This is a genomic window from Elusimicrobiota bacterium, from assembly GCA_028718185.1.
Taxonomy (GTDB): Bacteria; Elusimicrobiota; UBA8919; order UBA8919; family UBA8919; genus JAQUMH01.
The window spans coordinates 1-57,671 of sequence record JAQUMH010000011.1; the positions used below are offsets into that span (position 1 = coordinate 1).

The 57,671-nt window shown below is 37.0% G+C and carries 32 protein-coding genes (1 of these 32 running past the window's edge); 2 read left to right on the forward strand and 30 right to left on the reverse strand.

The window, feature by feature from the left end:
* Positions 1 to 765: 765 nt before the first annotated feature.
* Positions 766 to 1,563 carry a helix-turn-helix domain-containing protein gene (locus PHE88_10570; GenBank protein ID MDD5688262.1) on the forward strand — a complete coding sequence of 266 codons (798 nt, stop codon included), beginning with the start codon at positions 766 to 768 and terminating at the stop codon, positions 1,561 to 1,563.
* Positions 1,564 to 1,702: 139 nt separating this feature from the next.
* Here PHE88_10570 and PHE88_10575 read toward each other — a convergent pair whose 3' ends face one another.
* The 17 genes from PHE88_10575 to PHE88_10655 all read right to left on the reverse strand — a co-directional run bounded on the left by PHE88_10575 (position 1,703) and on the right by PHE88_10655 (position 41,849).
* The gene (locus PHE88_10575; protein ID MDD5688263.1) at positions 1,703 to 3,586 is read right to left on the reverse strand and encodes a right-handed parallel beta-helix repeat-containing protein; all 1,884 of its coding nucleotides are present in this window, start codon (positions 3,584 to 3,586) and stop codon (positions 1,703 to 1,705) included.
* Positions 3,587 to 3,686: 100 nt separating this feature from the next.
* Positions 3,687 to 7,010: a right-handed parallel beta-helix repeat-containing protein gene (locus PHE88_10580; GenBank protein ID MDD5688264.1), complete on the reverse strand. Its 3,324-nt coding sequence runs from the start codon at positions 7,008 to 7,010 to the stop codon at positions 3,687 to 3,689.
* 334 nt (positions 7,011 to 7,344) lie between these two features.
* Positions 7,345 to 9,798, reverse strand: a complete 2,454-nt coding sequence (locus tag PHE88_10585) for a carbohydrate-binding protein (protein ID MDD5688265.1) — start codon at positions 9,796 to 9,798, stop codon at positions 7,345 to 7,347.
* 214 nt (positions 9,799 to 10,012) lie between these two features.
* The gene (locus PHE88_10590) at positions 10,013 to 10,846 is read right to left on the reverse strand and encodes a sugar phosphate isomerase/epimerase (GenBank protein MDD5688266.1); all 834 of its coding nucleotides are present in this window, start codon (positions 10,844 to 10,846) and stop codon (positions 10,013 to 10,015) included.
* Positions 10,847 to 10,990: 144 nt separating this feature from the next.
* Positions 10,991 to 12,052, reverse strand: coding sequence for a Gfo/Idh/MocA family oxidoreductase (locus PHE88_10595; GenBank protein MDD5688267.1), 1,062 nt, complete (start codon positions 12,050 to 12,052; stop codon positions 10,991 to 10,993).
* Between the two features lie 208 nt (positions 12,053 to 12,260).
* Entirely contained in the window at positions 12,261 to 13,952 is a 1,692-nt protein-coding gene (locus PHE88_10600) for a hypothetical protein (GenBank protein MDD5688268.1), read from the reverse strand.
* Positions 13,953 to 14,039: 87 nt separating this feature from the next.
* A complete protein-coding gene (locus PHE88_10605) occupies positions 14,040 to 14,726 on the reverse strand; it encodes a hypothetical protein (GenBank protein MDD5688269.1) in 687 nt (228 codons plus the stop codon).
* Between the two features lie 78 nt (positions 14,727 to 14,804).
* A complete protein-coding gene (locus tag PHE88_10610) occupies positions 14,805 to 15,680 on the reverse strand; it encodes an AraC family transcriptional regulator (protein ID MDD5688270.1) in 876 nt (291 codons plus the stop codon).
* 16 nt (positions 15,681 to 15,696) lie between these two features.
* Positions 15,697 to 17,022, reverse strand: a complete 1,326-nt coding sequence (locus PHE88_10615; GenBank protein ID MDD5688271.1) for a DegT/DnrJ/EryC1/StrS family aminotransferase — start codon at positions 17,020 to 17,022, stop codon at positions 15,697 to 15,699.
* Positions 17,023 to 17,239: 217 nt separating this feature from the next.
* The gene (locus PHE88_10620; protein MDD5688272.1) at positions 17,240 to 18,055 is read right to left on the reverse strand and encodes an amidohydrolase family protein; all 816 of its coding nucleotides are present in this window, start codon (positions 18,053 to 18,055) and stop codon (positions 17,240 to 17,242) included.
* 413 nt (positions 18,056 to 18,468) lie between these two features.
* Positions 18,469 to 20,241, reverse strand: coding sequence for a hypothetical protein (locus tag PHE88_10625; GenBank protein MDD5688273.1), 1,773 nt, complete (start codon positions 20,239 to 20,241; stop codon positions 18,469 to 18,471).
* A 232-nt stretch (positions 20,242 to 20,473) separates the two neighbouring features.
* On the reverse strand, positions 20,474 to 22,870 hold the full coding sequence (locus tag PHE88_10630) for a carbohydrate-binding protein (GenBank protein ID MDD5688274.1): 2,397 nt from the start codon (positions 22,868 to 22,870) through the stop codon (positions 20,474 to 20,476).
* 119 nt (positions 22,871 to 22,989) lie between these two features.
* On the reverse strand, positions 22,990 to 27,363 hold the full coding sequence (locus tag PHE88_10635; protein ID MDD5688275.1) for an Ig-like domain-containing protein: 4,374 nt from the start codon (positions 27,361 to 27,363) through the stop codon (positions 22,990 to 22,992).
* 221 nt (positions 27,364 to 27,584) lie between these two features.
* The gene (locus PHE88_10640; GenBank protein ID MDD5688276.1) at positions 27,585 to 31,556 is read right to left on the reverse strand and encodes a carbohydrate-binding protein; all 3,972 of its coding nucleotides are present in this window, start codon (positions 31,554 to 31,556) and stop codon (positions 27,585 to 27,587) included.
* A 100-nt stretch (positions 31,557 to 31,656) separates the two neighbouring features.
* Complete coding sequence (locus PHE88_10645; GenBank protein MDD5688277.1) at positions 31,657 to 32,667, reverse strand: PorV/PorQ family protein; 1,011 nt, start codon at positions 32,665 to 32,667, stop codon at positions 31,657 to 31,659.
* Between the two features lie 505 nt (positions 32,668 to 33,172).
* The gene (locus tag PHE88_10650; protein MDD5688278.1) at positions 33,173 to 40,750 is read right to left on the reverse strand and encodes a carbohydrate-binding protein; all 7,578 of its coding nucleotides are present in this window, start codon (positions 40,748 to 40,750) and stop codon (positions 33,173 to 33,175) included.
* A 109-nt stretch (positions 40,751 to 40,859) separates the two neighbouring features.
* Positions 40,860 to 41,849, reverse strand: a complete 990-nt coding sequence (locus PHE88_10655) for a PorV/PorQ family protein (protein ID MDD5688279.1) — start codon at positions 41,847 to 41,849, stop codon at positions 40,860 to 40,862.
* Between the two features lie 1,102 nt (positions 41,850 to 42,951).
* Between PHE88_10655 and PHE88_10660 the strand changes: the two genes are divergently transcribed.
* Positions 42,952 to 43,803, forward strand: coding sequence for a helix-turn-helix domain-containing protein (locus PHE88_10660; GenBank protein ID MDD5688280.1), 852 nt, complete (start codon positions 42,952 to 42,954; stop codon positions 43,801 to 43,803).
* Positions 43,804 to 43,849: 46 nt separating this feature from the next.
* Here PHE88_10660 and PHE88_10665 read toward each other — a convergent pair whose 3' ends face one another.
* The 13 genes from PHE88_10665 to PHE88_10725 form a co-directional block, all read right to left on the reverse strand.
* The gene (locus tag PHE88_10665; GenBank protein MDD5688281.1) at positions 43,850 to 44,722 is read right to left on the reverse strand and encodes an ARMT1-like domain-containing protein; all 873 of its coding nucleotides are present in this window, start codon (positions 44,720 to 44,722) and stop codon (positions 43,850 to 43,852) included.
* A complete protein-coding gene (locus PHE88_10670) occupies positions 44,719 to 45,804 on the reverse strand; it encodes a uroporphyrinogen decarboxylase family protein (protein ID MDD5688282.1) in 1,086 nt (361 codons plus the stop codon). The genes PHE88_10665 and PHE88_10670 overlap by 4 nt, the downstream gene beginning before the upstream one ends.
* Complete coding sequence (locus tag PHE88_10675) at positions 45,801 to 46,592, reverse strand: methyltetrahydrofolate cobalamin methyltransferase (GenBank protein ID MDD5688283.1); 792 nt, start codon at positions 46,590 to 46,592, stop codon at positions 45,801 to 45,803. The genes PHE88_10670 and PHE88_10675 overlap by 4 nt, the downstream gene beginning before the upstream one ends.
* Before the next feature lie 124 nt (positions 46,593 to 46,716).
* Entirely contained in the window at positions 46,717 to 47,451 is a 735-nt protein-coding gene (locus tag PHE88_10680; GenBank protein MDD5688284.1) for a ThuA domain-containing protein, read from the reverse strand.
* A 1-nt stretch (position 47,452) separates the two neighbouring features.
* Positions 47,453 to 48,532 (reverse strand): Gfo/Idh/MocA family oxidoreductase, encoded by a 1,080-nt coding sequence (locus PHE88_10685; GenBank protein MDD5688285.1) that lies wholly within the window; start codon positions 48,530 to 48,532, stop codon positions 47,453 to 47,455.
* A 193-nt stretch (positions 48,533 to 48,725) separates the two neighbouring features.
* Positions 48,726 to 49,964: a hypothetical protein gene (locus PHE88_10690; GenBank protein ID MDD5688286.1), complete on the reverse strand. Its 1,239-nt coding sequence runs from the start codon at positions 49,962 to 49,964 to the stop codon at positions 48,726 to 48,728.
* 13 nt (positions 49,965 to 49,977) lie between these two features.
* Positions 49,978 to 50,967, reverse strand: coding sequence for a glycoside hydrolase family 130 protein (locus PHE88_10695; GenBank protein ID MDD5688287.1), 990 nt, complete (start codon positions 50,965 to 50,967; stop codon positions 49,978 to 49,980).
* Positions 50,968 to 51,091: 124 nt separating this feature from the next.
* Entirely contained in the window at positions 51,092 to 52,234 is a 1,143-nt protein-coding gene (locus tag PHE88_10700; GenBank protein ID MDD5688288.1) for a uroporphyrinogen decarboxylase family protein, read from the reverse strand.
* A 230-nt stretch (positions 52,235 to 52,464) separates the two neighbouring features.
* Positions 52,465 to 53,103, reverse strand: a complete 639-nt coding sequence (locus PHE88_10705) for a corrinoid protein (GenBank protein ID MDD5688289.1) — start codon at positions 53,101 to 53,103, stop codon at positions 52,465 to 52,467.
* A 195-nt stretch (positions 53,104 to 53,298) separates the two neighbouring features.
* On the reverse strand, positions 53,299 to 55,410 hold the full coding sequence (locus tag PHE88_10710; protein MDD5688290.1) for a beta-galactosidase: 2,112 nt from the start codon (positions 55,408 to 55,410) through the stop codon (positions 53,299 to 53,301).
* A 28-nt stretch (positions 55,411 to 55,438) separates the two neighbouring features.
* Complete coding sequence (locus PHE88_10715; protein ID MDD5688291.1) at positions 55,439 to 56,200, reverse strand: SDR family NAD(P)-dependent oxidoreductase; 762 nt, start codon at positions 56,198 to 56,200, stop codon at positions 55,439 to 55,441.
* 237 nt (positions 56,201 to 56,437) lie between these two features.
* On the reverse strand, positions 56,438 to 57,619 hold the full coding sequence (locus tag PHE88_10720; GenBank protein MDD5688292.1) for a Gfo/Idh/MocA family oxidoreductase: 1,182 nt from the start codon (positions 57,617 to 57,619) through the stop codon (positions 56,438 to 56,440).
* Between the two features lie 32 nt (positions 57,620 to 57,651).
* A protein-coding gene (locus PHE88_10725) for a Gfo/Idh/MocA family oxidoreductase (GenBank protein MDD5688293.1) crosses the window boundary here: on the reverse strand, positions 57,652 to 57,671 show its 3' portion. 1,081 nt of this gene lie beyond the right edge of the window; 20 of the gene's 1,101 nt are visible here — the last part of the coding sequence; its start codon lies off the right edge, out of view; it ends in the stop codon at positions 57,652 to 57,654.

Consider the following 57,671-nt stretch of genomic DNA (forward strand, 5'->3'; position numbering starts at 1 on the left):
AAATCAGATTTTCAAAGACACAGAGGCTTATCTGAAAAACATAAAATTGCTTATTTGAAATGGTATATTTATTTAAAAAACCATTAAAAAAACAACATTTTAGTACTATTAAGCCCGCAATGACAACTTGGAACATACAAAGAATCTTTTTAATTTATCGTTTATCGGCAACCTGTTGGCGTTACTATCTTAGCCCTTGGTTTTGCGAATTCATCCCGTTTTCGCAGGAGCAGCCTTTTCGGAATTTACTTCCTTATATTTTATCCTCCCCTTGTTACTTAACCTATTCTTTCTTCACTATATTTATAACGCATTACTGGTTTTTTGTCAAGGTTTTTTCATTATGATAAATTGCCATTGTTAATTTAACAATTATATTTCATTTCTCGTCAGAGAATTTAAAAATAAAATTGTCCATAGTTGCCATTTTTATGCCTAATATTGCTCTGTTGGAAAATGTGTTACGTATAAGAAAAAATCGGAAGTTAGAGACGAGTTCCTATGTGGAGCATGTCCTGAGATAAAAACGAGATACTTCCCCGCCACTCCCTCCATCGAATCTTTGGCTGGCAGGAAACCATTGGCGGGTCAGTATGACATCTGTCAAAGGATTCAGGATGACTGCAATGAAATACTTTTTTAGCAAGTGCTTCTATTTGTAAAAGTTGTAATTGACAATTACAAAATTCTTTGTATAATTATTTTGCTTTTACTCAAAGAATTAAAAATAGTAATGCGTAGAATGTTATATTTATATTCAAAATCATGAAAATAGAACGTTATTTGGAAGAAAAAAAAACCATTAAATTAATTGATGTAACATATTCTTGTAATCCATATAGTGATTGGGGAGAACTTAAAAGACATTATCATTTTTTTCATGAACTTGTGATTGTTCTTAAAGGTTCAGTATGTGTTGAAATATTAGGAAAAAATATTCGTGCGAGTTCTGGAGATATTTTGTTTTATCATGAAGGGGTACCCCATAAAGAACAATATGCCCATAAAAATACTGAAATCATTGCCTTTGCTTGGGAAGAAAAAATAAAAATTAGATTTCCTGTTTTAACGCATGACACAAGTAGGAAAATTTGTTTTTTAGCTAAACTAGCGTACGAACGAGAACAAGCAGGGTATCCGTATAAACAATTATTGCAAGAAAATATTTTTAAAGTTATAATAATTGAATTAATGAAAATTTCTGAATCTGAAGAAAATCATCCTATTATAGGTAAGGTAAAAAGTTTTATGATAGATAACTTAAGTAAACCTTTGACATTGGAAAACCTTGCAAGTTGTGTCAATATGAGTAAATATCATTTCTTAAGAAAATATAGAAATATTACAGGACGAACACCAATGGAGGACTTAAGAAATATCCGTCTAGAAACTGCTAAAAATATACTTTTGACTACAAGTTTGCCATTAAAAGCCGTTTCTTCTAAAGTGGGATTCAGTAATGCAACTATTTTTTCAAAACTGTTTAAAAAATATTTTAGATTATCACCAGGTCACTTCCGTAAAAACAAAAGTTGGAAAAAAAATACAGTTTTTCTTAAATAATTGGTATCGCAAGAGAGAGATATATATAGATAAGGACAGGTAAAGAAAGATAAAGGATATTTTAGTAATTCTCTGATCAACTAACTACAAGCGGTTTACACGTTTGTGCTTAATTAACTGGCACCATAAGATGGTGCAGCTACTTTTCTACTGCAATCTTTAATTTTTTTATTTCAGTCGCAGCTTCTATATAAACTATATATACACCACTTGCTACTAACTTTCCACCTGCATTTTTTCCATCCCACACTACACTGCCACCAGATTCTGATAATTTTGTAATCAATTCCCCATTTATCGTGTATATTTTGATGACTGTATTATCTGATAAGCCATCTATTGTTAATCCTTGTGATTGTTTTTTCGGATTATATGGATTTGGATAAATTTTTACTTTACTTAAATCTTTCAGTGATGATGTTGTTGTGTCAGACAAGCTTTTACTTGCTTCGGTTGTATTGCCATACATTCCCATGTTTATTCTTCCGCCGTTAGGAGCAGGTTCATTAGAATATGCTGATGCCGGATTTCCGGCGTCAATACAAGGTGAGGTTACAGTATCATTTACCCATGTAGTACCATTCCAACGTCCGTATTGGGATTTGAGATGAAAGTCACTGTTCGCAGCATCATTGAAAAGTGGAGCAGCCAAAATATTTCTAGTTCCTGTCGGCGGAAAAAAGCCGTTACTCCAGAAATCTGTGTAAGTAAAAGTAAAGTCTAAAGGATAAGCAATAGATGGATAGTGTTGATGGGTTAGATAATTATGAACGCCGGTTACAATAGAGTTTACCATTTTATTACTATAATTGGTGCGGTCAGAGTTAAATAAATACTCGCCGCCATATATAACACAATTAGTAAAAGTGTTATTGTCAGCAGGAGATTCTAAATTATAATAAAAGAAATCTATAACATTTCCCTGCGTATTTTCAAACAGGCAGTTGGTAAAAGAATTATATCTGCCGCAGTATTGTGCGCCTCCATCTGCTTCAGTATCAAAAAATACAACTGCACTCGCGGTTGCTACAGTATGGCAATTTTTGAATGTGTTATAACTGGCACCATCCCTGATTCGCAAACCAGCGTCACCATCATAAGCAGTACAGTTTTCAAATAAGTTGTATTTAGCACCCCTATTTCTTACAGAAAGACCAGATCCGAGATTTCTTGTTATACAATTTATTGCATGATTATTCTCGGTATCACCAGCATCAGTACCTTCAAATTCTATTCCATGACCTGCATGTGCTAAGTTTCCAATACGTTCAATGTAACAATTTTTAATTATATTATTGTTACCGGACACATTTATATAATAATCTGTGGCGCTTTTTTCACCAGTTGTGTTATCATCTGCATAAACTTTACAATTTTCAATTAAATTGTTATTTCCAGCTTCCGAAATAATACCTTCTGCACATGCATTAAGAACAACACAACTGCTAATTATGCAATTGTTTGCATTAGAACCAATTTTAATTCCGGTTCCATCATAGTCAGCATTGATATCACCCAAACGAGTTGTAATTATATTGGCTACTGTTACATTTTGAGCTCCATAACCATAGACCCCTCTATTGTAATTTGTTATTTGGATATTTTTTACTGTGACATATTTTCGCGAAATTAAACTGATACCGATTCCTGCTGTAGCTCTATCACCGCCGTCAAGTAAGGGCATTACAGTAGCGTCAAGGCTATCACCATATTTATAATTCAACTGCGGATTATCACCGGGAGTATTTCTATAACCCTCAAAGACAATAGGACTTGCATTAGTGCCGTCAACTGTCATATCTACATTTTCTTTTCCATAATTGCCTGCCTTGATATAAACAATGTCTCCTGCGAGAACTTTACTGGCTGCATAATTGATATGACACCACGCAGAAGACGAACCGGTATTAGTGCCACTATTGGAATCGTTACCATCGGTTTGAATATAATATATGGTGGAAGAAAGTGTTGAGGTAAAAATGAATATTAGAATAGTAATTAAAAAGAAAAATATTTTATTCATCGGGTTTTAGGGGTTTGGGGTCGTAGGGTTATAGAGTTCATAGAGTTTGTAGAGTTAAAACACTATAACCCTAAAACCCAATAACTCAATAACTTGTTCTTTATTTAATTAATCCTATTTTTCCTGTCTTCTTGCTGCCGGCAGAATCTTCTATCTGGTATATGTATACTCCTCTGCTTACATTGTCTCCATCAGAATTCTTGCCATCCCACTCGAGCCATCCAAGGTTGCCAAAATCGAGCTCTTTTAATTCCCTCACTAATTCACCTGTTACACTATACAACTTTATTATACTATTTATTGGTAAATTTGTCACTTTTAACTTACCATGGACTGCTATAGCAGGGTTATAAGGATTAGGATATATTTTTATATTACTTAAATCAATTGTTGGAACTAATTCCAATAACGCAAACTTGCTTAAATGATTACTCCCGGCTACCAACTTGTTCATACCATTCTTTGTCGTAGGTAACACTTCCCAATACTTATTTGTCTCATTATATCTACCTATTACTAAATTATCCTTATTGTAACCTGATATACTGCTATCATCATAATTTATAGTTATTATTATTCCTTTAGTTGGCTGGAGGTTCTTATCATTCGATATAGCTACTCCATATCCTACTACTTTTATCATATTGTTATTACTTACAGGCACTTCTGTAGATGTCAGTGTTAAAGTTGTTATTAAGGAAAATGCACCCATAGGTACTGTTACGCTTATCTCGCTGTCTATACCGCTACTGTCTATCATTGGTGTTACTGACATACCACTGCTCACCTGTACCATCGGATTAATTAACATTGTGACACTGAACGGTCTGCCTACATAATTCTGACCGACAAGATCATTATCTAACATAGAATATTCCATGTTTTTAGGCCAAAACCGCCAGCCAGTCTTTACAGGTGTTACACTGAAATTACTGCTACCTGTCAAATCCGAAAGCTCATAATTGCCTGATATTCCGGTTGTAAAACTGCTGTTTATTTTTATATCCGCCAATGGTGCAGTAGCGGACAAACCACTTATAACCATCTGAACATCACTTATTCCGCTACTATTCTTGTATACTTTCACATCACCCTCAATGTTACATATTAGCATATTTATATCAGGTGAATCAACTGTTGCTGCAGCTAAACCTGTTGCTACAGCATCGTTTATGTCTTGTGCTTCAAAGAAATAACTATAATCATTACCTAACACACTTAATTTAGTTGTCAAACTATAATTTCTGCCGGTTGATGGCGAATTTGCATTCGCCGCAACCATTATAAATGGGCTACCACTTATCTCAGTACTCCCTTTCTTGATGTGTACTTTTGGATAACCTTCCTTTGGTGCATTATTATCTATATCAGAATACTTTACCTTATATGTAAAATTTGTTTTATTTGAACCGGTCTCCGGCTCTAAACCATCAGTTGTATAACCTGTATCTCCCGACCAACTTAGGACAGGTGCTGTGTTAACTTTAGTCTTACCACTCGGACTATTGGATACTGATGACCAATTAGGTTTTTCATCTGCTGATTTTACTGAAAAGAAATATGTCTTGTTCGGACTCAAACCTTGAACAGTGTAACTCTGGTTTGTACCATATATCTGCGGTACGGGTTCGTCCGTGCATTGATGAGTTGCATTATTATCCCAGTTACTGTTTGTTATACTATAAGTTGCATAACGGAGATCATACACACTCACTGTGCCTACAGTTCCATCGTCACCGGGAGCACTCCAATTTAATATGATACTATTGGTGCCGGGACTGTTTGTAGATAAGTTAGCTACTACCGAAGGAGTTATTTCATCAGATAAGCTTTTACTTGCTTCGGTGGTATTACCATACGCCCCTATATTTATTCTTCCACCATTATAAAAAGGTTCATTAGAATAAGATGATACAGGATCTCCGGCATCAAGGCAAGGTGAAGTTACTGTATCATTTACCCATGAAGTTCCGGTCCAGCGACCGTATTGGGATTTGATATGAAAGTCACCGTTAGCAGCATTATTGAAAAACGGATTCGTAGAAATATTGCCGGTTCCGGCTGGCGCACTAAAACCATTACTCCAGAAATCCGTATATGTAAAAGTAAAGTCTAAAGGATAAGCTATAGAGGGATATTGTTGATGAGTTAGATAATTAGTTACTCCGGTTACTATGCAGTTTACCATTTTATTACTGTAATTGGTACGGTCGGTGTTAAATAGGTAATTGCCGCCGGATATAACGCAATTAGTAAAAGTGTTATTATCAGCAGGTGATTCTAAACTATAATAAAAGAAATTAATTACATTGCCTCGCGTATTTTCAAATATGCAGTTAGTAAGAGAATTATATCTACCGCAATATTGAGCACCTCCATCTTCATCGGTGTCTAAAAATGCAACCCCGCTATAAGTCTTTACTGTATGACAGTTTTTGAATGTATTATAGCTGGCACCGTCCCTGATTCTCAAACCGATATCGCCATCATAAGCGATACAATTTTCAAATAAGTTGTTTTTAGCACCCCGATGTCTTACAGAAAAACCGGCTCCGAGATTTCTTGTTATACAATTTATTGCCTGATTGTTTTCGGTAGTATCAGTACCAGCACTTTCAAACTCTATTCCATGACCTCCATGAGCTAAATTTCCAATACGTTCAATATAACAGTTTCTAACTATATTATTGTTACCGGCCACATTTATATAATAATCAGTAGCACTCTTTTCACCGGTTGTGTTATCATCAGCGTAAACTTTAGAATTTTCAGTGAGGTTGTCATCTCCTTCCAAAATTATACCTTGTGCACATGCATTTAGCACGACACAACTACTAATTATGCAATTGTTTGCATTAGCACCAAACTTAATCCCAGTTCCGTCATACTCAGCATTGATATCACCCAAACGGGTTGTAATTATATTAGCTACTGTTACATTTTGAGCTCCATAACCATAGACCCCCATATTATAATTTGTAATTTGGATATTTTTTACTGTGATATATTTTCTAGAACTTAAACTGATACCTAATCCTGCATTAGCCCTATCACCACCGTCAATTAAGGGCATTACAGTGGCATCAAGGCTATCACCATATTTATAATTCAACTGCGGATTATCACCCGGAGTATTTTTATAACCTTCAAAGACGATAGGGCTTGCACTAGTCCCGTTAACTGCCACATATACATTCTCTTTCCCATAATTACCTGCCTTGATATATACAGTGTCTCCTGCTATAGCTTTGCCTGCTGCGTAATTAATGTGACGCCACGCATAAGATGAACCAGTGTTTCTTCCACTATTGGAATCGTTACCATCGGTCTGAACATAATATATAGTGCAAAAAAGAGTTGAGTTAAGTATAAGCAGCAAAATACTAATTAAAAATGAGAATGTTCTCTTTTTTATCATATTCATATTAAGCCATATCTAATATATTACCATGTTACTATGTATATAACACAAAACTTGAGTTTCGTCTATTGATTATTTACTAATGGATGTGAAATAATTACGATATTGAGAGGGATTTGTTTCAGGAAGACGTTTAAAATTCAGATTAAAATTACTCAGATTTATAAAAACTACCTAAAAAGTTATATGTGTTAGATTACAACAAGAATCAAAAGGCTATATTAAAGATTCAAGATTTAAGATTCAAGAAATAAGATAACCTCTAACACATCCTATTTCAATCTCGAAACAAGTTTTTTTACGGCAGCAAAGCAAGCTTTGCAACTACAACTTCGAACTACGGACTACTTTTTAACGTTACGTTTATTTGATGGACACCGGCAAGATAATCAGTTGCTACTGCGTGGACTGTTATTATATGTTTGCCTTTTGAGTAACCGGTTGTGTTCCATGAATATTCAGGACTTGATGATATTTCGATTAGTTTATTATCAATGAAATAACGATAAGAAACAACAGGATTGTCCGTTTCGTTATTCTTTGTAGCTCTAACAGAAATTTTAACTATTCCGTTTACAAGTGTATTATTAGCTGGAGTGGTAATAGAAACAGACGGTGATAACTTAAAGAAGTTATCATCCATCACCTTGTCATATTTCGCCCTTTCATTAGTATTCAAATGATAAAGTTTAAATATTCCTAACCCAAAACCGGCTATTTGAGGTGATTCTGCACGCAGGTATTTTATCCATAAATCAACATCCGGTGGAGTGCCGGTGTCCTCGCCTCCACCACTAAATAGACCCATACTTTTTCCTTCAAGCCCGTAGGAATTTATAGACTTAACAACTTCCTTGATAATTGTTCTGTAGTCCCTATTCGAATCACTACGGTAAAAATATATCTCCGGCATATATAAATCTATGACATCACTCCCACCTGCTATTATTCCGTCAATAAAAGCACCGGAAATATCAGCATCAATAAAAATATTGGGGTATTGCTTTTTTAATCGTCTAACAGCATTGATTGATTCTTGTGCTCGCGAATCCCAGTCCCCTGCAGCCCATTCATCTATTTCGATACCATAATATCCTTCCTGTGCAATTTTTAGATAAGTAGTATACATCTTTTCTTCGGTGTCAAGCCACCACGGGTCAGTGCTTTTTGAGGTATCATTCCTTACACAATCAGTAAATGGTATCGGTAGTTTTCCTTTAGCTGTCATTTCATCATACCATAACTTAGTAGCTCCCTTATAACTAGAAATAATAGCAGTTTCGTGAGGCTGCTCGCCGGGACCACCTCGCCCCGAAATTATATATGGCGGATTTATAGGTGCAAGATTAGGATTTGGAAATATCGCACCTTCGTGAAAGAACTGATTGTTTTTTGACGAAGAAATTTTAGAATTATCATTTGAAATAATATCGGAAGTAATATTTGGTTGACCTCCTGATATTATATTGATGTAATTAAAATTACCTATAGCTTCGTTACCATTAGTGTCCAATGCTAATTTCATTACATGTTTTCCCGCAGTTAAACTTACCCCAGTCTTTTTTATTGTTTGCCAGTTCTGCCAACCGCCTGTGTCAGGTACTGCCATTGGACCTGTCTTATCAATATCGTCAAATTCTATATGAAAAATTCCTCCGGTACCACCATACGCTACCCGCACTTCTACTGTATATGTTCCAGTTTTCTTTACAGTTGTTGTATATTTTAACCATTCACCGGCGACTGCCCAGCCTACACTATAACCCCCGCCTGCATCACTGCAAGTTTCAACATCTACAGCTTCTGTTGTGCGGTACGCATTTCCAGAGTTACCTGTTGTCGTATCGTGATATGATGTTTCTTCTCCGCCAGTATCATAATCTTCTAATTCTATTTTACCTGGTATCTGAAAAGGTACTCCTTTATATGGAACATTTACACCAATAACTTTTGTTGTGTTACTAGGACTATTTGATACGCTTGACCAGTTAGGTACTTCATCTGCGGTTTTTATTGCGAAATAATATTTAGTTGAAGGTGAAAGACCAACAACAGTGAATGTCTCTTGTTTAGACATTTCTTGTGCCGTTGGTGTCCCTTTTACTTTAGTTGCAGAATCCCAGTTAGCGTCAGTTATCGGTGAAAATGAGTATCTTATGTCATAGGGTATATATCTTGAAGCCGAACGATATGGTAATTGAGATTGCGGGATTGGGTTTTTGCGGTCCATATCATATGGTATATATCTTGAAGCCAAACCTTTACTGTTGTCATCATTGCCGGGAGCGGTCCAAGTAAGTGTAACTGATGTCGGTGTCTGGTTTGTTATTGCTAAATCAATTATTTTACCAGGTGGTGTTATATCTGTAAGAGCAGGGGTTGTGACACTCGGAGATTTAGATAATGGCGACCAGTTAGGAACTTCGTCTCCTGCCTTGATTGCGAAATAGTATTTTGTTGTAGGTATAAGTCCGAAGACAATAAATGATTCAGCAGAACCGGCAGGACTTGGAGTTATATCACAATTAACTTTACTGGCAGAGTTCCATTCCGCTTCCGTTATTATAGGTGAAAGAGAATACCTGATATCATATTTTGTTGCTGTGCCAGTATTACCGTCATCACCAACTGACCGCCAGACAAGTGTGATTGACTTGGATGTAGGAAATGCAGTAACAAAATATGTTATCTTGGCAGGCGGTGTTGTGTCAGTTACACCTGACAAAATACTACTCGCAAACATACACACTATAAACATACTGTTTATATTCAACAATTTTTGTCTGGACATTTTTTACCTCCCCAATGGAATAGTGCGAATAGTGCGGTAGTGCGATGGTGTAATAGTGTGATAGTGTGTGTTATAGAGTTATTGGGTTTTAGGGTTATAGGGTCTACGACTCTATAAACTCTACGAACTCTATAACGCTTCTTATTTTAATCTTTAAATCTTTTAAATTTTTCTACTTCTGACTGTCTTAAAGGCAGCAAAGCAAGCTTTGCAACTACAACTGGGAGGATTGTGCTGCATTCATATACTCATGCATGACTTTTATATCGTGCGGTAATACCTCTTCTGGCGGCCATGCGTTAATCCATTCACCTGATAAATATCCGTCATAATTATCTGCTGATAGCAAAACAACTGCACGATTGTTTGGAATTTGTCCCTTACCCATTAGTGCTAATTTTGGTTTTTTCCCGGGTTCTTCATATATGCCGTCGTGAATATGACAATGTCGGACTAATCCTTTAACATAACCATATGCTTCATCTATGGTCATACCTTTGGTGAATGGGTGCATAATATCCCAGGTAATACCAACTGCAGGCGAATTAACTTTTTTAACTATGGCTGAACAATCATCTGCACGCATAAAACTGTCATGCGTTTCCAAACATATAGTTACTCCTGCTTTTTCTGCTTCAGGAGCAACTTGTTTTAGACCTTCTGCAACAATATCAATACCATCATTCATAGACATACCTTCAGGAACATCGCCGCCAAAAACGCGTAACCGGGGACAGCCAATGTCATGTGCGAGTTGGATTAGTTCCAAGGTTTTCTCATAATTATCTTTAACAACTGTTTTATCCGTATAACAGTAAATTCTCGATGTTGCAATGCAACAACATGCAATTCCACTTTGTTCTATTTTTTTCCGAATTGTAGCTCTACCTGTTTTACTTAGTTTTGTTTCAATTCCATGGTTATGTTTTTCTTCTGCTCTTGGTTCTATTCCATCATAACCATACTGCTTTGCATAACCAATAAACTGATCCAAAGACGCTTGCGGACAGGTAAAACTCATAAACGACATTTTTAAACGTTTAACCATTTGGATGGACCTCCTTTGAAATTGTGTAATGTGTGATGTGTAATGTATAATGTACGTTTGTTATAGTGTTTTAGAGTTCATAGAGTTTGTAGAGTTGTAGACCCTATAACGCTATAACCCTACGAACTCTATAACGCTTCATATTTACTTAATTTCTACCGGGCGGTTTTCTTCTGCTGATATATATACTGCATCAACAATTTTCTGGATTACTAATGATTCTTCAAGACCTGTCATCGGACGGCTTTTTTTAAGGACAGCATTAGCAAAATCTTTTATTACAAGTTTATGATGGTCTTCAATATTACCATCGCATTCCCAGACAGTTTCTGAGACAACCCCTTTCTCAGGGTCTGATTTATCAAAAATAATTTTTGTTTTCTCATCTACCACCATTTGTAAGCGAAGTGAACCTTTTGTACCAATTATCTGACATACATCTTCACTTTGGGTAGTAAGATATTCTCCACGTTCTAACTCGATTACAGTACCGTCATCACAAGTAATCAAAGCAACAATATGTGTCTCTGCATCAGACCCTTCAGCAACATATAATTTATACTGCGGCTGAATATACCACATATGTGCTAAAACTTTTCTTGGTTTAAGTTTCCACCCTAAAATACCTAAAATATAATCCAAGTCATAGCAACCCCAGTTAACAAAAATACCGCCGCTATTTAATTTTTTACTGTATCGCCAGGGAATTGGCGGCTTTTTAGGGGGTTCTCCTGCCGCACTAACTCCGCGACAACGAACTAATCTAATTTGACCTAATACACCTGAAGAAACTAAATCCGTTGCAATTTGCGCGGGTTTTAGCTGACGGAATCGTGATGAACAACAACCCACGATAATATTAGTATTACGAGCTGATATCATTTGCTGTACTTCCGCAGCATTTTTGGCAATTGGTTTCTCAATTAATACATGTTTACCGGATTTCATAGCATCTAAAACAACCGGCATTCTTATACCGGTCGGTAGTGCAACAACAACTGCTTCAACTTCAGGGTCATTAATAAGAGCATGACTATCTGTATAAAACTTCTTAATACCAAATTCAGTCGCTACAGAACTGACAATATCTTCACGAACATCTGCTATTGCAGTAACATTCATTAACTCTGATTCTGTAGCATTTTTAATATGTTTCTTACCTATAACACCGCAACCAATAATACCTATATTGACTTGTTTTTTCATAGTTAACTTAACTCCTGTCCGTTGAAAGTTTTATAATTCTCCCCATGTGAGTTTGCTGAAAAATCTCTTTGTTGGTCATTGCGAGCGACCAACGGGAGCGTGGCAATCTCTTTTTGAGAAGAGATTGCTTCGTCGTTACACTTCTCGCAATGACATCCGCAGACTTTTTATCGGTGTTTCCCCATTGGAAAAATAAAGGGGGCGATTCTCATTTTAATTTCAGGATTGCTTCAGCTAACATCTTTCTTGCTTGAAACATATCCGAAGGATTAACTGACCATCCTGTCGGATTTTTAGCTACCATATCTAAACTTTTTTCAAGCACTTTCTGTCCTTCTGTAGCAAGTTTTGTATTTCCTTGTTTAGTATGTTTTTTAACTAACTGGTCCAACATATACAAGTAACAATAATCTTCCCTGCCATCACGTAATATATGTTCCCTGATTGAACTTAATACAGGTCTGCTATTATCCATATCCGGATTAGGATATACATAACTTGACCAATTTGGACTTACTTCTTCTTTACTTATCCAAACTGTATTCTGACCTTCTCGACAAATAAGGTCATAATCAAAAAACATGTAGTAATCAAGGTTGTATCTAAAAGCAAGCCAGTCTATTGTCCGTCCTTCTATTGGAAGATTCCATAATGCTTTACCGGGGATATATCTGCCGCCACTGCCATAATACCAAGCTATTTTATCACCGGCTTTTTTTCGTTCTTTAAAAAAGTCTAATATCATATCAGACTCGACAGCGTCAGTCATCCACACACTATTATAACCTATCATCTGGTCAAGTGCGTGCGATGCTCCACCTTCAGTAAAACAGGAGAACCAGTTTGGAAATCCTGCGTCTTTTATTTCTTGTTGTGATTTTTGCCATTCTTCAAGTATTCCTTCCATTGTAAAGTCTGGTTCGTCCCAGCAAACTAACATAAAATTATTTAGCCATCCCTTTTCTTTCAAATGGTCGGACATACGTTTAAGTATAGCCTGCCTTTCCGGTCCGGTTTGGTGTTTAACCCCGTTTCCGTCACGCATCAGTCCATCAACATAAGAAATGAACTTGTCCATGCCTAATTTCATTAACTCTTCAGTCTCCCGGTCAAAAGTGCTAAAATTATCTTTTGGAATATCCCATCTTAAATAAGAATTTCCCCTGTGAAGTTTTAACATATGTTTAGCATCATATTTATAATATTCAAAAAGGTCCATGTTGGTATACTTAGATACCGCAAAAGGGTCCGCCCATGGAATTAAATCTAACGGGCATTTATCCATAAGCACAAAATCCCAAACTGTTAAACTGATTTTTAGCTCTTCGCGTTTCCCATTTTGCGGGATAACAGATACTGTTCCTGTATAAGTACCTGCTACTGTGTCTTTTGGGATGTAAAAAGTAAGCCAAACTATAAAATTTTGACCGGGATGAGCGTCAAATACAGTGTCAGGACGGAAAGGGTCCGGTTGAAGACCTGTTGCATCTGCCATTGTAAGATTTCGTTGAGTTAGCATTTGCTGGCCAATACTTCCCCAGTCTGTTGGAAATTCTCCTTTCTTCCATGCAACCGGATAATATTCAAAGTTTTTAGTATTTATCTTTATTATTTTTCCTTGAGAATCTTTACCTGCTAAATCACTAAATTGTATTTTTATACCTTTTATATCATTTTTGCCTTTTGGAATTATTATAATCTGACCACTCTCATATTCATCTTTTGCGGAACATAATGCTATTGCCTTCTCTTTTCCAAGATACACATTATTCTTTAATACTCTGGTTAAAGAATTTTCTAAAAATGCATCGTATAACTCATTTGATTTACAAATACTACAAATAAAACCTATACTAATAACAGTTACCAAAGTTAAGCTTACTCTTTTAAAATATCTCATTTCTATCTCCTTTAATTAAATAATGTTCTTATGTTTTCGTGCTCTTATGTTCTTATGTTTTCTAATTTGTCATCTTTTAAAAGTATCTTATTTCGGTTCTGTTAATCCTAAATAGACATCATCTATGTAATAGGTAGCTCCTTCTTTTGCTTTGTCTTTATTAGCATAGAAAAAAATACCGATTACTGCTCTTTTAATCGTTTCTTTTGTAACAGAGTAGCCTTTGTATTGTGTCCATGTATCTTTAGGAAATACTACTTTTTTCTCCGAGGTTATAACAGTTCTCATAGTTTTACTTCGATTTTCCCCTGTTTCATCATATCCCTGGATTTCAGGAATCAATGCTTTGCTAAACCCTGAACCTTTTATCCAGAACGAAAAATAATATTTAGTATTCGGCTGGACTTTATAACCTTCCGGCGCTGTACCTTCAGGCGAAATTTTACCTGCAATAAGTGTACAACAATATGCCCCTGAAGCAGTCTTTAATTTTAAATAAACACTATTCTTACCTGTATGTGCTTCTTTATCACTAATCCCCCATTCTTGTTCTTCCGGACCATAACAAGAATTCATTGACCACCACTCTTTTCCATCCTCTGCTCCCGGGTTTTTAATAAGGTTACTTGAAGCATTTTTTTGTTCTATATTATTGACCATCTTTTCCCGCTGTGTAGTAGTTTTTTGTTTGGAACTTTTATTGCCTATACTCCACCCATTAGTAATAAAAATGCATGCTATAAACACTGTCATTAATAAAATAATTTTTTTCATAATTTATTTCGCTCCTATCATCTTTTTATATTACCTTGTTACTATAATATAACACAAAACTTAAATTATGTCTATTGATTATTTACGAATAGATGTGAAAAAATTACGATATAGGGAAGGGGCTGTGCCGGTAAGACGCTTAAAGTTCAGATTAAAAGTACTCAGGTTTATAAAACCTACTTCAAAAGCAACAGAAATTATCTTTTTACTATGGTCTGTCTCCAGAATACGCTTCGCTTCAAGTACTCTTTTGTTATCTATAAATTCATTCAATCCTAAACCGGTAAATTTATTAAATAAATGACTTACATAATTAGGAGAATAACCTACATGTTCCGATACATTTGAAAGAGTTATATGTTCTTTAAGGTGTTTGTCTATATAATCTAATATTTCGTCAATTATAGGATTATGTTTTTCAACAGAACCGATAACGTTTTTCTCGTTAAACTTACATCTTTTTACTAACATTAAAAATAATACAAGTGCAGTTTTTATAATTTCCCGATAATTGTATCCTTTACTGTTCCATTCTTTCTGTAGTATATCTACAATAAATTCTACATCTATTATCTCTTTTTCATTAATATGTATCTGGTGTGAGAAGTTTTTGTGGCATGTGATAATGTTTTCCATGAGAGGTTGGAGCGAAGGAAAACTTTTTAATAAGGAATTTGAAAAAAACAAAGTAGTTTTACTTACTGCAAGCGGATTTTTGGCTTTTATATATGTATGAATATCATTCCCGTGAATGATAAACAATGATTTAGGTTTTATAGGATAGCGTTTATCTTTAATAAAATAGAATCCATTACCAAAACGAAAATAATGAAATTCCAGAGTAAATGGATGAAGATGATAAAATTTGCTCCGGGTATTATCAGCAATTGTCGTTGATATGAAAAAAGGAAAATCTTTTTCCGGGAAAGGAAAATGATGTTTATTCGGCTTCATATTATTTTTGATTCTTTTATATTTTGTGTTTCTTGTGGCTCCATCCGCCGAGATTTTCAGGATTACCTTTATCGCCGGGTATTAACTCTTTATAATTTTCGATTACTTTATGAAATGCCATTGCATATTCTTTTATCATTTTTTTACGATAATGTTTAAACCATGGGGCATAAAACATTCGTCCTCCAATATTTTCAGAAGCCGGCAAACTTCCGATAGGTTGTCTTATGTCAACCGGTGAATTGGCTATCCTTGTAGGTTTACCGTCGTTATATACATCTACTTCGTTAAAAAGCGGATGTGTATGTAAAGGCCTGCTGCAACCTGCCCAGGCACCAACTACTCCTTCGGCAGTTACTGCTTCACAAAATCTAGTTACTGATAAACCACCTAACTCACTGCTATTATAAAAAAACAGAGGAACATACCAACCGCCTTTAGTACTACCAGAACCTTTCGCAGGTCTATGTGATTTAATTCCGGGAAGACCTTCTAATAAATCACAAAAATAATTCATTGCTTTATCAATTTCCTTTATTTGTTTAGGATAGTTTTTTAACTGGACCAGACCTACTGCAGAACTAAGCTGGTGCATCCGGTATTTATAACCACCCCAGGGAAGTTCAGCTCCGCTCTTTAAATCTTCCAGTTGCAATCCGGCATGACGTTCATAATGTCCAAACAGAACTGCCCGTTCATAAATACACTGGTTATTGGTAAGCATAATTCCTGCTTCACCTATCGCAAATGACTTACTGCTCATCAACGAGCATGCCGATACATCACCGAAAGTTCCGGTAAGCTTACCTTTATATAATGCACCTTGTGAATGGGAACAATCCTCTATTACCTTAAGATTATGTTTTGCGGCTATTTTCATAATCGCATCCATATCAGCAGGCATAGCACAACAATGAACCACCAAAATCGCTTTTGTTCTTTCTGTAATATGTCTTTCAATGTCGTTTGGATCAATACACAGGGTTTCAGGATTCATATCGGCAAAAACAACAGTCCCGCCAAGTGAAAATACCGGCAAACACGATGCCCAGTAAGTATGAGAAGGACAGATTATTTCGTCACCTTTTCCTATACCTATACCGAACATAGCACTGTGCAATGCTGCGGTACCATTGTTATGTCCAAGAGCATATTTCATCTTGTGCCATTTGGCAAACCCTTCTTCAAATTTCTTAGTTACATCAATATCCGACATCCTGCCTGCTCTAAGAACTTCAAGAACTTTTTTCTCCATTTCTTTTGTTACTATAGGCCACTTAAACATATCCCCAGCTTTACTTTTAACCGTTTTCTTCCCACCAAAAATTGCAAGGTTACTCATGTTTTTAACTCCTATTTTTAAATTGAAATATACTTGAAAATTGAAATTTATTGAAACTTATTGAAATTTATTGAAATTTGTTGTATTTTAATTTTTGTTTCTAGTAATTTCTATCTATTTCCTAATTTCCACAAGTTTTCAGTCTTTTATATTTCTATCTATTTCTACTTATTTCCATGTATTTCATAATTTCAATCATATATCCAATTTTCAAATTCTATTTATCCAAGCCTAAAAGATTTGCTAAAGTATCGCCGAAAACTTTTTTCTGGATTTCTTTATTAACATCCAATGCGTCCATTGTTTTTTTATAATCGTTATATACATCTTCTATTTCAGCGTAAGGGACATCACTACCAAAAAGTATTTTTTCCCAAGCATCCCTGCCTAAAGCGTCTTTATACCGGGAATTGCTTCTCCACCAAAGTAAATGTCCTATATCTGCAGGAGCCATTCTTTTTAGAGTAGAGCCTGTTAAATCAAAATACAAGTTAGGATTCCACCTGCATGACATTGCAGCTTCTTCATACCATGGATTACCTAAATGTGCTCCTATTATAATTAGTTTGGGGAATGCTCTCGCTATCTTATCTAAATATATAGGACGCATCCTGTCATTGTCTATGTCGTATTTTCGCGGATCTATGCCATCATCATCATGTCTTGCTATTATGCCCAGATGGAATAATGATACCAAACCTAATTTTTCCATCTGTTCATATACAGGATAATTACTCTCGTCATCATAATCTTTTTTAGGAAGAATAAATTTTATTCCTTTAAAACCTTTACTTTTATACTCTTTTAATTGAGATATTTTACTCCCCCGGTTTATGTCAAAACTAGCAAAACCTATAAATATGTCAGGATATTTTTTAATTGCTTGATATACTTGTTCTGTTGTTGACCACTTGTAAAAATCCGGTAGCGCCATAAGACAAACTTTGTCTATTTTTAATCTGTCACATTCTGCTGCTAACTTTTCCGCATAATCTTTTTCGGGAAACAAGTGATGATGGCAATCTATAATCATTTTTTAATAGTCCTCTCTTTAATTAAATAATTCCTCTCACCTTGATACTGGCAAGTACTATCGTTCAGCATAACTACATTGTTTTTTTAACTCTTACATTGCAACCTTGTTGTTGTCTTTGATATTTTAATGATTGCACCAGGGGTAATTTATTACTACTTTAGCCTGTTTCTTCAACTATAATCCAATATTTGATTATATAAAATAATAAAAAAATAGCAATAAAAAAGAACATCCTAAAGTGAATCTACCTAACGGTAGGCAAGTATGTTCTTTTTTAAATCAAATTTTGTTTCTGCAATCTACTTAAAAAAGCAAGATGTAAAAAGTAAGGAACAAGATGACATCGGACATTGCCCGCCACTAAATATTGGCGAGGCAGGAACTTTGGACTGTCTTTCTAGCTTATTTACTTATTTTTTATTTGAAAGTTTCAAAATAGCTTCTGCTAATAGTTTTCTTGCTTGAAACATATCCGAAGGATTAACTGACCATTCAGTTATGCTTTTAAATACCATACCTGAACTTTTATCAAGCACATTTTGACCTTCAGCCGCTAATTGTGTGTTACCTTGTTCTTTATGTTTTTTAATTAACTGGTCCAACATATACAGGTAACAATAATCTTCCCTGCCGTCCCGGAATACATGTTCCCTGATTGTGCTTAACAAAGGCCTTGTCTTATCAATGTCCGGGTTAGGATATACATAAGAATCTCCTATACTAACTTCTTCCCTGCTTTTCCAAATTTTACTTATTCCTTGCGGAGTAATAGATTCATAATTATTAAGCCAAGGGCTTTTTTCTCCTTGTCTACAAACAAGATCATAATTAAAAACTCCGAACAATTCAATACCATATTTAAAAGCAAGCCACTGTATAGTCCGTTCTTCTATTAAAGTTAAATCAAAGTTTTTAGCTGGGGCAAGTAAAGGACTACCCCAATACCAGCCTATCCTATCACCTGCTTTCTTTCGTGCTTTTATAAACTCATCCGTCGGTCCTCCATCAAAAAGACGAAGATTAGCTGACCATATACCTGCATAACCTATCATCTGGTCAAGTGCACGCTCCGCTCTACCAGCAAAATCACATTCAAAATTAGTAAATCCGACGTCTTTTATTTCTTGTTGCGACTTCTGCCACTTTTCCAATATACCTTCTTTAGTAAAATCCGGTTCGTCCCAGGTAACTATCATAAAATTATCCAACCACTTTTTTTCTTTCAAATGATTATATAATCTTTTAAGAGCCGCTTGTCGTTCCGGGCCCATACGTTCATCATTGTTTTTAATACGAAGCGGTCCTTCAGGATAAAAAGATCTCTGGTCTACAAAAATCCAGAATTTGTCCATACCAAGATTTATAAACTCTTCAATTTGTTTATCAAATGTCTCATAACTACCTTCACTTGGCGAAGACCAGCTTAAAAGAGTGTTTCCACGATGATGTTTAAGCATATGTTTAGCACTGTATTTGGCATATTCAAACTGGCTCAGACCGGTACACCTAGCCCCAGAATTTAAATCACTCCAAAATAGAAAAGACAACGGACATTTCTCTATTAATACAAAATCCCAAACTGTTAAACTGATTTTTAATTCTTCGCGTTTCCCGTTTTGCGGGATTACAGATATTGTTCCAGTATAAGTTCCTGCTGCTGTGTCTTTAGGAACATAAAAGCTAAGCCATACTACAAAATTCTGTCTTGGATGAGCATCAAATACTGTGTCTGGTCGGAAAGGGTCTGGTTGATAAGCTGCAACATCTTCAAGAGTAAGTTTTCGTGGAGTTAAATACTGCTGAATCTGATTATTATTCAAATCTGTTGTAAGAGTCCTTCCTTTTGCCCATGCGACCGGATAGTATTCAAAATTGGCCGGACTTATTTTTATTACCTTTCCTTGAGTATCTGTACCTACCAAATCACTGAATTGGATCTTTATACCTTTTAAGTCATTTTTACCTTTGGGGATTATTATAATCTGACCATCCTCATACTCATCTTTTGCAGAATATAGTGTTATTGATTTCTCTTTCCCTTGATACGGTTTATCCCTTAACACTTTCGTTAAAGAATTTTCTAAAAATGCATCGTATAACTCCGCCCCTATACAAACATCACATAAAAAAATTATACTGATAATAGCAAATAATATTGAACTTATTCTTCTAAAACATAACATGTCTTACCCCCCTTATTAAACAACGTTCTTCTGTTCTCTAATCTGCTAATATATGTCACAGCGTCTTAAGAATCGTAACTTCAGACATTCTTTCTAACGACAGTGAGATAGTAATCTCACCGCTACACAACTTCAGCAGACCGAAGGTCTGCAACTACATTTAGACACTGAACTATCTAATCTCTAATTCTCTAATCTACTAATTAACTGGCACCATAAGATGGTGCAGCTACTATTGACTGTTTTTTATTGTTATATTTATTTGGCTTACACCGGCAAGATAATCATCTGTTACTGCATGAACTGTTATTATATGTTTGCCTTTTGAATAACCGGCAGTATTCCACGAATATTCAGGACTTGATGATATCTTAACAAGTTTGTTGTCTATGAAATAACGATAAGAAACAACAGGATTGTCCGTCTCGGAATTCTTTTTAGCGCTTACATTAATTTTAACTGTTCCGCTTAATTTTGCGTTGTTTACCGGTGTAGTTATGGAAACAGATGGCGACAACTTAAAAAAGTTATTATCCATCACCTTGTCCCACTCTGCTCTTTCAGCAGTAGTCAATGAGTATAGTTTAAATATCCCTATACCAAGACCGGCCATTTGCGGCGATTCTGCACGTAGATATTTTATCCATAAATCAACATCTGCTTCACGACCGTTGTAGTCATCTCTGCCACCCAAAATAGCTAAATTCTTACCTTCAAGTCCGTAGTATTTTATCCAGTCAGTCCATTTCTTGATATATGTCCTGTAGTCCTTCATTCCACGATAGATATATATCTCCGGCTTGTAAAGGTTCATTATATCGCTTGCATTTGCCATTACGTCATCAAAACCATCCCCATAATAACCGGCAAACATTAAAAAATTAGGGTATTGTTTTTTCACCCGTCTTAGTGCACTGATAGACTCTTTGACCCGATTGTCACCTTCCCATACAACCCATTCATCAATGGATACACCATAATATCCTTCACTGGCAATTTTAAAATAATTATTATACATTTTTTCTTCGGTGTCAAGATACCCTGGATTATCAGCCTTCGATGCATCATCTCTTGCAGCATAGGTAAATGGTATCGGTAGTTTTCCTTTTTCAATCATTTCACCTTGCCATGATTTAGTCATCCACTTATAACCAGAATAATTCATAGTTTCATGAGGTTGTTCACCAGGACCACCACACCAGTAAATAATATATGGCGGATTTATAGGTGCAAGATTAGGATTTGGGAATACTGCCCCTTCATGAAAAAACAACTTGTCATTTGACGGAGTAAGTGAAATTTTGGAATTATTATTTGATATAGCATTGGATGTAATATTTTGTTTTAATTGTCTTTCACTCAAAATGTTTATGTAATCAAAATTACCGGTAGCCGTACTGCCTGTAGTATCCATTACCAACTTCATTATATGTTTTCCCGGAGTTAAACTTACTCCTGTTTTCTTTATCGTTTGCCAAATCTGAAATCCACCTGTATTAGGGACTGTTATGGGTCCTGTTTTATCCACATCATCAAACTCTACATGGAAATTACCGCCGCTACCGCCGCATCCTACCCGAACTTCTATTGTATATGTTCCCGCTGTTTTTACATTTACTGTATATTTTAACCATTCATTAGCATAAACCCAGCCAATATCATAACCTCCACTTGCATCACTACAAGGTTCAACATCTACATCTTCAGTTGTACGATATGCATTTCCTGAATCACCTGATGTTGTGTCATAATATGCTACACCTTGACCACCATTGTCATAATCTTCTACTTCTATTTTACATGGAATCTGAAATGGTATTCCTTTATATGGAGTAGTTATACCGATAGCTTTTGTATTGCCATTAGGACTATTTGATACACTTGACCAGTTTGGTACATCATCTGCTGTCTTTATTGCAAAATAGTATTTCATTGAAGGTGAAAGACCGAGAATATTGAATTTCTCCGATCTGGATTTCTCTTGTGCTGTTATTGTATCTTTGACTTTAGTTGCAGAATTCCAGTTAGCATCAGTTATTGGAGAAAATGAGTACCTTATATCATATGGTATATATCTTGATACAAACGCGCTACTATTGTTGTTATCACCAGGAGCAGTCCAAGTAAGCGTAATTGAGTTCGATGTTGTGCCGCTTGTTGCAAGGTCTATTATTTTACCAGGTGGCGTTGTATCTGTGAGAGCAGGTGTTGTGGCACTTGGTGATTTAGATAATGGCGACCAGTTTGGTACTTTGTCACCTGCCTTGATAGCAAAGTAATATTTTTTTGAAGGAGAAAGACCAAAAACAATAAACGATTCCGCAGAACCGGCAGGATTTGGAACCAGGTCACATTTGACCATAGTGGCTGAGTTCCATTCTGCTTCTGTAGTTATTGGTGAAAGAGAATACCTGATATCATATTTTGTTGCTGTGCCCGAATAACCGTCATCACCAACAGACCGCCATACAAGTGTGATTGATTTAGCAGTCGGATATGCCGTCAGAAAATATGTTATCTTGGCAGGTGGTGTTGTATCAGTTGCACCTGATAAAATACTGCCCGCAAACATAACTACTATAAACATGCATACTACAAAATTGCATACAATTTTTACTAACTTTTGCATAGACATTAACCCCCTTAAACAAGACACAAGAAACAAGATGCAAGAAATAAGATTAAAGATCTAAGATTCAAGAAATAAGATAACATCTGATATCTGACTTCTGACCTCTTGCTTATATCTTACTTCACTAGCCCTATTTTTCCGGTTTTTTTACTACCGGCAGCGTCTTCTATCTGGTAAATATATACTCCTCTACCTACTTTGTCACCATCATCATTCTTACCATCCCACTCGAGCCAGCCAAGATTACCAAAATCTATTTCTTTGAGTTCCCTAACCATCTCACCCGTCACACTATACAATTTCATAACACAGTTCATTGGTAAATTAATTATCTTCAATTTACCCTGTACCGCTGTATTAGGATTATATGGGGTTGGATAGACTTTAACATTATTGATATCAGCAGATACATAACTGCCCAATATACGATATGTTGAGAAGTGTCTGACTGTTGCGGTTACCGTATTGTTTGCTTTGTCTACTGTCTGGACTCCTGTAACCAAATCCCAATCTGTCCCGGTCCAGTAATAGATTCTAAGTCCATCTTCGTTTAATGTCCCTATATCCGCTTTTGTATATGGTATCGTTATGTTCACTGCCCTTGTGAATACCTGGTTTTCCAATACAGGAGCATTATTATTAAATGTTAACTCGCCAAAATCATAACATATCGGATTAACTGTATTAACATATTTCATTGTGTTCCTAACTGCCGGTGCTGCACTAGTCTTTATTGAGGCAAGAAACTTATTTGCGGACAGAACTCCTGTCGGTATTAATATCTTTAGACCGTTGGAACCTCGTATTGAACCACCCTGGTAGCCTACTAATTTCGCTATATACATATCACTGAAATTTATCACTACCGGAGCTGTAACGTCTCCAGTCAGTTCAATTGTATTTATATCACTACGGAACGGGATTGCGACTTCCTTCTCTCCTGCATCTGCTTCAATTAAAGTTGAATCAGTAGTATCAAGGACACTACTCTTGCTGTTCTTGGTTGTAAGTGTTACTGTCCCGGTGTAATCGGTTGCTAAACTGTTCTCATCCAAATTATATACCTGAACCTTGAACTTCAAACTCGCTGATGCTGATGCGCCTACTTTGGTTGTAGTTGTTCCATCATCGTAGTAATAGGTATATATTCTGTGCTTTATATTATTAAGTGTCTTAAAACTATATTGAGATGATGTTGCAAGATTGTCTGATGAGTCACGGCTATAGACCTTATAATAATAGGTTTTGTTCTTCAGTAACCCGGTAATGGAAACACTGTGTAACCTTGTCATGTTGATATCTAATGGAGATACTGTGCCAAGTGCTGTTGTAGTACCATATCCTACCTGAGTGTCGGAATTCTCATCAGTTGTCCATGTTATTATGGCACCATTTGTTGTTACACTGGCTCGGACATTGGTTATTATCGGCGGAGTAGACGGTATATATGTCACCGTTATTGTTGCTACCTTTACATTATCTGATGTATCGGTTGCTCTTGCATATATTATATTAGGACCACTCACTAATGAGAAGCCACTTTTGTTCCATGTCGCTAACCCTGTCGCTGTTTCGTATATTCCTGATACGCCAACCTTTACCTCTACTCTCTTTAACCCTACATTATCGGATGCTGTACCACTTATTGTTATTGGTGAGGTCGGTACTATAGAGTTATTTGCCGGTGAGGTTATATTTATTATCGGTAATATATTATCAGGTGCTGTTATTGTAAAATTGGCATTGGATGAATCTGTAGGACTGCCATTGCCATTGGACTGAACCCTTATTAGGCAGTTTGTGCTTGGTGTGTTGGGGATTGTTATCACTTGACTGCCATTTGATGCTGGTACACTGGGGACAAGCGTATTCCATGTAGTCCCGCCATTTGTGGATAAATCTATATTTATATTGCCTACGAAAATTGGCCATGTGCCTTGAATTGTCCATTCTACTTTCTGGTTGCTATTTGCTGGCCATGTCTCTCCTCCATTGGGTGATGTTACGGTTATTGTCGGAGGAGGAGGCACTGTTCCACTACTTACCCTTATTAATTCAATGTAATTTAAATCGCCACAGTATGTTGCTACGTTATCTAACATTACTAACCTCATTATCTGGTTACCTGCGGTTAGCGATATCCTGGGTGTAACTTCTATTGAGCGCCATATTGTATCTGGAATTACTATTATTGACGGCGTTACTATATCTGCTGAACTAGTCTTTATGAATTCTATGTGGATTGGTCCAGTAATATCAGGTGCATTGCTTGAGCGTAGCCTTATTTTATAATCGCCATCTTGAACCACATTTATACTGTATTCAAGCCATTCGCCAGGTTGTGCCCACCCTACATGATACCCTCCTCCGCCGGTATCACTGTCTGTTCCTATATCTACTCCTTCATTTGGTCGGTATAAACCACTTCGGTTAGTAGTATCTCTATCATGGTATGCTATGCCCTCACCACTACCTGTTGTTACCATATCATAATCTTCTACTTGTATAGTTGTCGTCCCGGAGCCTACTGACCATGGCAATGTTGAAGTTATATCTTCAGGATGATATGCATGCTGCGGTGGTGGTGGAGTACCGCCTATTGTTACTACTTGTGGTGGTGTAGATATCTTAGACAAACCGCCACTATCTGTTGCTTTCGCTGTTATACTGTAATCCCCCGGATTGTTAACAGTCCATACAAACTCATATGGCGAACTGGTGTCTGTTCCAATCCAGTTGTTACTATTATTGTAAAAATCTACTTGGTTTATGCTCTTACCATCATATGCTGTTGCGTTTACTTTTATTGTTAAAGTAGCAGGTGGATTACTGCCATTTATTACTCCTATTGTGCTAATACTTACAACCGGTGGTTGCTGCACATCGGCAGTATCCAGTATTCGCAGTGCTATATCATCAGTATAACTCGGTGGAATCAGTACTTTTGTACCTCCGGTGTGTGGAAATGTCTCTGTTTTATCTATGTTACCTGTTTTAGTATTAACCCATTCTACTTTATAGGTGCCTGTGACTCCTTGTAGATTAACATTAAGAGATGGTATGTTCTTTTCTATATAAATAGCATATTGTTTGCCATCCTGAACCAGCGCCCACGCAGTTGTTCCGGAAGGAAGAGCTCCTGCTATAATTGAATTGTCAGGGTGCATGTTTACAAAATCAAAACTATCCATAAAACTCTTCAAAATTCCCATTTGAGTACGTAATGCCGGACCTCCGCCTCCGATAGTAAATGAGATTGATTTGTTGGTGAAATAATCGTAGCGAGAAGTATAGTAAGGTAGAACCTTTAAACCTGAACCTCCTCCCGGACCCGGAGTAAATGTTAAATCAAGCACAGCATATTCTGCACCGCCAGCCATTAACCATTTCCATCCAAAACAACGATATGGGGCATCGGCTATACCTAAATATGTAAGCTCATCAAGCCCTATAGGTATATTATGAAAGTAATTTTTTGCTATAGTATTGAGCGGAGGCCCGGAGTAGAAAAAAACAGACGCATTCGGGTTGATGTTATAAGTTGGTGCCCAACTGGCATTTCTACCTTGACAAATAAGGTGTTTTTTCGGAAGAGATGTCTCTGTCGTAACAAATTTAGAAATGATGTAATTGTCAAATTCGATTCCCCTAATACTACCACCCATCCAAGACTCTCCAATCGACTCGTAAATGACATTGTCAAATTCATTCAATTCCTGAACTATTTTAGTAACCATAGAAGACATATAGACCGTCAAACCGTCATTATGCAAACCATTATCGCGAATATCCCAAATACTATCGTCGCCAGTAGAAGTTAAATACGCAATGTTTCCCGCACTGTTAACATTATTGCTTATACCGTCAATATCATTACCTACACCAGGGAGACCATTTTTAACTCCGCTACCACCATTCATAGGAGAGCGTTCCCACATTTTACCTTTACTTGCCTCATTAAAAGGAAGGAAAAAAACAATTACTACCGCTATACCTCTATCATCAGCTTGCTTAATGAAATCTCTTAGGCGAGGGAAATATGAATTAGCCGGTGTGCCTGCATCATCCCACTTGGATAGGTCAAACTTGTAACTGTTCGGATCCCCAGCAAATCCTTTTTGAGTAGTGCTTCTTGCCCAAGGACAAAGAAAGCCGTTGTTAGTTGGACCAAGAGTATTATCGTCAATATTCCACCACCTGAAGGTGTCCGAAGCTATATTAACAGCCGGCTCAATATATGTTCCGGTAAATATGAGAGTATAATTTAGCCCCTTGTTCTTGAGTTCATCCAAATATGTGATATAATCAAAATCTTTATTTAATACCGCACCATAATGTTCATCAGAGGTAATCAGAACTGTTGGCTTACCTTTATAGAGAAAGTAACGATTGTTAATAGGATGAAGTTTTATCGGTTCTGAAGTTACTACCGTGCCGCATGCTAATACCAATCCTGCAACTAATAATAAATACTTAAGAATTTTATTCATTGATCTCCTTGTTTTATACAAATTCTGTTATAGAGTTAAAACCCTATACCCTTTTTTCTAATTTTCAATATTCAATCTTCTTGACTTCGGACATTGGACATCGCCCGCCACTCCCTCCACTGAATCCTTGGCGGGCAAGGAATCTTTGGCGGGCAAGAAATCGTTGGCTGGCAAAGACATCGGACCTGACGCTGGATATTTGGCGGACAAGCGACTTTGTCTCACTTTTCAACAGCAATCTTTATTTTATTTACTCCGGTTGTCCCTTTTATATACAATATATATACTCCGCTGGCTACTGTATTGCCACTTTCATTTTTGCCATTCCACACCACACTGCCGCTATTATTGCTATCACTTAGCTCCCTGACTAAATCGCCGCCTACCGTGTATATCTTTAATACCGCTCCCGCTGTCAGGTTCTCTATAATCATCCCCGCAGTATTTTTTAGTGGATTATATGGCATAGGATATATCTTTATGTTGCTTAAATCAGCTGCCGGCACTAACTCCAATAACGCAAACTTGCCTAAATGACTGCTCTTTGCTACTACCTTGTTGTCAGCTGAGTATACTGTCGTAGGTAACGTTACCCAACGATTATTAACTTCATCATACCAGCCAAGAACTAAGTTGGCCTCTTTACTGCCGGTTATTCCACTGTCATCATAATTTATTGTTATAGTTACTTCCTTTACCGGTTGTAAATTCTTGTCATTTAGAATATTTACTCCATACCCTACTACTTTTAATGCAGGCTTATTTGATATCGGCACATTTATTGCTGTCAGTGTCATGTTTACAGATTGGCTAAACGCTTCTTTAGGCACCACTAGATTTATTTCGCTGTCTACACTGCTACTATCGTTTAAAGGCGTTACTGCCATGCCGCTGTTTATTAGTATTTGTGGATTTACTGTTCTTGTTACACTCAACTGCCTGCAAACATAATTCGCTTCTAGTAAATCACTACTTAATCCGCTGTAAGACATCTTCCTGGGCCAGAACCGTACATTACTAATATTTTCCGGCTCTATAACATAACTGCCGGTTTGAGATATTCCGTTAAACTCGTAATACCCGTCATTAGTTATTGTTTCCGGTTCACTATACGGGTTAGCAGTAGTCATACATTCTTCAATACTATTTCCGGTTATCTTCATTATAACTTCAGCTATTCCGCAGCTGCCCTTATACTCCCGCACATTTCCTGCTATTACTAAATTACCGGAATCATCTGTAACCGAAACAAGTGAAGGCGCAGCAAGAATACTGACTTCTTCTAATTGAACATCATCTATATAATATACATCGCCTGCTTTCGCGTATGATGCAAACCAAAACTGTAGTCTGCCGTCACTAACAGTGCCGGTAAATCCGGTAGCAATAAACTCTGTAGTAAACTTCTGCCATGAAGTGGTAAGATTAAATGTCTTGCTTACACTGTAACTTGTATACGGCGAAACGTGTTTAAATATTCGCACCGATACATCATTGCCGGTTGTTGAATATCCGGAAAAACTAAGCCTATACTTAGTACCTGATTTAAGCGATATCCCAGTTTGATAAAGTTGTATATTTGTGCTGGCAGCAGTCACTGTGCATTTGCCTGCATAAGTTCCTGTATATCCCGGTGTTGATGCAGTAAATGACCCGCCGGCTCCGGCATAATATAACCATGAAGTTTTACCTGATTCAAAACCCGGATTTTTAACAATATTTGTGCTGACTGGCGGAGTGTAGGTTACTGTTATTGATATCGCCGGTGATGTGCCTGTCGCTCCAAGATTATCAGTAGCTACTGCAGTTAAACTGTAACTTCCCACTGCCGGTGTCCATGTGTAACTGTAAGGTGCAGAAATATCCGTTGCAAGTAACGTGCTGCCTGCATAAAACTTTACACTAGCTACTGTCCCGTCGCTGTCAATAGCAGTACAATTTATAGTTACAGAAGCACCGGTATTATATGTAGCCCCGTTTGCCGGTGCGGTTATACTTACCGTTGGTGATGCATTGCCCGGTTTCACTAATTTGATGTAATTGATATTTCCAACGTTATAATCACCTATGCTGTCCAACGCAACTCTCATCACCTGTTGGCCTGATGACAGAGAAACTGTTTTTGACACTGTTGTCCATGTCTGATTGCCGCCGGTAGTTGGAACTGTGATGGGACCTGTTTTGTCAGTGCCGTTGAATTCTACGTGAAACTTTCCGCCAACACTTTCGGATGCCACGCGGGCTTCCAATGTGTATGTCCCTGCAGTTACTACATTAACTGTATATTCCAGCCATTCACCTGCAAGTGTCCAGCCGATATTATAACCGCCGCCGGTGTCTGTTGTGGCTTCTATGTCTACACCATCTGCGGTTCTATATAAATTACCTTCATTTACGCCGTCAGTATCGTGGTATGCTACTCCTTCTCCGCCATTATCAAAATCTTCTACCTGAATTGTGCCCGGTATGCTTCTTGCAGTTCCGCCGTATGGAGATTGCGATACTGGTGCAGTTATAGTAAAGTTGGCATTGGACGTATCAGTAGGACTGCCGTCTGTCTCTGATACTCTTATACGACAAGTAGCGCTTGGCGTATTGGGTACTGTTACCGATTCACTGCCGTCGTTTGTTATGCTTGATTTTGAATTTAATATTGACCAAGTGGTTCCGCCATCAGTTGAAATTTCTATTTTAACATTACCTACTGTTCCAGCGCTGGTCCATGTTACTGTCTGGTTGCTATTTACAGCCCATGACTCACCACCGTTGGGTGCTGTTACTGTTATCGCAGGTGATACTGTGCTGCCGTATTCATAAGCTCCAATATCATAACCCGCACCTTGTGGTCTTGTCGTGCCGGCATAATCAACTGATGGAACAAATGAAGCCGAAGAACCTTTATCTATCGCCGGAGATGTAGCTTGAAGATGGAAATCAGGTATACTTGTAGATATAAATAACGGATTTGAGGTTATAACGTTTGAACCTGAACCATATGGTTGTGTGCCATATACTACGTTATTAGTTATGGTAGCACCTGCAACATCACTTCTAATTTGGAATGAATTATTATTTGCAAATATATTGTTTCGTATTATAATACCAGTCGCCGGAGTATACTCAAGATATATTCCACCTCTATCTGAATTTCCTATACCATTATTATATATTGTGTTGTTCTCAAATGTTACATTTTTTACAGTTCCTTGACTATCTCTTGTCAGTCTTAAGGCAGTTCCCGGATTATTGTATATTAAATTATTATATATATACACGCCATCAAGAACTCCGCCCGGTTGTTCTGATGCAACATTAATTCCATTGCAATCTGTTCCTGCATTCCTCTGATTGAATATTTTATTATTATATACTTGTATGTTACGTGCACCATTATTATATGCATCTATATATATACCTGAATAATCACAATTTGTGATTGTATTATCATGAATCTTACCGTTAGATACACCATCTTTTGAATCAAACACTCCACCGAATGAATAACTGATATAGTTATTGAATATATCAAAATTGTTCTGCCCGCCTCCTACTGAAATCACTTCATGATTCTGAGTAGGATTTTGATTATGACCATTGTAAACAGTATTCCCTGATATAATAACACCTTGACCATATCCATTTGCAGCCATTCCACCCATTATAAGTATTGCAGACGCCCAAGTATCTTCAATGTAATTATTCGTAAACTCAATATAAGACGGAGCATTTTGACCGCCGCCTGATTTGTTTGCATATAAACCTGCATATCCGGAATGGATTATTCTTAAACCGTTTACTTTGATGTAAGATTTATCCCATATCTGGAATATTCCGCCGTCACGATTATTCGTAAAATCTACGCCGCTACCGTCAATTGTAACCGTATTACCCGGATATGCCGAGAAAGTAATGTATTTTCCGGCACTGCCTGAATTCTTAACATCAACCTGTCCTGTATAGGTTCCTGTTTTGATATAAACTGTATCTCCTGCCACTGCAGTACTGGCTCCTTTCTGTATGGTCCGCCACGGTGATGCTTCAGTTCCAGGATTTCCATCATTACCGGTTGTGGCAACATAATACGTTGCCGCATTAATAGTTCCCGCCGTTGCCAATCCAATCGCCATTACAACTAAAACAAATTTCCTTATTGGTACTGCACGCATCATAAACTTTCTGATAACTGCACCCATTTGCTTAACTCCATAAAATCAATTGAAAAGATTATTAACTGTATTAAAAGATTTAAAAATTAGAAAATCTTTCAATCTTTCAATCTTTTAATATGTTTTCTTAGAATTTCACATTCATAGACACTTGGTGCGTATCACCTAAATTGCCAAACGGGACAAACGCATAATCCAACTGGTATCCTTTATATCCTACCCCGCTGCCTAAACTTAAACCTTTTAACCCGCCTATGTCTTTTGTCTTCGCATTATACCCTAACCTGCCTACTATATTTGTATCTTCATTCACTCTATATGTATACTCGCTTCCCATACCGCCAATAGCAACATTAATTGCCTTGTCATTTGATGCTTCTATACCGCCTACTAATAATAACGCATCCATAACCTCATACCCAAACCCTAACCTGACCACCATAGGCAAATTGTCAGCCTGGTCTTCATACTTTATCTTGCCGCCTACATTTTGCATTGCTAACCCTATACTAAGGTTACTGTCTGATTGTTTGTATAACAAACCTAAATCACCTGCTATCGCACTTCCGCTGTTCTTTATCTTACTGCTTATATATTTTATACCTACACCAATAGACAAGTCTTCGTTTAGCTTATTGCCGTAACTCAAAGTAGTGGAAGTGTCACTCGGACTAAAACTGCTCTCTTCTACACCGTTCTCATCTGCGCCTTTTATAGTGCCGTAATTTAAATACTGAACTCCTATACCTATTACGCCTATTCCTGTTACAGGATGTTCATACCCTACATAACTGTAACCTATATCAGCTAACCACATACTATGCATTATGCTTATTGCAGGTCTATCTAATCCGGTTAATCCGGCTTCGTTCCAATAAATAACACTGGCATCGCCGCTGCCTACTACACCTACGCCGCCAAGCCCTATGTACTTTGCACCTGCACCTAACTTAAGGAACTGGGCGCCGCTGGTGCCGACAGATGCCTTGTTAAATGATGCGCTTGTGTTACTGGAAGCAAGAAGCAAGAGGCAAGAAGAAAGAAGAAAGAAGAAAATACTGGATTTAAGATTGAAGATTAAAGACTTTAAACCTCGGACATTGGACTTCGGACATTGGACTGACGTTACTCTCTTCATAAATATTTCCCCATTAAAAACTATTCTTATGTTCTAATGTTCTCTTGTTCTTGAGTTGATGATCCCGATTTCTATTTATAACAGAATATGTTATCGGGATTGTTTATTTTAGTCTCCGGTAGGGGACTCAAATAAACAAAAAAAAAGCGTACCAGAAAACTAACTAAATAGTTATTAGGTGTATTCTTTAACCTAATTAACTAATTCGCTAATTCTCTAATCCACTTCTTTCTGTTTTCGATAACCTTGCTAGCTTGATAGTCCAGGTATTTATTTGTTGTCTTTCTTTATCTTTACCTCTACCTTTACCTGTTTTTCTTATTTGTCGCTTATCGGCAACTTGTTGGGTTACACTATCTTAGCCCTTGGTTTTGCGAACTCATCAAGGTTTCCCTTGAGCAGCCTTTTCGGAATTATATAAAAGTTATAGAGTTTTAGGGTTTTAGCGTTATAGGGTTTTAACTCTATAAACTCTATTAACTCTATTAACTCTATAACACTTCTCTTATTTTATCAATCCGAACTTACCTGTCTTCTTGTTACCGGCAGCGTCTTCTATCTGGTAAATATATACTGCTCTACCTACTTTGTCACCATCATCATTCTTACCATCCCACTCGAGCCAGCCAAGATTACCAAAGTCTATTTCTTTGAGTTCCCTGACTTTTTCACCCGTTACACTATACAACTTCATTATACAGTTCATTGGTAAATTAATTATCTTCAACTTACCCTGAACCGCTGTATTAGGATTATATGGGGTCGGATACACTTTAACATTACTCATATCAGCAGATACATAACTGCCCAATATACGATATGTTGAGAAGTGTTTGACTGTTGCGGTTACCGTATTGTTTGATTTATCTACTGTCTGGATTCCTGTAACCAATTCCCAATCTGTACCGGTCCAGTAGTAGATTCTAAGTCCATCTTCGTTTAATGTCCCTATATCCGCTTTTGTATATGGTATTGTTATGTTAACTGCTCTTGTAAATACCTGGTTTTCCAATACCGGCGCATTTCCGGTTCCAAATGATAACTCGCCAAAATCATAACATATCGGATTAACTGTATTAACATATTTCATTGTGTTCCTAACTGCCGGCGCTGCACTCGTTTTTATTGATGCAAGATACTTGTTTGCAGACAGGACACCTGTGGGTATCAGTATCTTTAAACCGTTGGAGCCTCGTATTGAACCACCCTGGTAGCCTACTAATTTCGCTATATACATATCACTGAAATTTATCACTACCGGAGCTGTAACGTCTCCGGTCAGTTCAATTGTATTTATATCGCTACGGAACGGGATTGCGACTTCCTTCTCTCCTGCATCTGCTTCAATTAAAGTTGAATCAGTAGTATCAAGGACACTACTCTTGCTGTTCTTGGTTGTAAGTGTTACTGTCCCGGTGTAATCGGTCGCTAAACTGTTCTCATCCAAATTATATACCTGAACCTTGAATTTCAAACTTGCTGATGCTGATGCTCCTACTTTGGTTGTCGTTGTCCCGTCATCATAGTAATAGGTATATATCCTGTGCTTTATGTTATTAAGTGTCTTAAAACTATATTGTGCTGATGTTGCAAGATTGTCTGATGAGTCACGGCTATAGACCTTATAATAATAGGTTTTGTTCTTCAGTAACCCGGGAATGGAAACACTGTGTAACCTTACTAATGTTGAATCTAATGGAGTTGTGGTGCCTAATGCCGTTGTTGTGCCATATCCTACCTGAGTGTCGGAATTCTCATCGGTTGTCCATGTTATTATGGCACCATTTGTTGTTACACTGGCTCGGACACTGGTTATTATCGGCGGAGTAGGATCATTTTTAGTAGTTGTAAAACTGTAATCACCACTCGTTGTTATATTGCCATTCATATCTACAGACACTATCCTGTAATGATAAACTGTGTTTTGGGTAAGTCCGCTTAGTGTAACACTGTGAGTGTATACACCAGCGATATCTGTTACTGTCGTTGCACTTCCATAACTTGTAGTTAAGCCATACTCTATCTTACTGTTTGCAGGTTCATTTGTCGTCCAAGTTACAACTACTCCGCTACCCGTTATGCTTGTTGGTGTTACCACACTTACTGATGGCGGTGTTGTATCTGCAGTTAGGCTTATTAACTTAATATAATCAAAATTACCAGCATCTGTACTACCGGAGTCCATTACTAACTTCATTATCTGGTCGCCTGCTGTAAGTGTTATTGAATTTGCAACTGTTACATCTGTAAATGTCTGCCATCCACCGGTATTAGGTACACTTACTGATGGGGTTACAATGTTTGTTGCATCATGCGGACCAAATTCAATATGGAACGGAGCTGAACCTGAAATTCCACGACCTGCTCTCGCTATTACTTTGTAGTCACCACCTTGATTTACATTTACACTGTATTCCAACCACTCGCCAGACTGACAATACCCTACATCGTAGCCATTACTGGCAATAGCGATTGATTCTATATCTACACCTTCACTTGCTCTGTATGCACCACCACGGTTAATAGAATCACTATCATGATATGTCTTTTCAGCAGACGTACCACTTGGCACCCAATCGTAATTTTCTGCTTCTATCGTTGTTGTCCCTGTTACTATCTGCCATGGAGTTCCTGCTGGTGTGTTGCCATATGACTGTTGAGTTGAAACACTTGTTACTGTATATGCGACACTATTTACAGAACTGTCAGTCATAGTAGCTTTAAACGCACGAGTTCGGACTGTTGCACTTGCTGTTAGTGTAAACGGTGCAGAATATAGTGTTGAAGATGATGTCGGATCTGTTCCATCTGTCGTATATCTTATTTCCGCTCCGCTGGTTGCACAGCCAAGTGTTACAGTAACAGAACCTGAGTATGGTCCTGCTGCCGGGCTAATCGTAGGTGTTGCTACTGTATTAGGCGCCTCACCACTTACCTTTATTAATTCAATGTAATTTAAATCGCCACACCATGTTGCAGCATTTGCTTCCATTACCAACTTCATTATCTGGTTGCCGGCGGTTAAGGCTATTCTGGATGAAACTTCTATATCACGCCATACTGTATCTGCTGCTACTGTTATTGCTGGCGTTATTTTATTAGCTGAACTATCCTTGATGAATTCTATATGTATAGGTCCGGCACTAGCAGGAGCATTGCTTGCTCGTAGCCTTACATTATAATCGCCGTCTTGTGCCACATTTATGCTGTATTCAAGCCATTCTTCTGGCTGGACATAACCTACATGATACCCACCACCTGTATCACTTGTATTACCATATACATCTACACCCTCGCTTGGTCTATATGATCCTCGGTTAGTAGTATCTCTATCATGGTATGCCACGTTCTCTCCACCTGTATCGTAATTTTCTGCCTGTATCGTTGTTGTTCCGGAACTTACCGACCATGGCAATGTTGAATTTAGATCTTCAGGGTGATATGCATGCTGCGATGGTGGTGGAGTACTACCTCCGACTGATACTATCCATGCTGCAGATGTCGTAGTAGCATTATTATTATCGGTCGCTTTCGCTGTTATACTGTAATTCGCTGAGCCTGCAGGAGTTACCCATACACATTCGTATGGCGCACTGTTATCTGTTCCAAGTAATGTACTGCTATTGTAAAAATCTATTTGTTTTATACCTATACTGCTGGGTGTGCTAGTCGCATCTGCTTTTATTGTTAATGTAGCGGGCGGATTACTGCCATTTATTACTCCTATTGTGCTTATACTTACAACTGGCACACCGACATTATCTAGTATCCGTAGTGCTATATCAGTACCACTATAACTCGGAACAGTTATACTTTGGCTACCTGTTGCGGTAAATGTTTGTGGTGTCCCCACTACCTTCAATGTCCCGTCTGTGTTCAAATTTAAGACATCAATCCACTCGGCTTTATAACTGCCGGCTTGTAAATTAGTGGCCGTAAAAGAAACTGGTTTGGTTGCAAAATAATAAACCTGTTGTTTATTACCATTATTACCAAGCAGCCCTATTGAACCACTAGGTGCCGAACCATTAGGTACCATTTTTACAAAATTAACAGAATGAATAAATTTTTTCAAAATCCCCAATTGAGTACGTAACGCTGGACTTCCACCAAGAAGATCATCATATCCGCAAGGGGTTTGATTAGCAGAAAATGAACCATCTGCGTGAGGCGTGGTGAATGATAAATCAAGCATGTTATATAGTGCACCACCCTTCATGATCCATTCCCATCCCCAACCACGATAAGTACCATCTGCTTTCCCTGCATATGTAATCTCATCATTTCCCAGAGGTATATTGAAACTCAAGTAATTACTAATATAACTGCCGGTAGCGTGTGCATCCCAGTTAAGAAAAGACACACCCGGATTAACTGCACCAATACCTAAAGCACCATTTTGAGAAATAATGTGTTTTTTCGAAAGTGATAACTCTGCCGCAACAATTTTAGAATTAACGAATTGCTCAAATGTAGTTCTCATAACAACACCAGGATGAGCATCTGTTCCATCACCCTTATAAGTCTCAATACCCGGCTGATAAATGACATTGTTATATTCATTTAACTCCTGAACTATTTTAGTAACCATAGAAGACATATAGACCGTCAAACCGTCATTATTGTTAATATCCCAGACCATATTAGAACCAGTGGTATTCCAAGATACTGTATTTCCTACACTGTTGACATTATTACTTGCCTTCATGGGAGAGCGGTCCCACATATTAGGAAGCGCAAGTGTTCCGGCATCATTACACCAGTAAGGACAGAAAAAGACGAGTTCTACTACTATACCTCTATCATCAGCTTGCTTAACAAAATCCTTGAGTCGGGGGAAATATGAATTAGCTGGCGTGCCTGCATCATCCCACTTGGTTAAGTCAAACTTGTAGCTGTTTGTATCCCCCGCAAATCCTTTAACAGTAGTGCTTCTTGCCCAAGGACAGAGAAAGGCGCTATTAGTTGGACCAAGCGTATTATCCCAAATACCCCACCAACGAGGAGTACACATATACGGATTTGGCTCAATATATACTCCACTAAATATGCGGGTATAGTTAAGTCCTTTGGATTGGATTTCATTCAAATATGTGATATAGTCAAAATCACCATTCAATACTGCACCATAATGTTCATTAGAGCCAACCAGAACTGTCGGCTTATTTTTGTAAGTAAAGTAATGATGATTGTCAGGATTAAGTTTTATCGGCTCTGCCGGAGCTTGTGGTCCCGGTGTTCCCGGTGTCACAGTCAAATCACGGTATGCTGAATCTACCACCTTAGTCATATCTGCATACGTTTTACTATCATAAAGCCCCAGTGTAAAATGTGCAGGTAATACACTCATATACCCTTGATTATCTGGACTAGTTGGATCAGATGAACCTGTCCAACCATTTCTACCAAATCCAAATACTGTACAATAATCATCTGACTGGTACTTGATTCTCCAATTTGAATCTACTAAACTATCATCTTCGTGATGTGCAAAGAAAAGAGAACGGGGATTGGTAATAGAACTATCTTCAAAATATACCCACTCAGGAGTTATGTCACCCACCCATGCGTTTGCAGTAGCTTGGTCGCAATCAAGTAAATTTCTTGTTCCATTTGACCGGACACAGGCATCTGTTGTATTCCACGCACCGCCACCCGGTACTCCTTCATATAAAAACCAATACTTGTGACCAGCTTTTGTAAGTGTCATCTTTGCATATTTCGGATATATATCCCAATAACACTCCCATCGCCCGCCACTATCTACATATGAAAAAATCTTTGTCTTAACCGGACCTACACTAACAAGGCTACTTGAACCATTAATAAAATTAGGATGAAAACCGCCTTCAGGATGGATCATGTTAGGTATCCCTCGGTATTGATTGCCTAGGGTACCTGCTGTTGTATAACCTACCCAGTCGTTACCATCTTTATCAACAATGCTTGAAAATGCACATCCTGCTTTGGAATAATAATATGTTGCATTCTGCGTCATTATTTTATAACTGCTATGTCCTTCATCTATTACACCGTCCGTTACTGTTACCTGATTAGCAAAATTGCCGACAGACATAGTCTCATCTGTATCAAAAAATATTTTAAAATACCTGCTTGTATTTGCCAATGTGAGTCCGTCCATGATAAAGGTAATAATACCGGATGCATTACTTGACGCACTATAACCTGCATCCTTCTCAAATTGGAAAGCAATATTTTCTTTGCCGGTTTTAAGATTACCTGAACTATCCGTCTCTTTGACTCTTAATGAACCTTCAGCAAAATTCCCGCTGAAACCAACTTCACTAATATATGATGAAAAATTAACCGATACTTCTACCGGCTTGTCATATCTTTCATAACTGCCGGCTGCAACCGTTACAGGCAGATACCCTCTTGGGTTTCCGTTTTGCACCGAAGAACCTGTATATGTTGCGGTCGCTGTTGGACTCCCATTCTTACCTGTTGCAAATGCCCTTGATTTTAATGTGCATGCGCCATAAATGGTCTTATTACTCCATATATCAGATGTTGAAGTAACAGGTGAGTTGTCTGTTGTATATCTTATGGTATCACCTGCATCACAGGTTATTGTTACTGCTAAAGGTGTTTCTCCGCTTGTCGGGCTTATTACCGGCACATGCGCTGTAGGCAGACCACCAGTAGTATATTTCACTAATATCATCGGTCCTGGCCAGTTTATCTCAAGTGCATGATGTTGTGTATTGCACTTCGCATAAAATGTGTTTACGCCAGCTGTTAGAATACTTACATTTGGAATATCATAAGTATTAAAAGCGGGAGCCATCTCTGCGCCTATCGGACCTACATATTGGCCGCCAGCATCCACTAACCTTGTACCATTGATACCAAATTCACGTATAGAAGCAGGAAGAGTAGTTTGATTGTTAGTAAGTATTTTGTGAGTGAAAAGATCATTTTCCTCTCCTACGCCATTCCATGTATGTACAATAAGTTTTGCAGCTGTTGCGTTGTCCATTGTATCAATGTTATAATGACAGGTCTTCTCTGGTGACCAAGTAGCGATATCAAAGCCCGCTGGAACATCATATGAGGAAATTAACTTTACATTATATGTGGTCCTGGATAATGTAAGGCCGTCAACTGTATCTGTGATATAACACATACCGTCGTTACCTACTATGCGAGCTAACACCTTCATTGGTTGGTCCTGATCAGGTATCCAAGTTGTATCCCATGTTACTGTGACTTGTCCTGATATATTAGGAATACCAGTGCCTATATGTCTAAGAAGTGTACCGTCTCTATATGTATGATGCCAGTTTTGAAAACGACCATCGCCTTCCCAATTAATATCTTTATACCATCCTATAAAGTCCACTTGTCTTATACCACCTGTATATGCAGGCACATTGGCAGTGAAAATCGGACTATCGCCTAATGCACTTCCTGGAGTCGGTGAAGTGATAGTACCTGTAGGATGAGCTTTTGAACTGCTATAATAAACACGCACTGTAGTTGAATATATCCATAAAAATGGCATGCCAATAGGCTGAGAACCAGCAGTAAAATAAACTCTATTATCACCTGCAACTATTGAGCCTGCACCAGTTAATGGAACAGCTGTTGCCACTGTGTTATATAAACATCTAAAGTAATTATCACCACGCTGAGATGTACCAACAGGTAGTGGTAAAGGTACCCACGGTGCAGCAGAATTAAGATTACGATTCACACTAAACGTTTCATCTAATGTACCACTATGTCCACCCCATTGAGATATATATATTTCCGCTTTTGTTGCACCGGCAGTATCAATTCCAGTCACAACCAGATAAGGGGCCGGATTTCCCCCATATTTTTCTAATAAACACCCTCCAAATCCGTGACCTGAAGGAGTTCCATCTGCATTAAGAGCTTCTGCGGTGTATGGATTTCCACAAACAGCAAAACCAAAATACCAGCCTGCTGCTACTCTGGTAAAATCTTTATAAATATTGTCAGCAGTCCCGGGATAAAAATCAGCCCAACTTTTTGTTACCATACAACTTACAAACATTATCGCTACTAACATCATACACCATCTGATAATCTTACCCATAACTAAACCTCCAATTTCCTGAAATTTATTGAAACTTATTGAAATTTGTTGAAATTTGTTGTTTTATTTCTATTAATTTCTACTAATTTCTATCAATTTCTAATTTCTATTATTTATTTCCAAACCTTATACCAAGCGATATTCTATGCGTGTCGCCTAAATCTTTTGTCGGTATAAATGCATAGTCTATATTAAAGGTTGAACTTTCTCCAGCTATCTTAAACCCGCCGCCTAATGTGTAACTCTCTTCATCATAGCCGAGCTTATATCCTGCCCTGATTCCTACCATCTCCGCTATTATTAACTCCATTCCTATGTTCTCTTTTATACTGGCACTGTCTAACCCGTAATTAACATCTGCTGCTATCGTTAGGTTGTTCTCGCCTTCAAATGCTGATAGCTTTTTACCTATTCCCGCTTTTATGTTGCCTGGCAAACTATCGCTGCCTACTTTACCACCTATGTTCTGAACCACCAGACCTAATTGTAATCCGCCTTTTACAGGAACATACTCTACTCCTAAGTCTAATCCAAAACCACTAGCACTATCGCTATCTATTTTTGAGGTTACCATCTTCAAACTACCACCTACATTTATTGTCTCATCTACCTGCTTGCCGTAACTTATCGCTCCACCCATATCCTTCGCACTATAACTGCCTGCACTGCCTACCGCATCATATGCTCCACTTGCATCTTCTAATGTCTTATCCATACTGCCGTAATTAAGATACATTATTTGTAAACCTATTGTGGAACTTTCATTTACAGGATGTCCCATGGCCAGATACTCATAATTTATTCCTTCATAAAGTGATAAATGCATAAATGATAGTTCGGTCGCACTCACTGAACCTAACCCTGCCGGATTCCAATATACGCTATTGACATCTTCAGCTACTGCTACCTGTGCGCCGCCCATGCCTTCCTGTTTAGCGCCTATGCCTACTTTCAAGAACTGCATCGCTGAACTGCTTACACCGGCTTCTAAGTTACCCATACATATAGTACCTACTACCATGACTGACAATATCAGTGTGCTTATCGCTTTGCGCATATTAACCTCCTTGTTCTTAATTTCGTTTATTGCGTTTTTCATAAAAACCTCCAATTTACTACTGTTCTTGTGTTTTCGGTTGATGATCCCAATTTTTATTTATAACTGAATATGTGATTGGGATTGTTTTATTGGTCTCCGGTAGGGGACTCAATAAAACAAAAAAAAGAAGTTCAATAGATATTTAGTTGTTTAATTTAGCAAATTAAGTTCATTTCAATCTAATTCGCTAATTAACTAATTCTCTAATTAACTTCCTTTGTTTTCGGTAACCTTGTTGGCTTGATAGCCACAAGCGTGTAAACCGCTTGTGGTTTGGCGTTTATCGGCAACCTGTTGGCTTTCACTATCTTAGCCCTTGGTTTTGCGAACTCATCCCGCTTTCGCAGGAGCAGCCTTTTCGGAATCTATGCGCGGAAGTCGGAGCCATTGCACCGACTGAGCACATGACCCCGCAATTTGCGGGGTAAAACAACATAAACTTCTTTTGCCTCCTTTTTGCACATCAACTACCTACTACTCGCTATTTGCTTACACCTAATCTTTTCTTGTGCTTCACTACATATATAACGCACTTCTATTTTTTTGTCAAGATATTTGCTTTATCCAAAACAGGTGCTTATTATTTTTATCAGCTTATATAAAAACTTTTTTGTCGACGAAGATTAAAATCTATAAGTTTTTGTTTTTTTAACATTTTATCTAAAACCGTGCTGTTGAAAAGTTTTATTGACGGAAAGGGGAATATATCTTTTTCAATAGGAACCGGTAAGCAGTGGCCGGAATACAGGATTTAGCAAATAGTTATCAATAGTCAGACTATATCCCAAATAATAGACTATTTTGTCTCTTATTAACTATAATGTCATTCTGGACTTGTTTTGGAATCTCATTTTGAATAATGAAAAACTAATAGAAATGAAAGTTTTCAAAAACTATTAAAACTCCCTGCGGCAAGCCGCAAGGCATCAAGGTACTTATTTCGCATTCATCCCTGCCAAGTGAAACTTGATGCGAAAAAGTATAAAATAAGGGTATTTTAATTAGAAAAAACAGGTAATTGAACCAACGTGCCATTGACAATTTTAAATAAATTTATATAATTAGCATGTTTCCGTCTAAGAATAAAGCTTTAGATAAATATATGAAAACAAAAAATAGCTTAAAAAATAAAAAAGAATGTTCAATACCAGTTCTTGAAACACATATTACACACAATACAACAAGTGTAAAAATTAGAGAGGTATTTCATCATATAATAGATGCTACTAAGGATTATATTTGTAAAATCTCGAGACATTCTCACTCTTTTCATGAACTCATCATTGTCCTTAAAGGTTCAATGTATGTAGAAATATTGAAAAAAGAGATTTGTGCAAAAGCTGGTGATATCCTGTTTTATCATGCAGGAGTATTTCATAAGGAACGGTTTATTCGAGGAAATGAAATTATCTGTATTTCATGGGAAGAACAGGGAAAGATTAAGTTTCCAATTCTAATGCATGACGCAAGCGGCAAAATTCGTTTTTTAGCTAAATGGTTGTGGGAACAAGACAAATCAAATTATTCTCGCAAAGTTTTACTACAGGAGAAAACGTTTGAAATCATCAAAATTGAATTAGCAAGAATATGCGAATCTGGAGAGAGACACTTTTTTGTTAGTAATTTAAAAAGTTTTATGGCACAAGATTTAAACAAATCTATGACATTGAAAAATATGGCAAACTATGTCTGTCTGAGTGAAGATCATCTTTTAAAAAAATATAAAAAACTTACAGGACATACTCCGATGGAAGATTTAAGGATTATTCGTCTGGAAACTGCTAAAAGTATGGTTTTACATACAAGGTTGCCTTTAAAAGCCATTGCTTATAAAGTAGGATTTCACAATGTATATCTTTTTTCAAGATTATTTAAAAAATATTTTAAACTTCCGCCGGGTTATTTCCATAAAGATATAGATTATCGCAAACATACAGTTTTTTCTAAATCATAGGATTTTATAAAACAAAATATTATAACAAGATGTTAATTACTCAACTTCAACTTAAATTTTGCTTTTCTAATGCAAAATATGGGTTAAATAACGCAGATTCTCCGCATTTAACACCTAAACTTTGTGCTACTACATCGCATTTCGCTCTTAATATAAAGAAAATATTTAGATTTGTTTCATTTAATATTTCATAATTTGCATGACCTTTTGCTATGATTAAGTCCGCAGAATAAAAAGCATCTTTGAATTGCGATGAACTTCTTTCAGGTATTTTTCCTATTGTATCTGTGCCGGTAGTAATGACTTTGGCAATTTTATCCAAGCCTACAAGAATAGCGTCTTCGTAAGTAGCATCGTTCAAAATAGGACCTTCATTTACAACGACAGTAATATTATGTGATTTTATCTGTTCAATTAAAATTTTATCAAAAACGATTTCCCCAGTATTGTCGAGTAAGTATAATATATTACGTGCTTTCTCAACATTTTTTTTAAAATCATCAAAGTGATTGATACCAAAACCATTTTTTAACACTTCATTTAAAGTATCTGTTATATTAAATGATTTTTGTATTCCTAAGTCGATTATGTTTCCTGCAGCAGCGATTTGGGTTGCCGTGTATAAGGGGTTTTTAGAAGTGCGGACAATATTTTGCAGCTGCGGATACATATCTAATGCTATTCTGTTGTATTTTATTTTATCTTCTTTGAACGGGTCAGTACAGTCAAGAATAGTATGAATTTCTTTAAGAATGAAATAGATATTTTCTGCCGGACTGTTTTCTAAGGATAGCTTTGAAGATATTTCAGATGCTTTTTTTATAGCAGATGATTGCAGCTTTTCGTCATCTGTTACTTTTTGAACAATAGATAATACTTGTTTAAAATAGCATGGAATGCAGTCATCGTGTGTTTTCATTTTCCAATGGGGTATTTCCCGTATTTCAAACCTTCATCCAACATTGCTAAATAATTTTCTACTTTTACGTAGTTAGCAAGACTATTCCCTGAACCTAACGCATAATTACCACCGGGTGCACATTCCTTAATTATATTTCGGACATAAAGGCGAAATTTATCTACCGGCAAACTACTTAATTTATCCATGTCTACGCCACCCATAATTGCTACTCTATTGCCATATTTTTTCTTTGCTTCAGTAACCGGCATAATTACATCTTCATAAGAGTGTTTTGCATCTATGCCCACATCATCTATGAGGTCATCCATTATGTTGTCTAACATTCCGCAAGAATGCAGTATGAAAGGAAGATTATGTTTATGGGCAACTTCAACGATTTTTTTTTGCCAGGGAAAAACATATTTACGTAATATTTTAGGAGAAAACATGGTTTGAGTTTTAAATCCCATATCGTCGCCTACCGCCATAGCACCAACTTTATCTAACTGGCATAATGTTTCAAATGTTTTAACAAGAGTCCCGCCGACTTTATCAAACATATCCTGAATTAACTGCGGGTCTTCATATATTGCATATGACATCGGTTCGTAACCCATCAGCCACATTACATTTTCTAATACTCCGCCGGGACCGCAAGGAATCAACATCATCCCGTCAGGAAGGTTTTTTGACATAAATTCAAAATGTGACAAATTAATAGGTTTAAGATTATTCCAGGGATATTTTTCAAAATCCTGCCGGTTTTCTATTGCCCCGTGATGTTCATCCTGCCATGTTCTCGTATCGCCGGTTGAAGATGCAGTATCTTGTCCTTTCAAACGATTAGAGCGTGGAAAAATTTCCCCTATTCCTTCAGTAACATAATCATAACCTGCCTGATAATAAAATTCTATTATCCATTTCCAATATTGTTCTTTACCGGCTCTTGTTTTAAAATCAAGTTTATCAAAAGATTTATTTATAACTGCTTCCATAAATATTCCATCTATAAAAAGATCAAAAAAAGGAACGCGGTCGGGTTCTCCTTCCCTTAATAATACTTTGCGTAATCTGTTAAAATCAGGATTTGGTTTTGTCATGTAGCCTTCTCCTTCTTGAAATCTGTAATATAATTTAAACAATATTCGTCTTTTCCTAAAAGTGCTTCTGATGCTCTAAGAGTTGTCATCATTAGCCTGTCAGTAGGGTCTATTATAGCGGCATCCAGTCCTGCATACAGCGCCATTGCTAAAAATGTTGAATTGAGTAGTTTTCTATTAGGTAATCCGAAAGATATGTTGCTTAAACCACATACTGTTTTTGCTCCAAGTTTACTTTTTATTAATTTTATTGCTTCTAAAAATTCTATCGTTTGGTCAGGTTCTGTACTGACAGGTCTTGTCAGGGCGTCAAAATATATTCTATCAGCTGAAATATTATATTCTTTTGCAACGTTAATTATACTTTCTGCAATAGATAGTCGTTCTTGAGAGGTGTGAGGCATACCTTTCTCATCCATCGTTAGTGCAACTACATCCGTGTCATATTTTTTTACCATTGGTAGTATCATTTTAATTCTTTCTTTTTCCCCTGTGATTGAATTAACCATTGCCTTTTTTTTGCATAATTTAAGTCCTGATTCAATTACCTCATAATTAGGACTGTCTATCACCAGAGAAATATCTGTTACCTCTTGAACAATATTAACTAACCACTCCATATCACTCATTTCATTTTTTACGCTCATTCCGCAATTTAAATCAAGCAGGTTTGCTCCGGCATTAACCTGGTTTAATGCTTCCTGCTGAATAAATTTAGAATCTTTCTTTACTATTGCTTCACCGATACTCTTTCTTGTTGCGTTAATTCTTTCTCCAATGATTATCATTTGTACCTTCCTTTTTTAATATTAACTTTGTCAAGTTAAGCAAAGTTTCACTTTGCAGCTACAGACCAGCTGATATTGAAGACACAGTCTCGTTATCTCTGCAAAAAATTGAAATTTCGATACATTAAACTATTTTTTCAAGTGATTTTTCTACATGTTGACTTTCTTTTGCAACTGATTTATTGCCTGAAAAATTTGCCCAATGCACAGCATTACATAATATTTTTTGAATTTGTTCGTTATAATAATTTGGGTAACTTTCATGCCCGGGTTGGAAATAGAATATCTTTCCGAAACCCCGGGTGTATGTAAGACCACTTCTGAATACTTCTCCACCTTGAAACCAGCTTATAAATAGAACTTTATCAGGTTCCGGAACATCAAATCTTTCACCATACATCTCTTCTTTGGCAAGTTCTATGTAAGAATTAATTCCCTGAGTAATCTGATGGTAAGGTTCAATTACCCAGAGTCGTTCCCTTTCGTCTGCTTCGCGCCAGTTAAGTTTACAGGTGGTTCCCATAAGCCGTTTAAAAATTTTTGAATAATGACCTGAATGTAGAACTATTAATCCCATACCTTCAAGAATTCTTTTTTGAATACTATCAACGACTTTATCGTCAACTTCATCGTGCGCCATATGTCCCCACCAGATAAGAACATCAGTTTTATCCAAAATATTCTTAGGTAAACCATGTTCGGGTTCATCCAATGTAGCAGTTTTTATGTCAAAGTCCGATTCTTTTCTTAAAAAGTCAGCAATTGCATTATGAATACCTTTAGGATAAATATCAGAAACTTTTTTATCTTCTTTTTCATGCCTGAATTCGTTCCATACTACAACATTAATTTTATTCATTTTAACTCCCTAAATATAAGTTCACAGGTTTGCCGTTGTTTTTATCTGATTTAAAACAAGCATCAAGATATTTCTGTATTTTAAATCCATCTTCAAAGGTTGGGGAGTGCTGTTTTCCTGTTTTTATTGATATTATAAATTTGTTTTGATTATCTGTTATTTTACCACAGTGTATAAAATTCCATTTCATATCTCCCCATTTCTCCTGATTTTTCTTGCAAAAAAATACCTTAAGGTCAGTATATGAAGTATCAAGGTCAACTTCAACTGCTCCTAAACTCCCATAAACTCTTAATCTCAAACTGTTTGCATGTCCGGTAGCAAACTGGGTAGCATGAATTATTCCTAAAGCACCGTTTTTGAACTCTCCTAAAATAAATGCAGATGTATTCGCATCCAACACCGTTTTTCCTGCAACATTATTTTTTAAATTAGGTATTTTATGGGTTTTAAGCGTGCATCGTATTTTGGATATATCTCCTGCAACAAAAGTCGTTAAATCAAGAATATGACAACCTATATCGCCAAGAACTCCAGTTCCACCTAACTTCTTACTCAATCTCCAATTACCGTCCAAATCTTCCGGTTTTGCCAGTGCAACCCACGATTGAAGATAACTTGCTTCTATGTGCTTTATTTCCCCTAATTTGCCTTCCTTTAACAATTCAGCAGCTTTTATTGCAGCAGAAGAACAACGGTATCCAAAATTAATCATGTTTATTTTATTAGATTTTTTTGATGCCTCAATCATTTTTATTGTGTCTGAAATATTTGTGCTGATTGGTTTTTCACAAAACACATGTTTTCCGGCTTTGAATGATGCAATACTTACCGTTGCATGGAATGCATCTGAAGTTGCAACTACAACAGCATTAATATCCTGACATTCATTAAGCATTTTTTTATAGTCAGTATATACTTTATTAATTCCAAATTCTTTTGCGTAATTTTCCGCACGTTCCCGGTTAATATCACAACATGCAGTGATAATACAATCTTTAATAGTCTTAAAAATATTAGCATGATAATGTGCCATACCACCAGTACCAACGATTGCAATTTTTATTTTTTTTGCAGTCATATATTTATTTGTGTAATGTGCATTAGAGTTATAGGGTTTTAGGGTTATTGCGTTATAGGGTTAAGATTAAAACTTTACAAACTACATACCTTTATTTCTTAACTTAGGACATTGGACATCATTCTTGTGTTTCCCTCAATTTTTCGGGATCATGTGCTCAGTCGGTCCTGTGGATCCGACTTCCGCGCATAGATTATTTTTCAACAATATTTCTAACTATTTTTATCCAGCGAGCTAATCTGTCCGGTTCTCCCTGACATGTTTCCACATCTTTCAAAAGAATATGATAAATGTTGTTCTTGCAAGATTCTTTTCCATCATCTATAATCTTTTTTATTTGGTTTTCATCCCAGCTTGCACAAACCATATCTGTTGGATTTGGCCGCCACGAGACTACATAATCATTACCTATTTGCTCGACACATTTATTTAAATTTGCGACAGGCGTTACAGCGATACTGCGCAGGTTCTTTAATTTTCTAAGCATGCCTATCTTTCTGGTCAGGTCTTCACAACAACCATAATGAACAAGACCGTATTTCTCCATAATAGGTATTTGATACTGAAATAAAAATTCATCATGAAATTCCGGGGATACTAGAGTAAACTCTTGTGCTGCAAAGAAAGCCCAGAGATCTTTCCGCTTGCAAGGTGTATTGGGTTTTGGCCAGGACAACTCGTTTACATATGGCATAGCCTGGTTACTATGCAAAGTTAGAGAATAATGACCGGCATCTTCTGCTTCCTGGTTATTGGTTAAGATTCCATCTCTCATAAAAGCCAAAAGATTATGTAATTCCTTGGGACTTTCGTACATATCCAGCATAAATGTTTCAATACCGCGTAATTTACCTAAATCGGTAGAAATATCTGCTCCAAAACCGAAATAAATAGGGTCCCTGCTTACATCAATAGTTAAAATATCACCAATTGCATCGTAAAGTTTTGAATATCTTATTTTTGTATCTTTTTCATAAACTTGGGGATGTAGTGCTTTAAGTTTTTTAACATCGCTCCAATCTTTTATCGGAGGATCATATTTACAAGCACCACCATCTAAAGATGAGGTGTGTCTATCAACTTTTACTCCCCATTCTTCTTTCCATAGTCCTCGAGAGGCATCGAGAGTAATCCAAGGCTCAAAAACACAATCATCTCCTATAGAATTGTGAAAGAGTTTCAAACGAAGTATTCTTTCACGATTGCGGTAGAAAGAGTCCTTGCATTTCATTGCTTTATCTGCAAAAACTTCTCTGCACCAAAGGTTCCACATTCCAAAAGAAACCAATATAGGCGGACGAGTTTTTTTTAAACTAAAATGGTCACTCCATAGTTTACGTTTTTCTTCCTGAATTGGATTTGCGCAAATTTCTGCGTATTGCTTTGCTAAGTCTCTTAGGATTTGAATATCTTCCTTATTTGTTTTGGACATAAATATCTTAAATTTATTTAATAGAATTTGATTTTATATAGTCAATCAGGGTGTCTACTTGTGTATAAGCGAGACATGTTGTAGTATCGGCTGCACCGTAATATATAGCGATACGGCCTGTCGGGGCATCAGATAATGTTGAACATGGAAAAACAACGTTTGGGACGTCTCCGGCACATTCATATATTTCCCAGGGAGCCATTATATAGGGACCGGTTCTGTAAAGAGTTTTCCATGGTTTATCAATGTCTAGTAAAGCAGCTCCTGCACAATAAATAAATCCGTTGCATGTTATTCTTACTCCGTGATAAATTAAAAGCCAACCTTCAGTAGTTTCAATGGGAATCGGACCTGCTCCGATTTTTGCACATTGCCAGCCAGGTTTGGTTTTCATAACTAACCGGTGTTTGCCCCAATAGTTCATATCAGGACTCTCACTGTAAAAAATATTCCCAAATGTATTATGACCCGGACCGCTGGGACGACTCAGCATAGCGTATTTATTGTTAATTTTTCTTGGAAATAAAACGCCATTGCGATTAAACGGTAAAAAAGCGTTTTCTAATTGATAATATTTTTTAAAATCGGTTGTATGTGCCACTCCGATTGTTGGTCCGTAATAAGAGTTGCACCATGTTATATAATATCTATCTTCTAACCAACAGACACGCGGATCGTATCCGGTCCCTTCTTGCTCAAGGTCCGGATCGCCGGTGATTAACTTAATGGGTTCAGGATTTATATCCCATTTAAAACCATCTTTACTTTTACCGAAGTGTAGACATTCTTCATAACTTTTGGAATCACAACGGAAGACCCCTGCAAAGGCACCTTTATATGGAATGACAGCACTGTTAAAAATAGTGCTTGCTCTTGGCACGGCATCACGTGTTATGATGGGATTAAGAGTTGAACGCCAAACTACGTCTTTACAGCTTTTTGGTTTTTCTTCCCATGGAATATTTGGTAAAGACGGTCCGATAATTGTTTGTTTTTTGGGCATATTGATTATCTCCTTTTTATAACTTAAGCAAAGCTATCGCTTTGCAGCTACTACTTCAGAAGACCGAGGGTCTGCGACTACATTGAAATTTCTAATCTTTGAATGATTTAAATAATAATCTGCTTTAATATTTTCCGTATGTGCGTGCTACTTCTATCATTTTGAATATGTTTTCTTCGGGTGTGTCTCTTCCACATTGGTCGCCTGTTGAAAGAATGAATCCACCGTCTTCTGCTGCATCATCAATAGCTTTTTTTGCTGCATCTTCTACAATCTTGGTAGAACCTTTCAACATTACTTCTGTTGTGTGAAGGTTGCCCATTAAAGAAAGTTTTTTGCCGAATTTTTCTTTTATTTCTTTAAGAATGCAATCTCCCATAGGAGGAATTTCTAAAGGGTTAATGCTATTTAAATCTGTTTCTTCTGCACACATTTCTATAAGCGCCTTCTCCGGACCGCAGCAGTGAATCTGGCTTGGAATGCCTGCTTCTTTACACATTTTGGTGATTTTTTTAAAGCTTGACAAAGTAAGTTCCCGAACTATTTTCGGTGTGTTAAATATTAAAAGTCCTGAAATGCCTATTAAAATATAGTCCGGTTTAACTTCTGCTGCAAGTAATTTTTTTAATCCTTTAACGGTTTCGTCCTCTGTCTTTAATGCCCATTCCTTTACTTCGTCATACCGGTCATAATAATCATAAATAGAAAAGTTTGCACCTTCAGGGTTACTTAATGCAGGGACATCTACACTTACGCCTACTACCCCGTCATTTCCCATATATTCTTTAACTTCTTTTAAATATTCGATACCATTTTTTCGTGGTTGTACTCCTTCAATTGGAAGAAATTTTTCCGGTGGTAACTGCATATCGATTTTAGAAGCCTTTAAATATGACGGAGGATCACCTTTATAATAAACGGTGACAAATTCTGACCATTCTTTTTTATTCTTTTCTTTTTCTTTATAGCCTCTGGTTATAATTCTTTCATCTGACTTAGAAACTATTACAGTTCCTCTTTTATATTCAGGCGGAGCTTGTTTTTCATCTGCAAGGTAGATATAAATACAAGCCCAGCCGTCAAATCCAAAATGTTTCACTGCATCAATATATGCTTTCCATAACGATGGATTTTCATAGAGATAGATATCCCAAAAAGGCTTACCTGTCAGTTTGCAAGGTATCATATTAGAGATATCCGGTGCTACAGGTACCATATCAGCTTTCTTGTTAAACATTGCAGCAAGCATTCTTTCTTTCGAATTCATTTTTTTGCTCCATCATCTATAATTCGTGTGGCGAAATTCTTCTCCCTTTATGGAGATTGCTGAAAAATCCTCTTTGCTGGTCATTGCGAGCGACCAACGGGAGCGCGGCAATCTATTCGACGGGCGAGATTGCTTCGTCGTCCCGCTTACAGCGTGACTCCTCGCAATGACATCTGGGGATTTTTTCAACAATCACTTATAATGGGATAAGTATGACAAAAATATATTTTTTACGCTTTACCCATAAGTCCTTTTACTATATCAACAGCAGAGGCAGCATCAGGGGCGTAACCGTCAGCACCTATTTCATTGGCATAGTTCTGAGTTATCGGCGCTCCGCCTATTACTGTCTTTACTTTGCCCTTTAATCCTGCCTGATGTAATGCTTCAATAGTGTTTTTCATTGTAGGCATGGTTGTGGTTAAAAGAGCGGACATACCTAATACCTGTATGTTTTGCTGTTTCACAGCTTCCACAAACTTTTCCGGCGGAACATCTATACCCAAGTCTATTACTTCAAATCCTGCTCCTTCCATCATCATTGCAACAAGATTCTTACCTATATCGTGTAAATCGCCTTTTACCGTTCCGACAGCAAATTTTCCTGCTGATTTTGCACCTGCTTTAGCTAATAATGGTTTGAGTATGTTCATTCCGGCATGCATGGCACGTGCCGCTATCAGGACTTCCGGGATATAGAACTCGTTCGCTTTGAACTTTGTGCCAACTACATTCATTCCGGCGATTAACCCTTCCTTTAAAACCTTGCCCGGTTCTACACCGTCATTTACCGCCTGTTGAACCAATTCCTTTACCTTTGCCGCCTGCCCTTTAATCAAATTGTCTGCTACTTCCTGCAGATTTACCATAAATGTAACCCCCCCTTAAAAACTGTTCACGTGTTTCCCTCAATTCTTCGGGATCATGTATTATTATTTTGGGTTTCCAGTGGGGAACTCCAAAATAATTAAGTCGGTGCAGTGGCTCCGACCTCCGCGCATAGACTTGTGTTCACATGTTCACATGTTTTTATGCTATATAATCTTATCGATTATAAAAAAATATTAAATTTCTGTTAAAATTGATAACTTTAATTTTGATGCATTTATTTTTATTTCCTGACCTTTTGGAGTATTAGATAATGGTATATTATTTTCAGTGATAATATCTTTTATTTTTTTACCATGAAAAAAGTTTTTGCTAAATCTTAAATGTGTTGTTTTACTATCCTTTGGAAAGAAAACAAAAACTACCTTCTTGCCTAATGATTCTCCGCTTTTTATATACACAAACGAATTTTTTTTAGGAGTCGGCGAAATTACCTGGATTTCAGGATTATATCCTGCTTCAATTGATAGTAGTTCTATAAATCTTTCAAAGTCAGCTGACCGGTTTTGTAAATATGAATTTCCAAAATAAGAACCGCAAAGAACTAGTTTTCCTTTTTCAATAGGAATTTCATATATTAAAACTCCTTCTTTGTTTTCTGCTAATACTTTTCCCGCTTTTTCTTTTTTTTGCCATGGTGTTAGCCACTGGGTTACACCTAATTTTAGTTTATTGTCAGCAATGTTCGTCTTAATATAATTAGTAGTAAAAATCCGACGCCCTGTTTCATTAGTACCACTTATTTTAGAAGTGAAACGATTTACCGGGTATCTATACAAGCCCTGTGAATTAAAAGAACCACATTCTGATTCACAAACAAGAGTACCCCCATTTTTTACAAATTTAATAAGTATTTCTTCAGTAGTTTCATCAGTGACAATATTATGCGGCATAAAAAGTATTTTTAAATCCGATAAAACATTTAGATGTTCTTCTTCAACGGCTATGTATGGTATGGATTTTCGGACTAAACTACGGGCGTAGCCATGGATAGCGTCCATACATAGATTTGAGTTGCCTTCCAGCGCCCAGTTCAGATAATAAGACTGGGGACTGAACATTATTCCTACTTCCTGTTTGGCAGGTTTATAATTAAGTATTAAGTTTTTGTATTTTTCAAGTATTTTTCCTGTTTCTTTCATTGCAGAAAGTCGCTCTTGTGCCAGTCCATCATCGCCTGAAATACCAAAACCGGACGATTCATATCCAAAAACTTCATCGCGCCAACACCAAAAAAGAAGGGTATCAGCACCGCATGCTACACCATTCCAAATCCACCGTTGTTGAGAAATTGCTTCTACCGATTCATAAGGTTCAAATCCTGTTGCTACCCTCCCACCCTGAATTTCACTTAACCAGACAAGTTTATCGCGGGCAGCTGATTTAACAAATTCTATGCGCATACCAAAATCCGCATCATCTAAATTAAACCATTTGGGAAAACTGGAACATCCGATTCCATCCATATCATCTGCAAAAAACCAGTCATTCCCTCTGTTTATCGAATGGTTACCTGAACTTCCTCCCATCAAAATACTGGAAGATTCACCATGAGCTGTAACAACGTGTTTAGGATCCAATGATTTTATTGTATCATAACGGTTTTTTCCATGCTGATTTGCACGCCAAGTAATAAAATGTTCAAAAGCCATCATTTCCGTATATGGTCGTCCCGGAAGTTTTCCCGGGTAAATTTCACTAAAAGAACCATAACGGCGTTTCCAAACCCTGTTCAATTCATCAAGACTATTATATTTATTTTCAAGCCATTTTCTAAAAGTATCTAAAGTATAATCACAAAAACAGACAAGTCCGTCAGATTGGACATTCCATCGCAATTCGTTCCATGAATCCCACCCTCTGAGATTATCGGCAGAGCGGTATCTTTTAACTACTTCACTTAGAAAACATTGCATTCTGTTCCAAACTTCAGGATGGTCAAAACATCCGCCGGGAGTGAGTCCGAAGTGACATTCCGACCGGTTGGAAGAAACAACTCTTCTACCCATATGATCTATCATTTCACTGTTTGGAACTTCAGTGTGGATCCAATAGGGATGTATCTCGGCAATAGTGCTGATGATAACTCCCAAATTGTTTTTCCTGGCGAGTTCAATTAAACGGTCATAGTCATCAAAGCAGAATTTTCCCGGTTTAGATTCAATCCACGCCCAGATTGCCCAAAGTTGGACTGTATTTAGTCCTGAGTTTTTAATTTGTTCAAAATCTTTTTCCCAATATTTTTCTTCAGGGAAAGGCGCTCTATAATATTGTACTCCAAGATTCATTTGTGAATATCTTCCTTATCAGTCTATTTTATATCATAAGGTCGCCGCCGTTAATATCAAGCGAACAACCGGTAATGTAAGAAGCTTCATCTGATGCCAGAAAAAGTACTAATGATGCAACTTCTTCGGGTGTACCCAAACGGTGAATTGGGAACGATTTTATATAATTATCAAGCCGTTCTGTTGTTACATTTTTCCTTACCATTTCGGTGTCGATAAGTCCCGGGCAAACTGCGTTAATTGTAATATTATATTCAGCATATTCTTTTGCGCAGTGACGTGTAAAGCCAAGTACTCCCGCTTTTGATGCAGTATAGTGGGCGCCCCCTAAAGTACTGATGTTTTTACCTGCAGACGACGACATGTTGATTATCCTGCCGTATTTGTTTTTTTTCATTACAGGAAGTACTGCTTTCGAACAGAGGAAGACACCTTTTAAATTGACATTAATAACCGAATCCCACTCTTTCTCACTTATATGTTCGATTTTAGTCGGGAATAAAATACCGGCGTTATTGATAAGAATGTCTATTTTTTTGTAATGTTTTAACGTGGTTTTAACCAGAGAATCAATATCCGGTTCTTTTGTTACGTTGGACGGAACAGCAATACATTCATTGCCTGATTTTTTAATTTTTTCTGCTACTTTTTCTACATCGGCAAGATTCAAGTCACAAGCAACCACTTTTGCATTTTTTTCTGCAAATGCAATTGCTATTGCCTCGCCCATACCGGCAGCCGCACCCGTAACAATTACAACTTTATTTTCAAAAATATTTTTAGAAGACATAAGAAACACTGACTACGCAGATTAAAAAACCGATTACACGGATTATTTAATTATATTAAATTTATAAATAAAAAGCAATTTTACGAATCATTTTAGTGGTTTTGTTGAGAGACTTTTTTGTTGTATAAAAATTTCAATGTTATGAGATTGCTTCACGAAACGGCTGTTCGCAATGACCAGCAAAGTTGTCATTGCGGGGTGTAGCCGAAGCAATCTAAATTGTATTTTGATTTTACATCAGATTTTATAAACATCTCTGATTTTTGTCCATTTAATCTTGTCATTAAAACCGTTTTCTACAGCAGCTTTAACAAATGATAGACCATTAACTCCGTCATCTACAGTCGGAAAATCTTTTTCTAATTCGGTGGGTCTTATTCCTGCATCTATTGCCCGCATAGTATCTGTTGCATTTATATAAATATTTGCAAATGCTTCAATAAACGCTTCCGGGTGTCCTGAAGGCAATCTTGTTCCACGCTTTGCAGCTTCGCATAAATAACTGCTTCCGGTTGAATACAGCATAAGAGGCGTTCCTTCTTTTTGAACATAAAGATATTGTGGAATTTCTTGTTTCCAATATAAACGTCCTTTTTCACAATATATACGTATATTTAAACCATTCTCTTCACCAAAAGATATTTGTGATGCATGAAGGACACCTTTAGCACCGCCTTTATAACGCAATAGAACATTACCGTCGTCATCAAGTTTACGACCTTGCATAAATATGGTTAAGTCAGCACAAACGCTTTCAAGTTCAAGTCCTGTAATATACGAAGCGAGATTTTCACAGTGTGTTCCAATGTCACCCATGCAGGCTGATATACCGGATTGTTTAGGGTCGGTACGCCATAAAGCCTGTTTTTGTCCTTCTTTTTCAATAGTTTTTATGAGCCAGCCTTGAGGATATTCAACAATAATTTTTAAAACTTTACCTAACTCATTATTTCTAACCATATGACGTGCTTGTTTAACCATAGGATAACCGGTATAATTATGGGTTAAGGCAAATACTTTTCCTGACGATTTTACTATTTTTTTTAAATCAAGTCCTTCTTTTAAATTGAATGCGAGTGGTTTGTCACATATTACATGAAAACCAGATTCAAGGAACAATTTTGCGGGTGCAAAATGAAGATGATTTGGAGTTACAATAGATACGAAATCTATGCGTTCATTTTCAGGCAATTTAGATTCTTTTTCTGCCATTTCCTCAAAGTTTTTATATATTCTTTTACTGTCAAGATTTAACGCTTCACCTGTTTTTTTTGATTTTTCGGGATTAGATGAAAATACACCCGAAACTATATCTATTTTGCCGTCTAATCTTGCCGCTTTTCTGTGAACCTCACCGATAAAAGCTTCAAGACTTCCGCCTACCATACCCATATGTAATTTTCTTTTTTTAGTATTCATGAGATTGTTAAATCTATATTTTCGCGGAAATTTTATAATCTAACTGCCGTCG

Coding starts and splice junctions, on each gene's coding strand:
- PHE88_10570 (MDD5688262.1), top strand. CDS start 766: ATGAAAATAGAACGTTATTTGGAAGAAAAAAAAACCATTAAATTAATT.
- PHE88_10575 (MDD5688263.1), bottom strand. CDS start 3,586: ATGAATAAAATATTTTTCTTTTTAATTACTATTCTAATATTCATTTTT.
- PHE88_10580 (MDD5688264.1), bottom strand. CDS start 7,010: ATGAATATGATAAAAAAGAGAACATTCTCATTTTTAATTAGTATTTTG.
- PHE88_10585 (MDD5688265.1), bottom strand. CDS start 9,798: ATGTCCAGACAAAAATTGTTGAATATAAACAGTATGTTTATAGTGTGT.
- PHE88_10590 (MDD5688266.1), bottom strand. CDS start 10,846: ATGGTTAAACGTTTAAAAATGTCGTTTATGAGTTTTACCTGTCCGCAA.
- PHE88_10595 (MDD5688267.1), bottom strand. CDS start 12,052: ATGAAAAAACAAGTCAATATAGGTATTATTGGTTGCGGTGTTATAGGT.
- PHE88_10600 (MDD5688268.1), bottom strand. CDS start 13,952: ATGAGATATTTTAAAAGAGTAAGCTTAACTTTGGTAACTGTTATTAGT.
- PHE88_10605 (MDD5688269.1), bottom strand. CDS start 14,726: ATGAAAAAAATTATTTTATTAATGACAGTGTTTATAGCATGCATTTTT.
- PHE88_10610 (MDD5688270.1), bottom strand. CDS start 15,680: ATGAAGCCGAATAAACATCATTTTCCTTTCCCGGAAAAAGATTTTCCT.
- PHE88_10615 (MDD5688271.1), bottom strand. CDS start 17,022: ATGAGTAACCTTGCAATTTTTGGTGGGAAGAAAACGGTTAAAAGTAAA.
- PHE88_10620 (MDD5688272.1), bottom strand. CDS start 18,055: ATGATTATAGATTGCCATCATCACTTGTTTCCCGAAAAAGATTATGCG.
- PHE88_10625 (MDD5688273.1), bottom strand. CDS start 20,241: ATGTTATGTTTTAGAAGAATAAGTTCAATATTATTTGCTATTATCAGT.
- PHE88_10630 (MDD5688274.1), bottom strand. CDS start 22,870: ATGCAAAAGTTAGTAAAAATTGTATGCAATTTTGTAGTATGCATGTTT.
- PHE88_10635 (MDD5688275.1), bottom strand. CDS start 27,363: ATGAATAAAATTCTTAAGTATTTATTATTAGTTGCAGGATTGGTATTA.
- PHE88_10640 (MDD5688276.1), bottom strand. CDS start 31,556: ATGGGTGCAGTTATCAGAAAGTTTATGATGCGTGCAGTACCAATAAGG.
- PHE88_10645 (MDD5688277.1), bottom strand. CDS start 32,667: ATGAAGAGAGTAACGTCAGTCCAATGTCCGAAGTCCAATGTCCGAGGT.
- PHE88_10650 (MDD5688278.1), bottom strand. CDS start 40,750: ATGGGTAAGATTATCAGATGGTGTATGATGTTAGTAGCGATAATGTTT.
- PHE88_10655 (MDD5688279.1), bottom strand. CDS start 41,849: ATGAAAAACGCAATAAACGAAATTAAGAACAAGGAGGTTAATATGCGC.
- PHE88_10660 (MDD5688280.1), top strand. CDS start 42,952: ATGAAAACAAAAAATAGCTTAAAAAATAAAAAAGAATGTTCAATACCA.
- PHE88_10665 (MDD5688281.1), bottom strand. CDS start 44,722: ATGAAAACACACGATGACTGCATTCCATGCTATTTTAAACAAGTATTA.
- PHE88_10670 (MDD5688282.1), bottom strand. CDS start 45,804: ATGACAAAACCAAATCCTGATTTTAACAGATTACGCAAAGTATTATTA.
- PHE88_10675 (MDD5688283.1), bottom strand. CDS start 46,592: ATGATAATCATTGGAGAAAGAATTAACGCAACAAGAAAGAGTATCGGT.
- PHE88_10680 (MDD5688284.1), bottom strand. CDS start 47,451: ATGAATAAAATTAATGTTGTAGTATGGAACGAATTCAGGCATGAAAAA.
- PHE88_10685 (MDD5688285.1), bottom strand. CDS start 48,532: ATGACTGCAAAAAAAATAAAAATTGCAATCGTTGGTACTGGTGGTATG.
- PHE88_10690 (MDD5688286.1), bottom strand. CDS start 49,964: ATGTCCAAAACAAATAAGGAAGATATTCAAATCCTAAGAGACTTAGCA.
- PHE88_10695 (MDD5688287.1), bottom strand. CDS start 50,967: ATGCCCAAAAAACAAACAATTATCGGACCGTCTTTACCAAATATTCCA.
- PHE88_10700 (MDD5688288.1), bottom strand. CDS start 52,234: ATGAATTCGAAAGAAAGAATGCTTGCTGCAATGTTTAACAAGAAAGCT.
- PHE88_10705 (MDD5688289.1), bottom strand. CDS start 53,103: ATGGTAAATCTGCAGGAAGTAGCAGACAATTTGATTAAAGGGCAGGCG.
- PHE88_10710 (MDD5688290.1), bottom strand. CDS start 55,410: ATGAATCTTGGAGTACAATATTATAGAGCGCCTTTCCCTGAAGAAAAA.
- PHE88_10715 (MDD5688291.1), bottom strand. CDS start 56,200: ATGTCTTCTAAAAATATTTTTGAAAATAAAGTTGTAATTGTTACGGGT.
- PHE88_10720 (MDD5688292.1), bottom strand. CDS start 57,619: ATGAATACTAAAAAAAGAAAATTACATATGGGTATGGTAGGCGGAAGT.